The organism is Candidatus Binatia bacterium, assembly GCA_029248525.1.
Taxonomy (GTDB): domain Bacteria; phylum Desulfobacterota; class Binatia; order UBA12015; family UBA12015; genus UBA12015.
This window is the reverse complement of sequence record JAQWJE010000048.1, coordinates 1-56,933: the sequence shown is the minus strand read 5'-3', so window position 1 is coordinate 56,933 and position 56,933 is coordinate 1. Positions and strand designations below refer to the sequence as shown.

53 protein-coding genes and 1 tRNA gene (1 of these 54 running past the window's edge) are annotated in these 56,933 nt (G+C 59.3%); 24 read left to right on the top strand and 30 right to left on the bottom strand.

The window, feature by feature from the left end:
* Window positions 1-263, bottom strand: partial view of a glycosyltransferase gene (locus tag P8K07_12235; protein ID MDG1959284.1) — the 5' portion only. The gene continues 913 nt to the left of window position 1, outside the view; only the first 263 of its 1,176 coding nucleotides appear in the window; its start codon is at window positions 261-263; its stop codon lies beyond the left edge, outside the window.
* Window positions 264-326: 63 nt separating this feature from the next.
* Between P8K07_12235 and P8K07_12230 the strand changes: the two genes are divergently transcribed.
* Together P8K07_12230 and P8K07_12225 are read left to right on the top strand one after the other, a co-directional pair.
* Window positions 327-1,112 (top strand): exodeoxyribonuclease III, encoded by a 786-nt coding sequence (locus P8K07_12230; protein MDG1959283.1) that lies wholly within the window; start codon window positions 327-329, stop codon window positions 1,110-1,112.
* Between the two features lie 103 nt (window positions 1,113-1,215).
* Window positions 1,216-2,112, top strand: coding sequence for an SDR family oxidoreductase (locus P8K07_12225; protein ID MDG1959282.1), 897 nt, complete (start codon window positions 1,216-1,218; stop codon window positions 2,110-2,112).
* A 58-nt stretch (window positions 2,113-2,170) separates the two neighbouring features.
* Here P8K07_12225 and P8K07_12220 read toward each other — a convergent pair whose 3' ends face one another.
* Both P8K07_12220 and P8K07_12215 read right to left on the bottom strand, forming a co-directional pair.
* A complete protein-coding gene (locus tag P8K07_12220; GenBank protein ID MDG1959281.1) occupies window positions 2,171-2,962 on the bottom strand; it encodes a hypothetical protein in 792 nt (263 codons plus the stop codon).
* Window positions 2,959-4,137: an acyl-CoA dehydrogenase family protein gene (locus P8K07_12215; protein ID MDG1959280.1), complete on the bottom strand. Its 1,179-nt coding sequence runs from the start codon at window positions 4,135-4,137 to the stop codon at window positions 2,959-2,961. Before P8K07_12215 ends, P8K07_12220 begins: the two co-directional genes overlap by 4 nt.
* A gap of 26 nt (window positions 4,138-4,163) precedes the next feature.
* Between P8K07_12215 and P8K07_12210 the strand changes: the two genes are divergently transcribed.
* The gene (locus P8K07_12210; protein MDG1959279.1) at window positions 4,164-4,439 is read left to right on the top strand and encodes a hypothetical protein; all 276 of its coding nucleotides are present in this window, start codon (window positions 4,164-4,166) and stop codon (window positions 4,437-4,439) included.
* A 44-nt stretch (window positions 4,440-4,483) separates the two neighbouring features.
* Here the strand turns inward: P8K07_12210 and P8K07_12205 are convergent, their stop codons facing one another.
* Entirely contained in the window at window positions 4,484-5,566 is a 1,083-nt protein-coding gene (locus tag P8K07_12205) for a pectin acetylesterase-family hydrolase (GenBank protein MDG1959278.1), read from the bottom strand.
* 206 nt (window positions 5,567-5,772) lie between these two features.
* Here P8K07_12205 and P8K07_12200 point away from each other — a divergent pair, with 206 nt between their 5' ends.
* On the top strand, window positions 5,773-6,540 hold the full coding sequence (locus tag P8K07_12200; GenBank protein MDG1959277.1) for a hypothetical protein: 768 nt from the start codon (window positions 5,773-5,775) through the stop codon (window positions 6,538-6,540).
* A 184-nt stretch (window positions 6,541-6,724) separates the two neighbouring features.
* Window positions 6,725-6,796 (top strand) — tRNA-Gly (locus P8K07_12195).
* A 267-nt stretch (window positions 6,797-7,063) separates the two neighbouring features.
* On the opposite strand, the gene P8K07_12190 is transcribed toward P8K07_12195, so the two are convergent.
* Together P8K07_12190 and P8K07_12185 are read right to left on the bottom strand one after the other, a co-directional pair.
* Complete coding sequence (locus P8K07_12190) at window positions 7,064-7,813, bottom strand: hypothetical protein (GenBank protein MDG1959276.1); 750 nt, start codon at window positions 7,811-7,813, stop codon at window positions 7,064-7,066.
* Window positions 7,814-8,129: 316 nt separating this feature from the next.
* Window positions 8,130-9,152, bottom strand: coding sequence for a glycosyltransferase family 2 protein (locus P8K07_12185; protein MDG1959275.1), 1,023 nt, complete (start codon window positions 9,150-9,152; stop codon window positions 8,130-8,132).
* 150 nt (window positions 9,153-9,302) lie between these two features.
* On the opposite strand from P8K07_12185, the gene P8K07_12180 reads away from it, so the two are divergent.
* Window positions 9,303-10,448, top strand: coding sequence for an acyl-CoA dehydrogenase family protein (locus tag P8K07_12180; protein MDG1959274.1), 1,146 nt, complete (start codon window positions 9,303-9,305; stop codon window positions 10,446-10,448).
* On the opposite strand, the gene P8K07_12175 is transcribed toward P8K07_12180, so the two are convergent.
* A complete protein-coding gene (locus P8K07_12175; GenBank protein MDG1959273.1) occupies window positions 10,445-10,867 on the bottom strand; it encodes a hypothetical protein in 423 nt (140 codons plus the stop codon). The two genes, P8K07_12180 and P8K07_12175, sit on opposite strands and share 4 nt — an antisense overlap.
* A 158-nt stretch (window positions 10,868-11,025) precedes the next feature.
* On the opposite strand from P8K07_12175, the gene P8K07_12170 reads away from it, so the two are divergent.
* Window positions 11,026-11,976 (top strand): DUF368 domain-containing protein, encoded by a 951-nt coding sequence (locus P8K07_12170; GenBank protein MDG1959272.1) that lies wholly within the window; start codon window positions 11,026-11,028, stop codon window positions 11,974-11,976.
* A gap of 7 nt (window positions 11,977-11,983) precedes the next feature.
* Here the strand turns inward: P8K07_12170 and P8K07_12165 are convergent, their stop codons facing one another.
* Both P8K07_12165 and P8K07_12160 read right to left on the bottom strand, forming a co-directional pair.
* Window positions 11,984-12,982, bottom strand: coding sequence for an LLM class F420-dependent oxidoreductase (locus P8K07_12165; GenBank protein ID MDG1959271.1), 999 nt, complete (start codon window positions 12,980-12,982; stop codon window positions 11,984-11,986).
* Window positions 12,983-13,030: 48 nt separating this feature from the next.
* Window positions 13,031-13,252, bottom strand: coding sequence for an acetyl-CoA carboxylase biotin carboxyl carrier protein subunit (locus P8K07_12160; GenBank protein ID MDG1959270.1), 222 nt, complete (start codon window positions 13,250-13,252; stop codon window positions 13,031-13,033).
* 103 nt (window positions 13,253-13,355) lie between these two features.
* On the opposite strand from P8K07_12160, the gene P8K07_12155 reads away from it, so the two are divergent.
* Window positions 13,356-14,468 carry an S-(hydroxymethyl)glutathione dehydrogenase/class III alcohol dehydrogenase gene (locus P8K07_12155; GenBank protein ID MDG1959269.1) on the top strand — a complete coding sequence of 371 codons (1,113 nt, stop codon included), beginning with the start codon at window positions 13,356-13,358 and terminating at the stop codon, window positions 14,466-14,468.
* A 77-nt stretch (window positions 14,469-14,545) separates the two neighbouring features.
* Here P8K07_12155 and P8K07_12150 read toward each other — a convergent pair whose 3' ends face one another.
* Window positions 14,546-15,598 carry a hypothetical protein gene (locus tag P8K07_12150; GenBank protein MDG1959268.1) on the bottom strand — a complete coding sequence of 351 codons (1,053 nt, stop codon included), beginning with the start codon at window positions 15,596-15,598 and terminating at the stop codon, window positions 14,546-14,548.
* A 184-nt stretch (window positions 15,599-15,782) separates the two neighbouring features.
* On the opposite strand from P8K07_12150, the gene P8K07_12145 reads away from it, so the two are divergent.
* Together P8K07_12145 and P8K07_12140 are read left to right on the top strand one after the other, a co-directional pair.
* Entirely contained in the window at window positions 15,783-16,247 is a 465-nt protein-coding gene (locus tag P8K07_12145) for a molybdopterin-dependent oxidoreductase (protein MDG1959267.1), read from the top strand.
* Window positions 16,244-16,969, top strand: coding sequence for a hypothetical protein (locus tag P8K07_12140; GenBank protein ID MDG1959266.1), 726 nt, complete (start codon window positions 16,244-16,246; stop codon window positions 16,967-16,969). The genes P8K07_12145 and P8K07_12140 overlap by 4 nt, the downstream gene beginning before the upstream one ends.
* Before the next feature lie 47 nt (window positions 16,970-17,016).
* On the opposite strand, the gene P8K07_12135 is transcribed toward P8K07_12140, so the two are convergent.
* The 6 genes from P8K07_12135 to P8K07_12110 form a co-directional block, all read right to left on the bottom strand.
* Window positions 17,017-19,356, bottom strand: a complete 2,340-nt coding sequence (locus P8K07_12135) for a hypothetical protein (protein ID MDG1959265.1) — start codon at window positions 19,354-19,356, stop codon at window positions 17,017-17,019.
* A 195-nt stretch (window positions 19,357-19,551) separates the two neighbouring features.
* Window positions 19,552-20,241, bottom strand: coding sequence for a DUF502 domain-containing protein (locus P8K07_12130; GenBank protein MDG1959264.1), 690 nt, complete (start codon window positions 20,239-20,241; stop codon window positions 19,552-19,554).
* 77 nt (window positions 20,242-20,318) lie between these two features.
* Complete coding sequence (locus P8K07_12125; protein MDG1959263.1) at window positions 20,319-21,434, bottom strand: calcium:proton antiporter; 1,116 nt, start codon at window positions 21,432-21,434, stop codon at window positions 20,319-20,321.
* A 160-nt stretch (window positions 21,435-21,594) separates the two neighbouring features.
* Window positions 21,595-22,911 (bottom strand): DUF1501 domain-containing protein, encoded by a 1,317-nt coding sequence (locus tag P8K07_12120; protein ID MDG1959262.1) that lies wholly within the window; start codon window positions 22,909-22,911, stop codon window positions 21,595-21,597.
* 13 nt (window positions 22,912-22,924) lie between these two features.
* The gene (locus P8K07_12115; GenBank protein MDG1959261.1) at window positions 22,925-24,307 is read right to left on the bottom strand and encodes a DUF1800 domain-containing protein; all 1,383 of its coding nucleotides are present in this window, start codon (window positions 24,305-24,307) and stop codon (window positions 22,925-22,927) included.
* 173 nt (window positions 24,308-24,480) lie between these two features.
* The gene (locus P8K07_12110; protein ID MDG1959260.1) at window positions 24,481-25,770 is read right to left on the bottom strand and encodes a serine hydrolase; all 1,290 of its coding nucleotides are present in this window, start codon (window positions 25,768-25,770) and stop codon (window positions 24,481-24,483) included.
* Between the two features lie 229 nt (window positions 25,771-25,999).
* On the opposite strand from P8K07_12110, the gene P8K07_12105 reads away from it, so the two are divergent.
* Window positions 26,000-27,073: an MBL fold metallo-hydrolase gene (locus tag P8K07_12105; protein ID MDG1959259.1), complete on the top strand. Its 1,074-nt coding sequence runs from the start codon at window positions 26,000-26,002 to the stop codon at window positions 27,071-27,073.
* Window positions 27,074-27,084: 11 nt separating this feature from the next.
* On the opposite strand, the gene P8K07_12100 is transcribed toward P8K07_12105, so the two are convergent.
* The 8 genes from P8K07_12100 to P8K07_12065 all read right to left on the bottom strand — a co-directional run bounded on the left by P8K07_12100 (window position 27,085) and on the right by P8K07_12065 (window position 35,469).
* Window positions 27,085-29,019, bottom strand: a complete 1,935-nt coding sequence (locus P8K07_12100) for a primary-amine oxidase (protein MDG1959258.1) — start codon at window positions 29,017-29,019, stop codon at window positions 27,085-27,087.
* Between the two features lie 235 nt (window positions 29,020-29,254).
* Entirely contained in the window at window positions 29,255-30,010 is a 756-nt protein-coding gene (locus tag P8K07_12095) for an STAS/SEC14 domain-containing protein (protein MDG1959257.1), read from the bottom strand.
* 63 nt (window positions 30,011-30,073) lie between these two features.
* Complete coding sequence (locus P8K07_12090; protein MDG1959256.1) at window positions 30,074-30,844, bottom strand: hypothetical protein; 771 nt, start codon at window positions 30,842-30,844, stop codon at window positions 30,074-30,076.
* A 309-nt stretch (window positions 30,845-31,153) separates the two neighbouring features.
* Window positions 31,154-31,426, bottom strand: coding sequence for a hypothetical protein (locus P8K07_12085; protein MDG1959255.1), 273 nt, complete (start codon window positions 31,424-31,426; stop codon window positions 31,154-31,156).
* Window positions 31,427-31,809: 383 nt separating this feature from the next.
* Window positions 31,810-32,196 carry a MerC domain-containing protein gene (locus P8K07_12080; protein MDG1959254.1) on the bottom strand — a complete coding sequence of 129 codons (387 nt, stop codon included), beginning with the start codon at window positions 32,194-32,196 and terminating at the stop codon, window positions 31,810-31,812.
* A 48-nt stretch (window positions 32,197-32,244) separates the two neighbouring features.
* On the bottom strand, window positions 32,245-34,488 hold the full coding sequence (locus P8K07_12075) for a TonB-dependent receptor (protein MDG1959253.1): 2,244 nt from the start codon (window positions 34,486-34,488) through the stop codon (window positions 32,245-32,247).
* Between the two features lie 137 nt (window positions 34,489-34,625).
* Window positions 34,626-34,946, bottom strand: coding sequence for a hypothetical protein (locus P8K07_12070; GenBank protein ID MDG1959252.1), 321 nt, complete (start codon window positions 34,944-34,946; stop codon window positions 34,626-34,628).
* Between the two features lie 85 nt (window positions 34,947-35,031).
* On the bottom strand, window positions 35,032-35,469 hold the full coding sequence (locus tag P8K07_12065) for a Fur family transcriptional regulator (GenBank protein MDG1959251.1): 438 nt from the start codon (window positions 35,467-35,469) through the stop codon (window positions 35,032-35,034).
* 122 nt (window positions 35,470-35,591) lie between these two features.
* On the opposite strand from P8K07_12065, the gene P8K07_12060 reads away from it, so the two are divergent.
* The 5 genes from P8K07_12060 (at window position 35,592) to P8K07_12040 (ending at window position 40,957) form a co-directional block, all read left to right on the top strand.
* A complete protein-coding gene (locus P8K07_12060) occupies window positions 35,592-35,873 on the top strand; it encodes a hypothetical protein (protein MDG1959250.1) in 282 nt (93 codons plus the stop codon).
* 275 nt (window positions 35,874-36,148) lie between these two features.
* Window positions 36,149-36,766 (top strand): hypothetical protein, encoded by a 618-nt coding sequence (locus P8K07_12055; GenBank protein MDG1959249.1) that lies wholly within the window; start codon window positions 36,149-36,151, stop codon window positions 36,764-36,766.
* A gap of 226 nt (window positions 36,767-36,992) precedes the next feature.
* Complete coding sequence (locus P8K07_12050) at window positions 36,993-38,057, top strand: hypothetical protein (GenBank protein MDG1959248.1); 1,065 nt, start codon at window positions 36,993-36,995, stop codon at window positions 38,055-38,057.
* 266 nt (window positions 38,058-38,323) lie between these two features.
* Complete coding sequence (locus tag P8K07_12045) at window positions 38,324-39,967, top strand: hypothetical protein (GenBank protein MDG1959247.1); 1,644 nt, start codon at window positions 38,324-38,326, stop codon at window positions 39,965-39,967.
* 165 nt (window positions 39,968-40,132) lie between these two features.
* Window positions 40,133-40,957 carry a metal-dependent hydrolase gene (locus P8K07_12040; GenBank protein ID MDG1959246.1) on the top strand — a complete coding sequence of 275 codons (825 nt, stop codon included), beginning with the start codon at window positions 40,133-40,135 and terminating at the stop codon, window positions 40,955-40,957.
* 59 nt (window positions 40,958-41,016) lie between these two features.
* On the opposite strand, the gene P8K07_12035 is transcribed toward P8K07_12040, so the two are convergent.
* The gene (locus P8K07_12035; GenBank protein MDG1959245.1) at window positions 41,017-41,640 is read right to left on the bottom strand and encodes a glutathione S-transferase family protein; all 624 of its coding nucleotides are present in this window, start codon (window positions 41,638-41,640) and stop codon (window positions 41,017-41,019) included.
* Window positions 41,641-41,848: 208 nt separating this feature from the next.
* On the opposite strand from P8K07_12035, the gene P8K07_12030 reads away from it, so the two are divergent.
* The 3 genes from P8K07_12030 (at window position 41,849) to P8K07_12020 (ending at window position 46,006) form a co-directional block, all read left to right on the top strand.
* Window positions 41,849-42,988: a serine hydrolase gene (locus P8K07_12030; GenBank protein ID MDG1959244.1), complete on the top strand. Its 1,140-nt coding sequence runs from the start codon at window positions 41,849-41,851 to the stop codon at window positions 42,986-42,988.
* 173 nt (window positions 42,989-43,161) lie between these two features.
* Window positions 43,162-44,214, top strand: a complete 1,053-nt coding sequence (locus P8K07_12025) for a GDSL-type esterase/lipase family protein (GenBank protein ID MDG1959243.1) — start codon at window positions 43,162-43,164, stop codon at window positions 44,212-44,214.
* Between the two features lie 211 nt (window positions 44,215-44,425).
* Window positions 44,426-46,006, top strand: a complete 1,581-nt coding sequence (locus P8K07_12020) for a hypothetical protein (protein ID MDG1959242.1) — start codon at window positions 44,426-44,428, stop codon at window positions 46,004-46,006.
* Between the two features lie 147 nt (window positions 46,007-46,153).
* On the opposite strand, the gene P8K07_12015 is transcribed toward P8K07_12020, so the two are convergent.
* Entirely contained in the window at window positions 46,154-46,618 is a 465-nt protein-coding gene (locus P8K07_12015; GenBank protein MDG1959241.1) for a hypothetical protein, read from the bottom strand.
* A 165-nt stretch (window positions 46,619-46,783) separates the two neighbouring features.
* Window positions 46,784-47,635 (bottom strand): PaaI family thioesterase, encoded by an 852-nt coding sequence (locus P8K07_12010; GenBank protein MDG1959240.1) that lies wholly within the window; start codon window positions 47,633-47,635, stop codon window positions 46,784-46,786.
* 182 nt (window positions 47,636-47,817) lie between these two features.
* On the opposite strand from P8K07_12010, the gene P8K07_12005 reads away from it, so the two are divergent.
* Window positions 47,818-48,402 (top strand): TlpA disulfide reductase family protein, encoded by a 585-nt coding sequence (locus tag P8K07_12005; protein MDG1959239.1) that lies wholly within the window; start codon window positions 47,818-47,820, stop codon window positions 48,400-48,402.
* 540 nt (window positions 48,403-48,942) lie between these two features.
* Window positions 48,943-49,731, top strand: a complete 789-nt coding sequence (locus tag P8K07_12000) for a DUF1566 domain-containing protein (GenBank protein MDG1959238.1) — start codon at window positions 48,943-48,945, stop codon at window positions 49,729-49,731.
* A gap of 641 nt (window positions 49,732-50,372) precedes the next feature.
* Here P8K07_12000 and P8K07_11995 read toward each other — a convergent pair.
* Window positions 50,373-51,764 (bottom strand): hypothetical protein, encoded by a 1,392-nt coding sequence (locus P8K07_11995; GenBank protein ID MDG1959237.1) that lies wholly within the window; start codon window positions 51,762-51,764, stop codon window positions 50,373-50,375.
* Between the two features lie 34 nt (window positions 51,765-51,798).
* Here P8K07_11995 and P8K07_11990 point away from each other — a divergent pair, with 34 nt between their 5' ends.
* Entirely contained in the window at window positions 51,799-51,951 is a 153-nt protein-coding gene (locus P8K07_11990) for a hypothetical protein (GenBank protein ID MDG1959236.1), read from the top strand.
* Between the two features lie 363 nt (window positions 51,952-52,314).
* Here P8K07_11990 and P8K07_11985 read toward each other — a convergent pair whose 3' ends face one another.
* Window positions 52,315-54,732, bottom strand: a complete 2,418-nt coding sequence (locus tag P8K07_11985) for a hypothetical protein (protein MDG1959235.1) — start codon at window positions 54,730-54,732, stop codon at window positions 52,315-52,317.
* Window positions 54,733-54,745: 13 nt separating this feature from the next.
* Window positions 54,746-55,264, bottom strand: a complete 519-nt coding sequence (locus tag P8K07_11980; protein ID MDG1959234.1) for a hypothetical protein — start codon at window positions 55,262-55,264, stop codon at window positions 54,746-54,748.
* 127 nt (window positions 55,265-55,391) lie between these two features.
* Here P8K07_11980 and P8K07_11975 point away from each other — a divergent pair, with 127 nt between their 5' ends.
* Both P8K07_11975 and P8K07_11970 read left to right on the top strand, forming a co-directional pair.
* The gene (locus P8K07_11975) at window positions 55,392-55,928 is read left to right on the top strand and encodes a hypothetical protein (protein MDG1959233.1); all 537 of its coding nucleotides are present in this window, start codon (window positions 55,392-55,394) and stop codon (window positions 55,926-55,928) included.
* Between the two features lie 706 nt (window positions 55,929-56,634).
* On the top strand, window positions 56,635-56,838 hold the full coding sequence (locus tag P8K07_11970) for a helix-turn-helix transcriptional regulator (GenBank protein MDG1959232.1): 204 nt from the start codon (window positions 56,635-56,637) through the stop codon (window positions 56,836-56,838).
* Window positions 56,839-56,933: the final 95 nt, after the last annotated feature.

Sequence of the window (56,933 nt, the reverse complement as noted above, 5' to 3'; positions counted from 1 at the left end):
AGATAAATGGCCGTGCGTTTTCCTAGACGAAGGGCCTCCTTCTGAATCCGCGATTCCTGCTGGGAGGCGCCTCGAACGAGAATGATGCTGTCGGCCCATGCGAGATCTTCGGGACGGAACTCGAGCGATGAGGATGCACGGAATTCGCAAATACCTGTGGCAGCCAGAAATTCGAAAATCTGATCTACGCCAAGAATCGCCGAAGGAATTCGCAGCTCGGAAAATGCTGCGATTCGCGGGAGGCGATCGGCGGCAGAACTCATGCGTTCTTCCTACCGCCCCGGGCAGGGGACTGCGAACGTTCCCGAGATGGGTTAAGGGAGGGGATGCGAATTGTATCCTGGAATGTGAATGGATTGCGGGCCTGTGTGCAAAAGGGGTTTACGACCGAGATTCGCAAGCTGAAGGCTGACGTTCTGGGCCTGCAGGAAACCCGGGTTCAGCTGGAGGATGTACCAGCCGAGATCGATCGCCTGCGGCGCTTTCCGCATTTTTCTCTGCACGCGGCTCGCAGCCGGAAGGGCTACAGCGGTGTGGGTCTTCTGTCCCGCGAAAATCCGAGCGATCTCTCAATCGATTTGGGAGAGGAGTCCTACGATATCGAGGGCCGGTTTCAGTTGGCTAAATTTCCCGGACTCTTGCTGGCAAACGTATATTTCCCCAACGGCAGCGGGAAGGATCGCGACAATTCTCGAGTGCCCTACAAACTTGCCTTCACGCGCCGAGTTTTTGATGTTGTAGAGGCGGCGCGGCGAGAAACCGGTCTGCCGGCTTTGATCTGCGGCGATTATAATACGGCGCCACAGGCGATCGACTTGGCGCGTCCCAAGCCGAACCAGAAAACCAGTGGCTTCCTTCCGGAGGAGCGCGAGGCCTTCAGCGAACTTCTGGACCGAGGCTGGATCGATACCTTTCGGCATTTTCATCCGGAGGATGTCGCCTATAGCTGGTGGAGCCAACGCTTCGGGATCCGGGAGAAAAACATCGGTTGGCGCATCGATCATATGCTCGCTTCCGAAGACCTGATGCCCAAGGTCCGCGATGCCTGGATTCGACCAAAGATCCTCGGCTCGGATCACTGCCCGATCGGGATCGACCTCGATTTGAGCTAGAGAATGACTGGGAAGACAGCCGTTCAGCGATAGGTGCGCTTTGACGGACGAAAAGCTAGGATTTCCGGGTCTTCAGAAAAGAACGGAGGAACACCTAGTGGGTATGCTCGAAGGAAAATCCATCGCTGTTACCGGTGCGGGACGAGGAATTGGTCGCGCTGTCGCTCTGGCCTGCGCCAAGGCCGGCGCCAAAGTTGTCGTCAATGACTACGGAGTGTCGATGGACGGTAGTGAGCCGACCAGCGAACCCGCGAACGAGGTCGTCGCTGAAATCAAGGCTGCAGGTGGCGAAGCTGTTGCCAACCCGAGCTCTGTTGCGGAGATGGCGGGTGGGGAAAGCATCGTCCAGCAGGCCGTCGATACGTTCGGTACGATCGACGGCGTGGTCTGTGTCGCGGGGATCCTTCGCGAGAAAATGCTTTTCAATATGGCCGAGGAAGATTGGGATCCGGTCATCGAGACGCATTTGAAGGGGCATTTCACGCTCTTCCGGGCGGCTTCGGCAGTCATGCGCAAGCAGAAGAGTGGTTCGTTGGTGGGATTCACTTCGGGCGCTTTTGCCGGCTCCGTAGCGCAGGCGAACTATGCATCGGCCAAAGGTGGCATCGTCTCTCTGGTGCGCAGCGCCGCGGCGGGTCTGAACAAATACGGCGTGCGTGCGAACTGCATTGCGCCGACGGCCAAGACACGGATGAGCGAGAACGTCCCTTTTGCCATTCCGGATATGGGATCGGCCGAAGATATCGCGCCGATGGCGGTCTACCTCCTGTCGGACGCTGCGAGCAAGGTCACGGGCCAGGTGTACTCGGTTGCGGGAACAAAACTTGCCGTCTGGAATCAGCCCGAAGAGGTTCGCGCCGTCTATCAAGATGGCGGCTGGACGCCGGAGTCGATCGCGGAGCGTCTTGATTCGACGATCGGGCAGGAAAAGATGGGCCTTCTCGAAAAGTTGGAAATGTACGCAAAAGCGGCGGCTGCGAAGAAAAAGCCGAACGCCTGAAAAGCAAAATCTCGATGAACAAGGGGTGGTCACGCATGCGTGTGGCCACCCCTTTTTTTTATGACTGCATCCGACTCATGAAGATTCGCTGTCGGCGCCCACCGCGATTCAGGGATCGGAAGAGGAACCCCCGAAAGAGCATGATCCAGGTCAGAAGGGCGCTGGCCACCAGGGTCGACAGGATGGTCGTCCATGGGCTGGCGGGGAGTCCTTGCATCAGGATGGTGCTGATCATGCTCAATGCATTGGTCGGGCTCAGTTGCGACATGACGACCAGGCCCCATTGCGTTTCGATGGCGAAGATGGGGCCGAGGATCAGGAACATCGGGAACAACCACTCCAGCGTGTTGGCAAGCGTAAAGCGATAGGCATCCTCGAGGAGGCCCATGCCGTCGCGCCTTCCCTGATAGATCAGCTCGGGAACCGGGTTGAAGACGACAAAGATTGCAGTCTTCACAGAGAGAATCAGCCAGAGGGAGTTGGCACTATTTTGGCCGATCATCCCGAGCACGAGATCCAGAATCCAGAAAATAAAGAGGACCGAAATCAGGGAATTGAAATACCGGCCGAAGGTGGAACCCAAACCAGCGAAGTTGACGCGTTGGTGAGAGACGGCCTCTTCCAGAATGCTCAAAAACGAACTCAACAAGGCCGCCATCGCGAGATATTGGAGAATGCCGCCCAGAAAGCCGAGACTCATGCCCAGAGTTGCGACGAGGCCGAGAAGCATCGTGTAACCCGGAATCAGCCCCACAATCCAGAAGTGTGCGACCAGACTTTTGGATCCCTCGCGGATAGCCTCGGCATACATCTGCAGGGTCGCCTTTACGAGGATCTCAAAGCGGTTCATGGGTGGAGAGCCTTTCGCAGGTCTTGCGCCAGATTCTTTTGATGAGATTCCAAGGTGCCTCCGCCGATTTCCAGAAGCTTGGCATCGCGCAGCAGACGCTCGATCGGGAATTCCGCACAATAGCCTGCGCCGCCGAATACTTGCATCGCATCGTCCGCGACCGATTTTCCGACCGGAGCACAAAACAGTTTCGCAGCATCCGATGCGATGCGGCTGCGCTTGTCGGGGTGCATTTCGCTGGCGACGCGATAGACCAAGGCTCGCGCGGCTTCGGTCCGAGCAAAGGCGTCGGACACGTAGCGCTGGATCTGGCCGAAGTCGAGAATCGACTTGCCGAAGGCTTCTCGCTCGATCGAATAATGGACCATTTCGGCCAGGCAGCGGTCGGCGATCCCCAAGCTCATGGCGGCCAGACAGATCCGTTCGATTTCCAGATTCCGCATCATATGGACGATCCCGCCGCCTTCGGTCCCCAGAAGGTTTTCTGCGGGTACGCGACATTCCTCGAAGTGGAGTTCGGCCATGGGAGACGCCCGCATGCCCATTTTTCGAAGCGGATGCCCGACCTGAAAACCTTCGGTGTCTTTTTCTACGACAAACGAGCTGATCCGGCCGTCGACCTTGGCATAGATTAGAAAGAGACCCGCATCGGGGGCGTTGGTGATATACGTTTTGCTCCCGTTGAGAATATAATGATCGCCGGATCTTTGCGCTGTGGTCTGCATCCCGAGGACGTCGGTGCCGGCACCAGGCTCGGTCATCCCCATGGCGCCGATGATCTCGCCGGATAGAGTCGGTGGCAGAAAGCGCTCGCGTTGGGAGGCATTGCCGGCCTGATATAAATTGTTCACAAACAGAAGTGCGTGCGCGAGATAAGCGAGGCAAAACCCCGGATCGCTGCGGGAGATTTCATGGTGGGCGATCACAGCGGCAGTCGCATCGAGGCCCGCGCCGCCATCGGCTTCGGGCACGGTCAGGCCCAGCAGGCCTAATTCGCCAGCACGACGAATCAGAGGCCGGTTCAGTTCCGCGCGTTCATCGAATTGCGCGGCCTGGGGCTCGACTTCCTTGCAGACGAAGTCGACGACCATTTCGCGCAAGAGGCGATGCTCTTCGCTGCTTTCACGGGGGGCAAGCTGCCCGGGAAGATTTTCGCATGGTGACTCGATTGGCATCGCGAGAAGAGATAGCACAGGTTGATATGGATTGGCGAAAAATTCGGATGCCGGAGGCGATTGCTGAAGCAGGGCGAATTGTGACCGAAGCGGAACTCGTTCTGGACTTTGGAGACGAAGCCCGAGGTTGGATGCGATTCACGGTCTTTGAAGATCTTCTGTCCGGAGGTTTCTTTGCCCGGGCTCAGGATCTTGAGGACCCGCGGGTCAAAGCGACTGTGACAGCCGATACCCCCGAAGAGGCGTTTGAGGCCTGCCTGCGCGAGGCGGGGGTTTCCTTGCGTCGGGAGCGCGGACGCTAACCACGCTTGCTGGCATGGCTGGTCGCGCTCCCGCGGCAGTTGCCTTATTCGATGACGTCTTTCCAGACATCTTGGTCGTCGGCAAGAAAGGCATCCAGCCAATCGAGCAAGGGTGTGCCGTCAATCGTTTGCTCATAGAGGAAGTTGCTCATCAGAACCGTATGGTTACTGCCCTTCGGGAAGTAACGGGCAAATCGGTCGCCGGTAAGGACTTTCAACTCGTCGGTGCTGGTCAGGAGCAGGCTTTCGAAACCGGGTCCCGAGAGGTCGAGGAAAAAGCGCAGCACGCCGTCTCGCTGGTAGGTGTAGAGGGCTGCACGCAGATCCTTGTCACGCTCCATCGCCCAGTGGGTCAGGAAGGTATATTGGTCGTCGCATAGAACGCAGCTGGGCGGCACCAGGCGTTCAAAGTCCCAATTCGCCAGACGGTCCTGGACATCCTGTGAAGCCTCCTTGTTCTGCACGCCGGGGCCCGAGTCGTTGAAGATGATGATCTCGGTGGACGGCAGCGCGACGCGCAGGACTCCATATCCGGAATAGGTGCCATAACCTCCGGCACTCGACCCGCTGACGACGACGCGAGACGGGTTGGGAAATTGCTCCGTCAGCGCGGTGATGGCTGCGGAAAGGTTCTGCAGGCCGTGGTGGTAGGTGATGCGACCATTATAGTCGATCGCGGTATCCCCGATGAAGACCGACCCGTCGCAATACGGTACATAAACGATATCGTAATCTCGGAACGGGTTTGCGGGATTGTCGAGCGCGAGGATGCCGACATTGGGCGGGCTACCAGCTCTGGTGGTCGCCGTCTGGGCGACATTGCAGGTGTAGTCATCCCAACAGGCGCCACCCCCTTGTTGAAAGACCAGCACCTCATCGGAGGGGCCGTCGCGAAAGCTGAGCTGGAAAGGCTCGCCCGTCAGGCAGATCGGTCCTTCGGCTGCGGGATCAAATCGCAGATGCGTCCATTCGCCATCGACCTCGGTGGCCACCGGTGTGGCGGCCCCGAGATACTCCCCATAGCCGAGATCCGCCAGCTCGGCGGCGACCGGGTAAGGCGCCGGTTTGGAACTGCCGCCGCATGCCGTCAGGCCGACACTGATCGCTACAACACTTAAAATTTTCATCAACTTTCGCATGATCCCTCCAATTTGTAGTCTTATCGTAGATGGCCGAAGGAGGATACGCTTTGTTCGAGAATACAATTGGTGGAAAACGAAAACGGAACGATCCCGAAGTGGGCTCGCTGGATCACGAAGAAGCCGAAATCCGCTGCTTCAAGAAACGCGAACCCTTCTTCAGACGGAGCAGGGCAAGGGGCAGGGGTGCCCACATGGCGTCTGCGGTGGGACGTTCGCGCGCCGCAGCGAGCATGATTTCTCTGGTCTCCCTGATTCTCGTCGTGGCGCTGCCGGCTTTCGCGGCGGCCGACGGAGAACGATCTCGCTATCGCGTGGGTCTGTCCCTGACGGATGCGGCGCCGAGCGCCAAAGCCGGGACGCAATTTTCGTTTACGGCGACGAGCGATACCTACGAAGAACTGGACCTCGTGGCCATTGATCTGCCCGCCGGCGCCCGCCTCAATCCGCAGGCGATGGCTGTAAAATGCCAGTTGGCGGAAACCGGCACCGATGCCGGTTCGATCTGTGCCGACAAGTTTCCTCAGGCAAAGATTGGCTCCGGCGTCTTGATTACGAGTGTTCTGGGCCGGCATACCATTCGCGGGGACGTGTATGTGGTGGCTCCCCCGAATGCGCCGGAAGGCCAGAATCTCGTTTACTACTTTCCCGGAGGTCAGATCTTTGGGGCCTCGGCCCAGACGCTATTCGGGCGTCTGGCGATCGGCCCGCAGGGGGCCCCCGTGATGGCACTCGGCAAGATCCAGAGCCAACTCTCGTTGCCCTTCGGAATGTCGGCGGCCTTGGTCGAGGGGACCTTCACCTTCGGGGGGCAAAATGGCGAGAAGCCGTTTGTGAACCCCGCACAGGGAGGTCCGTCGACCTGGGACCTCGAGATTCGCCTCGGATGGGACGACACGGTGGAAAAGACGGTGCTGCAACCAACGGTTGGGCAACCATCGTCAGCTCCGAAGGACGGGTGATCGAAAACGGTTGGGAGGCCTCCCCTCGGGCCTGGACGGATCGGGGGCGTGGTGCGGCGTGGTGCGGCGTGGTGCGGCGTCTTGCGGGCAGAAATGATTTGGGTGGGGTGTTTTTCAGGATCGCCCCGGACCTTTCGCTCGGGGGGGCTTTCAGGCTAAGCTGAGGCGAGAGCAAGCCGCATACGCGGGTGTAATTCAGTGGTAGAATGCAAGCTTCCCAAGCTTGATGTCGCCGGTTCGATCCCGGTCGCCCGCTCTCGACAGAAACCCCCGGTTCCCCCGGGGGTTTCTTGCGTTGAGGCGGGTTATTCCAGCCGTCATTTCCAATGTCTTGTTCACCGGACGAGATTCCCGGGCTCTACCGATCGCTTCCACTGGGGAAATCCTCAGCCAGCGGAGGCAGGAAACAGGAAAGGGGGGCAGCTCTGTCGAGCTGCCCCCCTGACCGGCAAAGAGCTTCGGGCGGTCCTGCGAGATTGGCTGGGAAGACGTATCTCATACCGGCCGAAGCCTTCGCACCGGACTACATCCCGGCCGGGTCGGCCGCGACTTCACTGGGCGCCTCGATCACCTGTCCTCCCACGCTGCTGACACATTGCTCGTAGGCACGGTCGGCGGTGTTCCAAGTCGAATCCTCACACTTGCAGGACATTTCGTTGCACATTTCGGCGCCATTCCAGCTGGCTTCAACCGCGCACCCGCTCGTCGCGACGCAGCAGTCGTATTCATCCAGCATATCGCGGAAGCTTCGCGCCTCGTCCTGCGCGTCGTTGCAGAGATCGCCGAGGATGTAGCGTGATGCCAGGATATCGGCGCCGCTTCCATCCGAGGCACCGCCGGTGTTGGCCGAGCATCCAGGATCCTCCTGGTAGACATCGTCGCCGCCGGGTTCCGCCGAACCGCCGACACTCACGATGGCTTCATCCAGACTGTCGATGCAGGCTTCGTGTTCTTCCGGGTCCCCAATCGAATCGCTGCAGCACTTTTTCTCTGATTTTTTCGTCCAGCGGCCCATCTTTGCATCGCATGCGGCGAGATTCGGCTCGACGCCACGTTTGGCCGCCTTGGCCTCTGCTTTGAGGGTACAAGATGAATACTTCGCCGCGACGTCGAAGATGGATGCGGAGCAGTCTCCCGGTGCGGAAAAATCAAAACTGATAATATGAGGCGTTGCTTGCCCCGGTGTCGCATACGCCAGTGCGGCGAGGGCCAGAGCGGCCGCAGCCAGGGTTCGTTTGAAGTTCAGGATCTTTGTCAGTTGGATCGTTTTCATGGGTCTTTCCTCCTTGGTCGCTTGCGGCGACTCATTTCGTGGGAGCGACGGGATGTCGTCCCTGCCCCTTGGGCGTGACACTTGCCGTCACGGAGGGTGACACGGGAGAAATTTGTTCCGCCTTGGGCGAAAGATCCTAAGTGTCTAATTTAAAGGGATCTTATGGGGGGTGGCTTGGGCGATGGCTCAGCTGTGACACGCCTTTTGCCGGCCCAGCCCCGCGTGATTGGACGAAAAAGGCCGGCAGTGGCCTGCGTTCGGGCTGAGATGGTCCCCGTGGGGCATCGCGGGTGGCGCTTCGTCTCGGGGTTCGTCTCTATGCCGTGCAGAAAAAGTCGCGACCCTCGACTCGTCCGACTGCGGCCAGTTCGGCGCGGACCTTTTGGCGTGGGCCCGCGCCGGCCACCGAGACCAGAATCGGTTCGCCGGGGAGGCCGGGGAGGGCTGTTACCGGGACGACCGGGGCGCCGTGGATGATCTTTCCCAGACGTCGCGGGTGGACGTCGACGATATGCGAGGGCTGTCGGTCATACGCCAGCAAGGCACGCCGCAGCGCACGTCCGGTATGACCATAGCCGCACAGGATGTATCGAGACGAGTCCCGCAGGGGGCCGGAGGCGAGAAAGTGGGCCTTGGCGGCGACAAAGCTCTCGATGGTCAGAGTCTCGGCTCGGTGTGTCAGGCGGTCGGGGTGTTCGCGCCACAGGAGCAGTCGTTGTGGCAGGATATCGAGCTTTCGGTCGGCTTCGGCCAGTCGCAGGATCAGATCGTAGTCCTCGCTCCAGCGGGTCTCGCGATAGGGAAATTCGGTGAGGACGGATCGGCGAATCATCCAGCTCGGGTGGGGTAGCGGAGATTCGATGAATCGTTCGCGTCGAATTTCTGCGGGCGTGCGGATGGATTGCAGCCAGTCCTGATAGGCATGCAGACCATGACCCATCCGCGCGCGGGGAAAGATGCGCGTATGGGCTCCGAGCAGCGCGAGGTCCGGATCGCGGGCGAAGGCGGCATATTGTTTCTCCAATCGATCCCGTCGCATCAGGTCGTCGGCGTCCATGCGGGCAATCAGCGTCGCTCGGCAATCGGCGAGTCCGGTGTTCAGAGCGCTGACCAATCCCCGAGGCTCGGTGATGATGAGACGAAAGCGAGCGTCCCGGTTGGTCACGCGCGCGGCGACCGCGGATGTGGCATCGACCGAGCCATCATCGACAATGAGGCATTCGAAATCCCTCAGAGTCTGGCGACGCACACTCTCCAACGTGGCGTCGAGGGTGGCGGCGGCGTCCCGTGCGGGGATCAACACCGAGATCGAGGGTTGTGTTGCGGGTTTTTGGTCCAAAAAAGCTGCTCCCGGGGGCTTTCGGGCCGCCAGAACGGTCATTTCTCATGGGGATGCGGAAGGCAACCTTGGGCCGCAAAAGAATGCCTGACGGGCCATGCTTGCCAAGCGGTTGCCTCGATGGGACTCTTGCAAACGAAGGAGAACCTCATGAGCACGCAAGAAGACGCAGATCTTATCGAAGCCGTTCGGAATTTCGTCGAAAAGGAAGTGAAGCCGGTCGCCAACCGGCTGGAGCGCGCGAATGAGTACCCGCAGGACCTCGTGGACCAGATGAAGGAAATGGGTTTGTTCGGCGCCACCATTCCGCAGGAATACGGCGGCCTCGGTCTTGGTGTGGTGACCTATGCCAAGGTGGTCGAGGAGCTCTGTCGTGGTTGGATGTCGATCTCGGGCATCATCAACACCCATTTGATGGTGGCTTTCTCGATCAAGAATTTTGGCAGTGATGCACTCAAGCAACGCTTTCTGCCGGCGATGGCCACCGGCGAAAAACGCGCGGCCTTCGGCCTGACCGAAGCCCATGCCGGTAGCGACGCGCAGAATATCCGCACCCGCGCGGTCCGCGACGGCGATGATTATGTCGTCAACGGCGACAAGATGTGGTCGACCAATGCGCGCACCGGCACGCTTTTCGGTCTGGTGGTCAAGACCGACCCGGATGCCGAACCACGCCACCGGGGCATCAGCTATCTGATTGCGGAAAAAGTCGGCGAGGGCTGCACGGTCAGCAAGGATATTCCGAAGCTCGGCTACAAGGGGGTCGAATCCTCGGAAGTGGCCTTCGAGGATTTTCGTGTCCCGGTCGAGAACCTCGTCGGGGAAGAAGGCATGGGCTTTAAATACATCATGGCCGGGCTCGAGGTTGGCCGGGTGAATATCGCCGCCCGTGGGGTCGGGGTGGCGCAGGCCGCGTTCGAAGACGCGATTCGCTACGCGCAGGAACGCGAAACCTTCGGCGAGCCGATCTGCAACCATCAGGCAATCCAGCTCAAGCTGGCCGATATGGCCACCAAGATCGAGGCCGGTCGTCTGCTTGTGCAAAGTGCCGCCGAGAAAAAAGAACGCGGCGAGCGCACCGATGTCGAAGCCGGCATGGCCAAGCTCTTCTGCTCCGAGATGTGCCAGGAAGTCGCGCTCGAAGCGATGCGCATCCACGGCGGCTATGGCTACAGCCAGGAATTCAACGTCGAGCGCTACTATCGCGACGCCCCGCTCATGATCATCGGCGAGGGCACCAACGAGATCCAGCGACTGGTTGTCGCCAAGGGCCTGCTGGCGCGATACAAGCGCTAGTCCGGATCTACCGATTCCAGCTGCCGGAGAGTACTTCGGTGGTTGTGGAGAATAAGCAACATCGGAAGAATCGGGGCAGTCAAAAGCAACCACGTAGGCCTGTATTTTCCCATCGTGATGAATTCGTAGAGCGAGCCGGGGAAGGATTCCGGACGATCCAGATAGGCGTGCCCGATCCAGACAGCCAACGGCACATAGCTGAGCACGCCGATCAGAAACACGTTTCGCATCGAACGATGGACGCAGACTGCTGCAATCAAAGCGGGTGAGTAGAAGATTGCAAATTCCTTGAAGAAATAGACTGTAGGTTCGGGGTAGGCCCAGTAGAGCAGGGCCAAAGGCGGGAGCATCAGGATCGGCAAGGCGAGCTTTGCTGCGAGACCGGGGGGTTTGAGCGGTGTTGGTCCCATCTCCGACATCGCAGAATGGTTGCTTGGCCCATGGCCGGAGTCAAGAAATTAGTCTTGCGAAGCCAATCGGGATCGGCGCGGATTAGGCGGGGATGGCGCACTGTGGTTGCGGGCGGAATTCTTCCCGGGCGTTTGTGTCCTGCAGCGCCGGGCGGTAATTGCGGGGCATGGAACATGCCGAAGATTCGCTGGTCGAAGATGCCAAGCAGGTGGTGCGCGGGGTTTGCATGGGCGGGGCCGATATTGTGCCCGGCGTCTCGGGTGGCACGGTGGCGCTGATCCTCGGCATCTATGAGCGTCTGGTTACAGCGATCAGTCACGTTGACCTGACGCTTCTGGCTGCGGTGCGCGAGCGACGCATTGCGGATGCCGCACGCCACATCGATCTGCGGTTTCTGATCGCCCTGGTAGCCGGAATCGGCATTGGTGTCCTGAGTCTGGCCGGGTTGATGCACCATTTGCTCGAGCATGAGATGCCGAGCACCTTCGGCGCCTTCTTCGGCTTGATCCTCGCTTCGACGCTGGTGGTGGCGCGTATGATCGAGGACTGGAACCCGACGACTGTCATTGCCGCGATCGCCGGTGCGATCTTTGCGTTCTGGTTGACGGGTCAGGTGCCGGTCGTCGCCAGCCCGAGCGTGCTCTACATCTTTTTCAGCGGGATGATCGCGATCTGCGCGATGATCCTGCCGGGCATCAGCGGATCGTTTATCCTGCTGATCCTCGGGATGTATTATCATGTGACGGGAGTGCTCAAGGGCCTCGGTGGCGGTGAGTTGACCGGCGAGGGGATCACCACCCTGCTGGCCTTCGGGGCGGGGGCTCTGGTCGGAATCCTGACCTTCAGCAAGATCCTCAAGGTTTTGCTCGAGAAGGCACAATCGCTGACCATGGCGGTGCTTTGCGGCTTCATGTTCGGCAGCCTGCGCAAGATCTGGCCTTTCAAGGTCGAGGACTCGACAACCGTGATGAAGGAGTTCAAGGAAAAGATCTTCCTGAACGTCGCGCCCTGGGAGGCGCCGGGTTCGGTCTGGTTCCCGATCCTCTTTGCCGTACTCGGTTTTGCGCTGGTGATGTTGCTCGACCGCTTCGCCGCGGGTCGCGGCAAAGCGGCCTGAGAAACGTCTAGAGTGCCAGTTCGGCGATCGCGCGCAGATTGCGCGGGTCGCGGTCCCCGATCAACATGGTGGTGACACGGGAATCTTCCCACGCCTGCATGCGATCCTTGATGCGATCGATCGGCCCGCAAAGAGAGATCTCGTCGGCAAACGAGTCGGGGACGACGTGGGCTGCTTCCTCGCGCTTGCCTTCGGCAAAGAGGTCCTGGATCTGATCGACTTCTTTTTCGAAGCCGAAGCGTCGCACCAGGTTGGCGTGGAAGTTTTTGTGCTTGGCGCCCATGCCGCCAATGTAGAACGAGAGCATGGACTTGACCGGCAGCAGCGCTGCCTCGAGGTCGTCGTTGATGTTGACCGTGACGTTGCAAGCCACATCGAAGTCGGGCCCAGCGTTCTTGAGCGAATCTTCGTAGACCTCGGGGCGGTAGGGCGAGTAATACAGCGGCAACCAGCCGTCGCAGAGCTCAGCCGACATGGCCACGTTCTTGGGTCCCTCGGCGCCGAGATAGATCGGCAACTCGCTGCGCAGCGGTTTGTTGATCAGCTTGAGCGGCTTGCCGAGCCCCGAGCCTGTCTCCAGAGGCAACTGGTAGTGGTCGCCCTGGAACTCCAGAGGTCCCTCGCGTTTCATCATCTCCCGGAACAGAGTCAGGAACTCACGGGTGCGGCCCAGCGGTTTGCGAAATTCCTGGCCGTACCAGCCTTCGACAACCTGCGGTCCGGATACACCGAAGCCGAACATCACGCGGCCCTTGCTGAGGTGGTCCAGCGTCATGGCCGTCATGGCGGCGCACGCGGGCGTGCGCGCCGAGATCTGCATGATGCTGGTCCCCAGCTTGATCTTGCTGGTCTGTGCGGCGATCCACGCCAGCGGGGTCACGCAATCCGAGCCATAGGCCTCGGCGGTCCAAACGGAATCGTAGCCGAGCTTTTCGGCTTCGATCGCGATCGGAGCGGGGTCTTCGGGGCCAAACATCCAATAGCCAATCATCAATCCGAGTTTCATGATGAAATGCCTAGAGGATCAGGCGAAAAGTGCAAACTTGACGATAGGTCAGCGAATCGTCAGGAGAATTTCGTCCGTCTGGACCTGAGCTTCGACGGAGGTATCGATCGAGATGATCTCGCCGCTGCGCGTCGCGCTGACCGGGATCTCGAGTTTCATGGATTCGAGAATCAGCAGTTCGTCTTCGGCTTCCACGGTCTCCCCGACTTCCACCAGGATCTCGAGGACCCGGCCGACACTGGGACTACGTACAGATAGGATGGCGCTCATGCCTTGGTCCTACTGGAAGTGAGGAAAAATCCCAAAGGCTCGGGCTTTCAGCATTGAAAGCCGGGCCGCGACAGGCCACAAAGGAGGGCAGGAGGATCGGACCTTGAAAGTGAAAGCCGCCGTGGCGCATGCCGCAGGAAAACCGTTGGTCATTGAAGAAGTGGATCTTGAGGGCCCCGCCGAAGGCGAGGTTCTGGTCGAGATGCAGGCAACCGGGATCTGTCATACCGATGCCTTCACGCTCTCGGGTGAGGATCCCGAAGGTATCTTTCCCTCAATTCTCGGCCATGAAGGCGCGGGCATTGTCCGCGAGGTAGGAGCCGGGGTAAAAGGTCTGGCACCCGGGGATCATGTGATTCCGCTCTACACGCCGGAATGTCGCCAATGTAATTATTGCACGTCCGGCAAGACCAACCTCTGCCAGGCGATCCGGGCAACCCAGGGACAGGGCCTGATGCCGGATGGCACAAGCCGGTTCTCGATCGGCGGCGACAGCCTCTACCACTATATGGGGACTTCGACGTTCGCGAATTTCTCGGTGGTGCCCGAGATCGCACTGGCCAAGATCCGCGAGGACGCGCCGTTCGACAAGGTCTGTTACATCGGCTGCGGTGTCACCACCGGCATTGGCGCCGTGATCAATACCGCAAACGTGCAGGCGGGCGACAATGTCGTGGTCTTCGGCCTCGGTGGCATCGGTCTCAACGTGATTCAGGGTGCACGCATGGTGGGGGCCAACCGGATCGTTGGCGTCGATCTGAACCCGGAACGCAAGGCCCTTGGCGAGCGTTTCGGGATGACTGATTTTGTGAACCCGGCGGAAGTCGAGGGCGATCTGGTGCCCTATCTGGTCGACCTGACCGGTGGCGGGGCGGACTACAGCTTCGAGTGCATCGGCAACGTCAATACGATGCGCCAGGCGCTCGAGTGTTGCCACAAAGGTTGGGGCGAAAGCGTGATCATCGGTGTGGCCGGCGCCGGCCAGGAGATCGCGACACGTCCATTCCAATTGGTGACGGGACGCGTGTGGCGGGGAACTGCCTTTGGCGGGGCCAAGGGGCGTACCGACGTACCGAAGATCGTGGACTGGTATATGGACGGCAAGATCGAGATCGACCCGCTGATCACCCATACGATGCCATTGGCCGAGATCAACGAGGCCTTCGACTTGATGCACGAAGGCAAGTCGATTCGCAGCGTCGTTCTCTTCGATTGAAACCAGAAGCGCCCCGAATGCATGCTGCATTCGGGGCGCTCGATGGAAGGCCCTCGCTTGGGGCAATGAACTTGAGACTAATCCGTGATGTCGCAGACGGCAATGGCTCGTTCGTCGGAGCCTGCTGTGAGGATCTTGGTCTCACCGCTGGGTATGGCAATGCCGACGAAGTCTCCGCTGTCACCGACTGCGGTGGATGACCAATACCAGAGGCGGGTATTATCCCGGCAGAGTTCCGGGGGGAGACCGATGGAGCTGCACTGCCATTGATTGAAGCCTGTTCCCGCCATGGAAGCCAGTTCCTCGGCTCGGGGAAGCCTCCAGGTGTCGCAGCCAGCGAAGGGAGTGCTGAAAGGTCCGATCTGGCCATTCAGGCTCGGCAGGAAAAAGGAATCAATCGCAGGCTTGGTGAATTTCAGGTCGCGCCTCGAAACGTTTATACGTGAAGGATCCCATTTTCCTTCCCAATGTACATTGAGGTGCCTGTCCAGAACGGTTCCATTGTCCAAGACCTCGAACCTCTGGTTGCCGGTGGGATTGTCGTCATTGTAGCAGCCGGAAGTGTCGACCACGCAGCCCTCTGAGCATTCGAGATTGCCGCGGTCGTATTCGTAATCGCTGCAGGTAAGCGCGCCCAGGTTCTGGAAGTCGCATTCTTCACCGGAGTCGATCTCGCCATTGCCACAGAGATTTGGTGGCTGCACCGGGCTGCCCGTGCACGTTCGAGAAACACTGTCGAAGAAGGTATTGGTGCCGCATTCGATCTCGGGCAAAATCGGCCCCGGTCCATCCCCGCTGCGTAACCACTGGGTGACTTTGTCAGTGATGGCCGCGAGGTCCTGCTGGATCAACTGGGAGTCGGCGGATGTCGCACAGTTTGCGCCGAATCGATTGTCGGCACGGAGATAGAATTTTTCGAGCCTTTCGGCGCATTTCCGCTTGGCGCGGACGCGATTGCCGACGGCTAGATTGATATCGAATTTGGCCTCGGCTTTAGTCATGCATTTGAAGTAGATGCCTGCTGCGATGTTTTTCTTGGCAGCACAGGCCCTCGCATCCGGGGCAGCGCCGGAGTCGGTGGCACCAAAGAGAATGGCAACTGCGATGAGGATTGAGGCAAAGATGCGCACGATAAATTTTCTCCTGACTGAGATGTGGGACCTGATGGTGAGCGACAGACTTCGCCCTAATCATAGCTCGATCGAAGTCTCGGGTTCAAGCTGAAAAAATCGCACTGCCCCAGCGGACTCTATGGCAGGTGCTTTATGTCCTAGAGGCGTTGATTCTCCTTGATTTCGGGCTACTTTGGGGCTTATGACCGTGCTCGACATCACAGGCGAGGTTCGCCAGCCGCAACGCATGGATTTCCTTCAGCTTTGCGAGCTTTCGGGTCAGATCAAGGATTTGGGAGATGTGATGCCCGGCCGTAAGGGTAGCGGAGTGCCGTTGCGGGAAATTCTGGCAGCGGCAGATCCGGGAGAGAAGGCAACCCACATCACCCTGGAATCCACTGATGGCGGTTTTTCCGCCAGTGCTCCCCTGAAGGATCTCGAAAACGGCATCGTCGCTTATCGTCTGGGTGAGGATCCTCTGCCCCGCGATTTGGGTGGCCCCTTCCGTTTCTTCGTGCCCGAGGCCGGAGCCTGCGACAGCGGCGCCGTCGACGCCTGCGCGAACGTGAAATTTCTGGGAATCCTCCGTTTGACCGTTGGGCCAGGCCGCGACACCCGTCCGACCAATGCGGCAGAGCATGAAGACCTGCACCGACTCGGATCGTGAAAGCGACTTTTCTGGCCGCGCTTGCGGCGACGTTTCTGGGGGCAGTTTGGTCCTCTATCGGCTCGACATCCACCGCTGTCTGGTTCGCCATCCTGTTCGATCTGTCCCTATTGGCATGCCTGATGGTATTCGCACGAGATCAGGTGCCGTTGTTGCGTCGAGCAGTCGCCGCAGCGCTGCTCCTCACGATTCTCGGCCGTTTCCTTCCCGGCTCATCCTCGTGGGTAACTGTTTGTCACGCCGCCGCTGGCGGATGTTGGCTGCTTGCTCTGCGCGTGCCGACTCCCTTGATTCTATTGCGTGGGGATCCGCCCTTTCCCGGGTCGATCAAATCCATGGCAGGCCTTCCGTTTCTGCTATGGCCGATGTTGGTCCTGTTTCTGCTCGCCCCGGAAATGCCGGATGGCTGGGGGCGCAACGGCTGGGGCGCAGTCGTTTTCGCTCTTCTGGGTGCGGCGAGTGCGAGTCGTATTGGCCGAGTGGGGCCCGCCAGCTTGGCCTACGCCATGGTTGCGATGGTATTCTGGGGCGTTGGTTGGACGTTCACGTTATTGGGGTCTGCGGCCTATGGGCATGCCGCGTGGCCTGCTGTGGGGTTTGCGGCCAGTCTCCTCGCCGAGGCTATCCTTGTCGCAGCTTTTTTGGTCGAAGACGGCCCCCGCATCTCGCCTGAAGCCCTCGCTTTCGCCGAGGCGTTGGGATCGGATAGCGATCCGGTTTAGCTTCAAGGTCAGACAGGCGCGCTGACGCGCACGCTACTTCGGTGGCCCTAATTCCCGGGGACGTAATAATTCCCCAGCATGATCATCATGTCATCATGGGTGGTGACCCCGCCACGAAGCGGACATGCATCGCAAACCCCGTCAGATGCTTGTGGGGTCGTATCGCAATTGCTGTTCTGACCGGCACAAAGGAGTCCGTGACGTGGTCCGCCGATACAACGTCTCTCGTTCGCTTCGCACGGGTTGAGTACGACGAGGCCCACGCTCTCGGAGTGTTTTCGAACCTCCTCAATATTATCCGCTCCATTGTCGTAGACCGCGCAGTATTTCACTCGCCGATTATAGTTGTTGAGCGTCGCCGGATAGTGAATCGGTTCCGGGTATAGCTGGATCACGGGATCGTTGTAGATCCGACTGATATAGTCCGGCGTCGAGGTCGGTACGTCGCTGTAGCTGGAGGTGTTCGGCGGCAACCAAATCCGAAACTTCTCGAGATGCCGGTGGGCATGGCTGCTGAGCTCAAAGAGGTAGCTGTTTCGCGGGAGGACGAATGTTCCACAGACCTCCTGCTTCTCGAATGCGGGGACGTCCATGGCGAAAATCGTATCTGCGTCGAAAATCGCCACCATCGGATCCTGATCCGATGGTTCCGCAAAGTTGAAGTTATAATACGCCTCCATCGTCGTGTCTGTTTCGGTCAGATTGAAGGCGTGGGAGTTCCATACGATGCACGCTTGCTCTGGCAGAGTGCTAAAGACGCCGTCTGGCATGACGACTTCCTGGCGAGATTCCTGCGTGCCCCCGAACCTTGTGGTGGTCGTGCTTCCTCCGCCGAAAACGGAGAACGTATAGTCGTCCGGGCCGTAGCCCGTGCAAGCAACCGAATCGACGACGGTGCTCGAACAGGCCGAACGAGAACCGCAATCGCCCCCACCAAGTGCCGCCGAAACTTCAGCCTGAGCAGGATCAGGGTTACAAGGCGCGCCAGCAAGATCGCCGCCGTGGCAGGTCCAGTCCCCCCATTTTGGATCCGTCCAATCTGAGGCACCTTTATACATGGTGGTGATCATATGGTGGGATTGGGCATCCTGCAGGATGACGCTCGAATTCCATTTGAAACAGGTGTTTGACGCACCGCCGTAGTTGGCCGGGCAGGCGGTTTTGGCCGCAGCGGGGACCTGATCACTGACGTCGTAGCAAGTTGTGTAACAAACCTCGCGCTCACTTCCCGACGGAAGTTCCCACGGCGGCGCATAGAATTGAATGCCCGCTCCTGGCGCGGGTGGCTCGAGAGGCTCCACCTTGAGTGGCGTTGGATCGGGCAAGCATGCGTCAAGAAGTTCTGCGGTACCTTCAATGACGCCGTCCTCAGGCGCACCGCCGCGGATCCATTTGCTGAGCGCCAGCAGAGGGTCTGCGGGAACAGTACTGCCGGTGCTGGGCATCGGGCTGCCGGGCAGCCCACTCGCATATTCGCCGCCGAGAGTCTTGGCAGCGATTTTCCTGTAGAGGAAGCTCAGGTCCTGGTCCCCGGGCTCGATCAGCTTCAGTGAAGACTGGTTCGCGGGTTGGTTGAAGATCGCCGCGTACGAGTTCCCGTCGGTGAGATTGACGCGCCCGGAGGTGCTGCCGTGACAGAAGGCCTCCGAGCAGCTGTAGCCATCGAAAATTTTCGCCTGAATGCCCTCGTATGTGGAATCAAAGGATTCGCCGGAACAGCCGCTGGTATTCGTGCAGGTATTGCTGCAACCGTCTTCTTCGTCCAGATTACCGTCGTCGCAGTCTTCACCTAGTTCCTGAATTCCATTGCCACAGAGGGTCTCCGGGCAGGCCGGCGGTGCCTCCGCTTTTCTGGCCAGATAGAAATCAGGGGCGGCGATTCTCACGTCGCCACCAAAGCTGGCGCAATACCACTCGTTCTCCACGTTGAAATGAACTTCCATCGTGGTCGGGTTCGCGGGGATGCTGCGGGTATATTCCAGATTTTCGCCACCGCCGAGAATTTTCAGCATCCCGCCGCTTTTGCCCGGCTTCCAGATAATTGTCTTGATGCCGCGGGCCGATGCCCGATCGGTATATTTGTACCCCTTGAGGCCTGCCGGTTTCCCCAGTCCCTTCCATTTGCTCGGGTCGAGTTCGACCAATTCGCTTCGCCCGGCATCGGCGCCCGTCCAGCGAATCAGGAATTTGGATCCAGTGACGGCCGGGTTGTGCAGGGGCTCGATATTGATCTGCTTTACCGCCTTGAACAGGAACTTGTGTTTTGCCGGTTCCTTGCGGTTGTCGATTTTCAGCAGATCGCCGCCAATGGGAATCTGATCGCTATGCGCAAATGCTGTTTCTGGGGCCAGCCCGAGTAAAAGGCTCAGGATGGATATCGTAATCATGACGCAACGGAGCATAGAATTCCCTCAGGCTGGTTAGTGGCACCATACCGTATAGAGCGGGTACCTCGACAAGCACAAACCGCCCTTCGGGTTCAAATTTCTTCGAGCCAGGATCTCTGGCCAAGGCTTTGCCCCGCGGATGCCCCGGGGAACGCGCGGAGGGTCCGATCAGGTCTTCCTCCGAGGGGTTCCCGATCAGACCTCGGTGACAGGAGGATCTGGCGTGTCGCGCTGCGTCATCCGATCGTGCAGATGCTCGGGCGTCACGATGCCGCCGGAGACCACCATCTTGATCCCTTCCTCGACGGTCATGTCGAGCAGGATCAAATCGGCGCGAGGAACGAAAAGCAGAAACCCGGAGGTCGGATTCGGGGTCGTCGGGACGAAGACGTTGACGGTTTCGGTGCTGGTGCGCTGTTGGACTTCGCCAGCGGTGGTGCCGGTCAGAAACCCGATCGACCAGACTCCTTTTCGCGGGTATTCGAAAATTGCCACCTGCCGGAACGCGTGGGAGCGTTTGGCCAAAACCGCCTCAAAGATCTGTTTTGTGCCCCCATAGATGCTGCGAATGATCGGGATTCGAGCGACCAGATCCTCGCTTCGTCGCTGGATCACGCGACCAACCAGTCCCGAGGTCGCCCAACCCGCGAAGGTGATGACCGCAAGCGTGACGACGATCCCGACGCCGGGGATGGAGTCGGAAATCAGTCGACTGGGAAGAATCTGTTGATCGACCATCTGGATGAACCAGGCAGTCACCCAGAAGGTAATCGCCAGGGGTGCCAGAATCAGGAAGCCGGAGAAGAAATATCCTCGCAGGCGAGCGGGTAGGGAACGGACGGCTTTGGTCCGCGGATCCGTATCTTGGTGCTGATTCTCGGACATGATGCGTGAGGTCGCCAGCCTTTCTCTCGGGGCCCTGCTGACAGCTTACCTGTCGGCGGATGCTGCGGCGAGTCGATTCAGTCAAAAACGAGCATCAAATACCCGAGGAAAAGAACCAGGTGGAGGCAACCCTGCAGGTAGGTGGTGCGCCCGGCGGCAAACGTCGTCATCGAAACAATCATGGTGATTGCCAGCATCACGATATCGGGTGTCTCAAGCCCCAGTTCCATGGTCCGGCCGGTGAAGAGGCTGACGCCCAGAATGGCAGGAATCGTCAAGCCGATGGTGGCGAGTCCCGATCCCAGGCAAATGTTGATCGAGCGCTGAATATTGTTTTCGGCCGCGGCGTGAACTGCGGCAAGCCCCTCGGGCGTCAGTACGATAATTGCGACCAGGATTCCTCCGAGCGCCGGTGGCAGACCGGCGTGCGAGACCCCTGACTCGACAAAGACCGCGAAATGTTTCGAGAGAAATACGATCAGCAACATGATGCCGACAAGCAGGGCGGCATGGAATTTCACCGAGTGTACGGTGTGCCCATGATCGTGAGCGCCAGCTTCTCCGTCGACCTGAAACAGCGATTGGTGGCTGACTGTTTGCTGGGTCAGAAAAATACCGTAGACGACCGCTGACACCAGAAGAAGAAAGCTGGCAAGAAGTGTTGAGGGAGAGCCGTCTGGTGTGGATGGCGTGAAGCGCGGGAGGATCAGTCCCAATCCCGCCAAGGTAAAGAGCGCACCGAGATAGGCTTTGGCGCCGCGCAAGCTGAAGAGCTGGGAGTGATGTTTCAGCCCGCCGACAATCAGGGAAACACCGACCAGAGCATTCAGAACGATCATCAAAACGGAAAACATCGTGTCACGCGCAAGAGTCGGGTTATGCTCGCCGGTCAGGGTCACGGCGGTGATCATGGCAACTTCGATCGAGATCACGCTGAGGGTAAGAAGGATGGTGCCGATCGGTTCGCCCAGAATCGTGGCCAGACCTTCGGCGTGACGAACGACTCCGAAAGAAGCCCAGACAAGAATAGCAAAGATCCAGCCGAAGAGGATAGCTGATTGCGTGGGGGTATCGATCGGCGAGGCTTCCCATGTGGCACCGAAAATCGTGAAAAGAAGCAGGGTCAGTGCCGCAGCCGGTATGACGGCCTCGGCACGCAGCATCGAGAAGGTTGTCGTTTCGGGCGTCGGCATCGAATCAATCCTGTTGTTCGTCCTAGCGGATATCCAGCCGCAAGTCGCACCCGATCTCTCGGGCCGAGGCTCGATCCTGCCGAGGCCCACCTTGGAGTCGAGATTCGATCAACGGTTGTCGGATCCCCGGATTGCTTCCGGGAGTCGCCCGTCCGGGGCTTCAGCTCGGCAGGAAATCGAGCATCGCGTGCGGCGCATCGGGGAGCAGGGCGGTGTGCGCACCCGGTGATTGGAGCCAGCGGTCGATTACCGTGGCATAGACCCGCCGAAAGTCCGTGTGGAACTTCAGATTGCCGCGTTCGAGGTCGTCAAGTGCGGGTACGGTGCCGTGAACGCCTCCCTGCACGGTGTCGCCGATCGCAAACATGCAGCTGGCGGCGCCGTGGTCTGTTCCTTGTCCCCCATTCTCGGCGACGCGCCGCCCGAACTCGCTAACGGTCAGCATGAGCACGCGGTCCTGAACCCCAATGTCGATCATATCCTGCCAGAAGGCCGCAAGACTCTTGCTGACCTTGGCCAACAGGTCGGGTTGTCGGCCCGTCAGGCTTCCCTGAGCCGTATGGGTGTCGAAGCCACCTTCTTCGCAATGGAAATAGCGGACCCCAAGCGGCGGGCCGACCAGCACATCATGACGAATCACCGAGGCGATTTCGAGAAGGCGGTCGGCCAGTCTTCCGTTGGCGTTGCCGACATTGGCGCCCCAGCGTGTCTCCACGGCGGCGAATTCGTCGATTTTACCGAGCAGGACGTCGCCTGAGGTGCCGACGCTCAACTGCAATCCGTCGGTCAGGGCCGGATCGGCTTCGGCCGCGTAGGCTGCGTTGAGAGCGGCCCGTTTCGCGGCTGTATCCGGATAGAGATCGTCCGTCGGGAGCACGAACTGAGAGATCTTCTTGACCGCGAGCACATTGGCCGTTTCGGAGAAGAAAGCGGGGGACATGGTCTTTGCGGCGTCCAGCGCCACCATATCGCTCGGAGTATAGTTTGCATCGAGATAATGCCCGAGCCAACCGCCCGAGAAGGGGCCCGAAATTTTGCCACCGAGCCAGAAATCCTCGGAGCGAAAATGAGAGAGGTTCTGTCCCGGGTAGCCAATGCCATTGAGGACAGCGACCTTGCCCTGATCATAGAGCCCTTTCATCTCCGGCATCGAGGGGTGCAGCGCGAGCGCGGTGCCCTTTTCGGGGTCATTGTCGATCTGTGTCGCCGCGAGTGCACTGGTGGGAACCTGAATGTTGGGGCGCGCGGCCTCGTAGAGTGAGCGTTGCGGGACCGGGCCCGTATCGTCCATGGGAATGACGGTGTTCAGGCCGTCGTTTCCGCCCTTGAGCTGCACGAAGACAAAGATCGGATCCACCGGTCCGGCGGCGTGCGCCGAGCGGGGGCCGAAGGCTCGCGGGAAGGCTATCGGTGTCGTCAGCGCAGCCGCGGTGGCCATGCCGGTCTGCAAAAAGCGTCGTCGATCAATGCGTGGCATTCGACAAATCTCCTTAATGAACGTGAACTTCGGGTAGCTGCAGGGCGAGCGCAACGGCGCCGCGGACTTTTGTTTCGAGAACGACAGGATCCTTGAAGTCGGTCTCGCCGTCGAAATAGTCGATCAATACCTGACGGGCATCGGACGGGATGGAATCCTGAATTTGCAGTCGGTGGAGAATGCCGTCGACCACTTCGCTGGCGGTAGTGGCATTTTTCGGCACCAGTTTTTTGGGGATCAGTTTCAGGGTGCTGGCGCGCCCCGAGGCGCAAGTCTGCGCAAAATCGAGTCTCGCGAGGAATTGACCGCTGGAAAGCCAGGGTAGTCCCTGCGGCCACCCGTTGACGCTGGGTGGCTCAAAGAGTGTCATTCCCATGCCGTCAAAATGAAAGGGTAGTTCCTTGAGGTTCCCTCGGGCTTCGAGTGCTCGAATCGAACTGATCGCGTATTCGACAGGGTTGCGGACGGAACTGCTTTTGGCTTCGTCCGAATAGAAGTCGTCGTGCATGAAGATGGACTGCAGAAGGTCCTCGATGATAAAGCCGCCGGCAATGAAATTCGCCGTGATTTCGTCGATCAGAGCGGTATCCGGGTCGGGGTAGGCGAAATATTCCCAGAGTTTTCGGCCGAGGAATCTGGGCATGGTCAACGCGCCGTCGGAGTCGCGATGGGTAAACAGGATATCGATGACATTTACGTCCGGGGCGAAGGGCAGGCCGAGTGTGGTCTCGACACCCAAATTGCCCGTGGTCTCGAAGCTGGTGCCCGCAAATAGTGTCTTGTCGCCGTCGTCGAATCGGTTGTTGCGAATCACACCGCGATCGCCATCGACCCGGTAGCCGGTCAGGGCGCGACTGATTTCTTCGACGTCGGTTTGAGTGTAGTTGGCCACACCATTGCGATCGGCCTCGCCGAGCACAAAGAGCTCCATGATCTCACGGCCGTAATTCTCGTTTACTTTATTGGCCTTGTTGTCCTTGCCGTCGAGGAAAACCAGCATGGCTGGATCGCGGGTGATCTCCCAGCAAAGTCGATGAAAGGAGCCCATGCCGAATTCGCGGAAGGTTCGATTCTGGAGTGACATCTCGCGGACGTTTTTGACTACCGAGTATTGCGTGGCGAAGTGATCGTGCCAGAAAAGAGCCATTTTCTCGTCGACACGTCGCGAAGATTGGGTGGCCATTCGCTTGGCCCACCACTGCGCCAGTTTGATCAGGCTATCCGTGTCCTTGTCGTCGACGCCCGGGCCCTTGGCGCGTGAAGGTTTCGGGCGAAGCAACACCGCAACGCAGGAGATCTGTGAGCGCTTGGCATAGCGGGCCACTTCTTGAGGCTTTCCGCCGAAGCCTGCTCGCGACAGCAGATGAGCTGCATTTTCTTCGTTCCAGTCTACCATGATGGTCCCCCCGGACGGCTATGGAATCACACGTCCCTGACTATTCGACCTTGCCGGGGGGAAAGTTGAGAAGCAACTAATATTCACCGGACAGGACCCATGGAATCTCGAATTTGGCCGCAGGCATGACGCGTGCCGCATCTCATTCGCCTGGACGATTTGCAGGCAGCGAATCAATTCGGCGAGAGGTTGGAGTCTGAGGCGCTTGCGGAATCGCGCGGGCAGGCGCCCGCGATCCTGAATACGGCCTCGGCAAAGCTTACGAACTCCGGATACAGGACGGGTTTGCCGCTGGTCAGCAACGCGACACTGAGATCGCGATCCGGGTCGGCCCAGCAAAGCGTATTGGTCAGGCCGATATGGCCGAAGGCATGGCGAGCGCGCAGCCCGAAGAGGCTTGCGTACTCGCCGCCGAGCATGAAGCCCATTCCATAGCGAAAGGGCAGCAAGAGGGTCGCATCAGGCTCCATGCCGCTCTGGTTGGCGACGGCCTCGCGAATCGTCTCTCGTTTGAAAATCTGCGTGCGCCCGGCATAGCCACCGTTGCGCAAGACCTCGAAAAACCGCACGGTTTCTTCGGCCGTCGCCACAATATTGGCCGAGGGAACTGCGGTGCTCAGAAATCGGGGGTCGTTCATGAGGCGCACGGCGCCGGGAACATCCAGTCCCAACGCACGCTCGACCAGTAGTGAAAATGGTGGAGGTACGGGAGCGCCGGTGAAGGCATTTCGAGCGACCAGTCCGTGGTCTTCGCGGGCGGCGCCGTAGCGAAGCCAGCGGGTGGCCATCGGTTGGCGGATTTCTTCGTCGAGCACCTGATCAATGGTCTTGCCGGTGACGCTTTGAATCAATGCGGCAAAGAGAAAACCGGAAGTCAGAGCGTGGTAGCCCATGTGGCGGCCGGGAGTCCAGGCGGGCGTTTCCGCGTAGAGCAACTCCAGGATCTTGTCGGGTTGCGCGAGCAGTTCAAGGTCCATTGTGGATTTGGGCGTGATCGCGAGGCCGGCACGGTGAGTGAGGAGGTGACGGATGGTGATGGTCTCCTTGCCGTGCTGCCCGAAGTCCGGCAAATGATCCGCTACGCGATCGTCCAATCCGAGAAGCTCTCGCTCAACGAGTTTATGGATGAGCATGGCCGTGATTGGCTTCGATGCGGAGGCCAGGCAAAAAGGCGTATCGAAAGATACCGGGACGAGCGGAGCATCGGCCGGGTCGTCGGGCAGTGTACCGGAGACGTGGCCGATCGCTCGATCAAAAAGCGTCTTTCCTCGGCGTCGGACACAGAGGCTGATCGCGGGATGCATCCCGCTTGCGTAAAGACGGGTGATCGCGTGCCAGGCGGCGTTCAACTCATCAGCATCGGCACCAACTTCTCCGGGGTCGATCTCGGTGTCCGGACGAATGGACGTCACCGCCTCGACCGGAGCCTTGATCGGACAGCGTGTGTAGAGGCGAAAATCCATCTGCTCATGAGTTTGGCGAAACAACGGCCCTGAGTCGAATCCGACCGTTTTGGATGCCCATGCGTGTCCGGCGTTGGTGTGAAGTCCCGGGCGCCGTTTCTGGCGCACCTGGCCTCGCTTACGGCCTCCTCAGTTTCGCACGGGCCACCCGTGAGCTGCCCGTATCCCTTCGATCCGGCAGTTTGGTCCCGGTTTGGAAGGATTCCCGGCTGACAGTTATGGTTGGCGGGTGCGTGGATTTGTGGTTCTGCTTGGGCTTGCTCTATTGGCGGTGATGGCTGTCGAGGCACAGGCCGTCAATCGAGCGGAGCCGAGCCTCAGCGGGCCCGAGAAGCCCATACCCGAGGAGGCTCGCGACCTTTACCTTCCGCATTGGCGGGATGGTGAGTTCTTCAACCCCTGGCAGGAGATGGGCAGCAAGTCCTGGTCATTCCTGCGTTGGAAGCTCTTTGACTGGAACCATTTTGATAAATGGCGCACGCCGGATCTGCCGCTGGTCGAAAATGACGGAGCATATCTACGCCAATCCGGGGAGTTGCCTAGTATCACCTGGATCGGACATGCGAGTTTCGCCGTCCAGGATGGCGACGACGTCTTCCTGACAGATCCCCATTTCTCGAAACGGGCTCTCTTGCCGGCACGTTGGAATCCACCCGGCATTCCTCTGGAATCGATTCCGACCGACGCTTTCGCCGTGATCTCGCACAACCACTACGACCACCTGGATACAGAGACGATCGAATCCTTGCCGGCATCGATGAAATGGTATGTTCCGCTGGGCCTCGGAGAATGGTTTGCCGACCTTGGACGAGATGCGGTGGAACTCGATTGGTGGGAATCGACCCGCCACGGAGCATGGACGATCACCTGCCTGCCCTCGCAGCATTGGTCGAGCCGGATCGACCAGTTCCCCAATCGATCTCTCTGGTGTGCCTTTCTGCTGGATAACGGGGAGCGCCGATATTTCTTTGCGGGCGACACGGGATACTTCCATGGTTTTCGAGAATTCGGTCGGCGATTTGCTCCGATCGATGTCGCGATACTGCCGATTGGTGCCTGGGCTCCGCGCTTCATGATGCGCTACCAGCACATGGATCCGGCGGAAGCCGTGGCAGCCTTTGAGGACCTTGGGGCCGACCGATTCTACCCCATGCATTACGGCACCTTTGATCTCACCGACGAGCCGATGGATCAACCACCGGCCGCCTTGAGGCAGCTGATCGAGGAGCAGGGTCTGGACCCGAAAAAGTTTCGCATCCTGCCCGCAGGCGGGCGCGACTTTGTCGACGACGCGACGCCCTGAATCACTTAGCCTCAGGCCGATCCTTTCCCGGATTTCGTGTGGCAGGTGCTCGAGGGCGCGACATCGAGCGCGGGGCTTTGGTCAAAGAACCCTGAGGGCATCAGCATGAAGCCTGCATACTCTACCGGCATCACAGGCCAGTCTTCCGGGCGTGGCACATGGGTGACGCCGAAGCTGTGCCAGACCACGAGTTCGGTGTTCTCGATCGATCGGTTGTCGGCCACATGGGCGGGCAGGCCGGCGCCTCCGGGATGAAGGTTGGTGAAGGGGCCGGCTCCGGCATAGGCCTCATCTTCCCGGTAGGGAGTCACCCAGAGATTATGTCGGGCAAAGCCGCCGCGGCGCCCGGCAGGTGAACCCTCGGGGACCAGCAAGGTCGGCGTGGCCTTCGGCAGAAGTTTGTAGGCCACTGGTTTGCCGAGACCATTTTCCTTGTTGGGGTTCAGTATCTGCCAGCTTCGACTGCGGGCAGGATCAATCACGCGCATCGCTTCGTGTTCGGTGCGCAGCGGCCGGGTGCGGGCGCGAAAGCCCGAGCCGTAAGGATGGTTGTCGTCCTCGGTCGGCTCGATATTGGTTTCCGCTACCGAGTTGGTCGGACCATCCAGATGGAAGTCGAGCCGGAAGCAGAACAGATGTTGATGGATGGGGGAGGAGAGGGATGGGGCGATTTGCGGGGAGCTTTCCGGATCGGTTTCGGTGCCCAGGACCGAAACGCCGACAATCCCGGTCAGTTTGACCTCCAATTCGATGTTCCCGTCGAGATAGAAGTACCAGTAGAAACCGTATTCGTAGTTGCCGATCGTATGGATCATGCTGATGACAAGTCGGCGTGAGCGGCGCACCTCCGGTTTCATGTCGGGCCGGAAGACATTGGCATGCTTCCAGAGAATCCCGAAGTCCTCCTCATGCAGGCAAATGGCATTTTCGCAGGTGTAGGGTGTTCCATCCGCGCCCAGAAACGTCGCATCGAAATATTGGATTTCGCCCAGGCAATCACAACCGAGTTTGAGGGAGTTTGCATTTTGGCCCAGTGCGGTTTCTCCCGCATCAAAGGCGTGCTTCCAGAAATGCATCGGCGAGGGGTCGCCGTAGGGAACCACCATGTCGGAGAGCGCGGCCCGGTGCAGGATCGTTCGGTCGACATCCCCATCGCGGTAGCGGAGATCGTGGAGCACCAGGCCGTCGACCGGATGGGTCGAGATGCGAACCCGCCACTTCTGCCAGCAGATCGTGTGGCCATCGACTGTGAAGCTCGGTCCTTCGGGTTGGGTGATCTCGAGTGGCTTGAGATCCTGGCGAACCTCTTCCACTTGATCGGCTGCATAGTTGGCAGATTCGGTTGGTACCGGGTGCACGCCATGGTCAAGAATGACGGCGTTGCCGCTGTCGACATCCACCAACCCGACCAGCCCCTCGACCGGGCGCGCATAGTGATTGTCATCGGGGTGCTGATGCAGGAAAGCCAGCGCACGCAGGACACGCCCCGCAGGCATTTCGGGTGGATGAATGCCGGCGATCCAGGGTTCGATATGAACCAGGGAGAGATCTTCGATGCCACGTTTTGCCAAGGCGGCCAGCCATTGTTCATTCTGGAAAAGGATGCCGTAGAGCACGGCGACGTCGTCCGCGCCCAGGGGTGCCTGGCCTTCGTTAATCCACTCGAAGCTCGCGATACTATCAAGCGTCAGTGATATGCGTGCATCGAAGCTCTGTCCTCGATCGCGGTCGTGCCCGACGAGCTGAATGATTCTTTCCAAAGCAGTCCCGGATCGATGCTGGTCCAGCTCTCTGCGTGATGGCTCGTATCGATGGCCGAACGAAAAAAAGGCTCGTTCGCCCAATTTCTGACTCGCGCGCAGGATCGCCACGGCATGGGCGAGTTCCTCGGTGGTGGCGGGGTCGAGGGGATGGGCTGCGGGCGCAGCGTCTTTGGTGATTGTCATTGATGATTAGGGAGCAAATGCTCTCCTCAATGACAAGCGTATGGGCGATTCCTGATACCGCGCTGCGGAGCTTCGAGTGGTGCCGCGTGCGGAACGATTCCGAGAAATGGTGCAGTATATTTTCGACACGGTACCGGGGCTTCTCGGGCTTCTCGGGCTTCTCGGACTCTTCGGGCTTCTCGAGGCGGAGTTATGGTCTCGATCGGTTGTGTTCTGGACGGGAGCCGGCCCTGACTCAGGAGTCGTTCGAGGCCGCACCGCCGACCCAGCTCAAAGCCTGATCTCGTTGGGAGGCGTTGAACGAGCGGACCTCGGCATCGACAAAGTGCGAGGCGAGGAGCGGCAGACCGGCGAGGAGACGGTCGTCGGAAACAAGGGCAATGCGCCGCAGTTCCTTGCGATGGGTGCGAGCCAATTCGATATGTGAGGTCAGTGCGGTGAGACCACTCCAGCCAGGGAATTTGCTGGCATCGATGAGAACACCGCGCAAGACACCGCCTTGCTTTTCGAAATCGCCGAGGGCCTCGGCGAGACGTTCGAAATCGCCGGCCTCCAAGGCGCCATGGGGTTCGAGCACCACAGTCGCACTATCGGTCAATAGCTCGAATTTCAGATCACTTTCGGCAGGAGCTTCGCACGACCACTCGCGAGCCGAGGCGATGTCCTCCGGTGCGAAAACCCGCACCTCGCCAGGCATCGCAAAGCCGAAGGCGCTTACCATTTTCAGAATCCATTCTTCGTTGGTGACCACCGCGACTCTTTCGAAAGCCGTCAGATGAAACATCCCGATCTTGGCATCCTCCCACGCCGCGCCTCCGGTGTAGCCGGTGAAGGACTCATCGATGACGTACAAGAGGCGGACGCGCCGGTGATCGCGAAGTTTTGCCTCGAGCGCGGGCACAAGTACGCGCTGGTAGTCTTCGGCTTCCACTTCTCCCAAGGCTTTCAATCCCAAGACGTTGTCGGGAAGGTCGGTGATCTCTTGAATCATGCAGGTCTCCTTTGACGCAATAATCTGACTCGCATCCAAACCATAATGATCCCCGGCTGTTGGTCAAGGCAGGACCGAATCGTCGAGGTCTGCGACGTTCAATTTGCCACCGGTCACCGTAGCGTACCTGCCGTTGGAGGTGTTGGCGATTCCACCGCTGACCACCGAATAGTTGGCGGTGGTTTCGTTGGTGTAACCGCCACTGATCGAGGAGGCAGCGCCGCTGGCTTCGTTGAGGAACCCGCCATTGACCGAGGAGGATCCGCCGCTGGCTTCGTTGCTCCCACCGCCGCTGATGGATGCCTTGATCCCGGAGGCGTCATTGGCGCTCCCCCCGCTGACCGCGGAGTAAAGCCCGCTTGCCTTGTTGCGGTATCCGCCACCAGTCCACGCAAGGGTATTCAAGGCCTGGTTCTCGCGGCCGCCACTCGCCGAGGAGCGATCGGCGGTGGCCTTGTTGAGGAAGCCTCCGGATACGGAAGCATCAGTCCCGCTGGCCTCATTGGACCTTCCCCCCGTGATGGAGCTGCGACTCTCGCTCGCGATGTTCTCCGAGCCGCCGGTAACCGAGGCGTAGCTGCCGGAGGTGGTATTGTTGAATCCGGCCACGAGCCCCCCGGCCTGGCTGTAGGTGTGATAGGGCCCCACAACCAGATTGTGCGACGGCGAGAGCTCGCCTCGCCAAAAGCCATCATAAAATTTCGGGGCCAGCAGTTCTATCAGGTAATTGACTGCCTCACCGTTCACCGTGCAGGTGAATTGGGCTGTCAGTGGTTGCGCGGCGAAGATGTCTTCCTGCTCCCATAGCGATACGAATGATTCGGTGGAAACCATGCCGGCGCCGGGCTCACGGTCGCTAGCGCGCCATGCGGTTTGCGGACTGGCCTTCTCGAGCCACAGCCGGGTTTCGGAAAAACTTGCTATTCCCGCAGTTTGGACGAAGAGCGTGGCTGTCTGATCGTCGTCAATTTTTGGACCGGCTTCCTGACTGGACCCGCCACAACCAGCAATCAGAACCAGCGCGGCAAAAGCGAAAAGAAAAGGATGTTTAATTCTATTGAGTTTTCGGGTTCCTCCGGTCTAAGCAAGCTAAAATTTCCGTTCCTTGCGCGATCGAGTCAGACAGCGGGAAAACGTGATGTGTCAAGGCGCTTCGCGATTCCACGAGGCGCGATCGGCGCCCGCCCGACGGCCAAGGTCGGACAACCGGCGCATCTGCTTTTGGTCAAAAAGTGTGGGGAAGCCCGACCCTTCAAGGGGTTCTTCGATCGCCACCCAGCGCACTTCCGCGTCTCCCATGCCGCGATGCTTGGTCAACTCGGCAAGAGCATGGAGTTCCCGCAGCGCGCCGCGCCTCGGAAGAACCCACGGAAACAGCCAAGCTTCGCGAGGCGATACTCGCCCAGTTGGTGTCATTGGTTTGTGGTGCTTCCCGTAAATTGCCGTTCAGGATCACCCAGTAACGCCTCTTGGGTATGGGCAGGTCGGGATATTTCCGTTTCCAGATCCCGCCGAAGGTGTCTTCGGGCTCCGACGGGCGCCCTTCTGAATAGAAATTCCTGACGACGCCAGGAGCACTTCACCCATGCGGGCAGAATCCTGTTCGTCCAGCGCCTTTTTTGCGATCTGGGAAAAGTCGTAGAACTCGGGAATGGCTTCGTCCAGATTTGCTCAGCGAACGACTCGCTCATCTCGCCCCGGATGGCTCTCTGGAGTCCCGGGACTTGCGCGAGGCTCATCTGGCCGGGCAGAGACCCCGAGAAGTGATCGACTCGTTGCTCGACGGATCAGGCCTTGCGCTAGCAAGCATCGGCGCGACAGCGCCGGTAGTTCTGGATATGGCTGGCACAGATAAGGGACGCCCCAACGAGTGTGCCTGCGATCTCGCCGGATTCACCAAGGAAATCGTGGCCCAGCAAAACGCTTCCGACAGAGACCAGAATTCCCAGTATTCCCAGCAGAAAGATCGGCCACTGCCTGTGTTGTCGGCATCCCAGGCTTAACCCGATCAAGCTGACGGGCAAGACCAGAAGGATGAGGGCCTGGTGCAGGCTCTCGTCGACCGACGCGAGAAGCGCCGTCGACGGAGCCGCAACCAGAGCCACGGGTAAAAGGAGACAGTGAATACCGCAAGCGATCGAGATGCCGATCGCCGTCTTGTCCAGAAGGTTCCCGAGACGATTCACGGTTTGGTCTCCGACTTTAGTTTATATAATAGCGATTTTTTCCTCGTCTCAGAAAGTGATTCTCACGCCACCCGTGAAGTTCCGGCCAGGCAAGGGCGCCCGATCCCGGAGGAAAGATTCCGAAGCCCTTGCTTCCTCATTCAGGAGGTTTGTCATGCGGAAGAATAGCAGAGGGGTGATCGGCAGGTCGAGCATATCAAGCTCGTAATCAAATCCAAGATCCAGCATGGTGTAGCCGGCGGTCGAAAACTCACCGTCCGGCACTCGGTTTTGTTTGGCGGCACGCAGGACGTCCAATTCTGCCCGGAAAGCCTCGTATTCATAGACGACACTTCCCCCAAAGCGGACTGGAGGCATTCTGGGGAGCGGTTCGTTGGTCTTGAGATTCTGCGCGTAGACCCCATCTGCACGGCCGATCAAATGGAGACGATGGGGGCCGTCTTCGAGCAGATGAACGGCTACCTCGAGCTCTCCACCGGTCAGCTCTGCGTCGGTAGCAATGAAGCGGCCGATCTCGATCTCGTCGCGTTCCACTCCGGTGCCATTGAGGTAGGTGAAGTTCCAGTAGCGGTTGTAGAATCCGTTGATCGACCAGTCCACAATCGAGATTTGGCCGGCATAGCCGATATTGAGGCCAAACGCATTCTCGGTGTCGAGGTCAGGGTTCCCGATCTCGAAGAACCCGGTGGCGACGTGGACCCCACGGGCGTAGAGCTCCTCGAAGCTGGGGGCCCGCATGCTCCACGACGCATCAAGGCTCAGGAATTGTGAGTCCATGAAGTCGTAGACAATACCTGCAGAGGCACTACCGAGAGGGAAGTCACGGTTCGCTGCGGGTCCAAAGGCCCCGCCTCCGCCCGATGCAACCGAGGAGTAGTCAAGGCGTGCGCCCATTTCGATCGTTACGGGTGCAAGATCGACTTGCTCGATGACGAAAATGGAGTTCGTCGATGAGTATGTATTGGGAAGGAACCCCTCCTCGCCGCTGACTTTGAAGTCACTGAAGGTGCTCTGGAAGCCCACGGATCCTTCGAAGAGGCCGAGTGGCTCGTGGACGACCTCCACCCGGAGGTCATAGGCTTTATTTTTGAAGGTTGTCGCTATGAAGCTGCCTTCGCTTTCGAAGTGCTCATAGTCGACGAGGCGAAGTCGTGCTTCGGCCGATTGGAGGCCTTCAAACGGGTCCGTGATTCCTGCTGCGAAGTCCAGAGACCAGGAGTCCATATCGATCAGGATGGGGGGCTCTTCGCCGCCTTCGCCCTCGCCGCCGTGACCATGCCCATGGCTGTGGTCATGACCGGCTTCGTGAAAGATGACTCCATAATTGGTCTGGAAGTTCGATACTGCGGCTCCGACAAAAAACTTCTCGTCGACCCACGAGACACCCGCGTTGAAGCCGGTGTACTCCACTTGGCTGTTGGGAATGGAACCGAAGGCCTCTTCTTCCTCTTCCTCGCCGTCTTCGTCGGCTTCGGCTGCCTCTTGATCGCGGAACTGCTTGGACTCGGCATAGCCCGGGATCGAGACCTCGCCGGCCGTGAAGCCAAAGCCCTTCAGGCGATAGACAATGTTCTCGACCTCGCCCTCGATGACGGCTGCACCTCCAAATCCGCCGTCAACGGAGGATCCACGAAGTTCGACCGAACCTTGAACGGCCTTGCCGATAGATTTCTTGGGCACGCGATGCTCGATCGTATTCACGACGCCGCCCACGGAGTTCGGGCCGAAGCGAAGCGTGGCCGGACCACGCAGGATTTCAATTTTTTCGACGCCAAGTGTATCGACGGTCACGGCGTGGTCCTGGCTCGATGCTGACGCATCCGGGACCGCCAACTTGTCGATCAGCATTTGAATCCGGGGGCCTCCGAGGCCGCGAAGGATCGGACGGCTCGCGCCTGGTCCGAAGTAGGTCGCGCTGACGCCGGGTTCGTAGCGGAGGGTCTCGCCGATTGTTGCCTGCTGTTTCTGCAGGAGCTCTTCGCCCGAGAGAGTCGACACCGCGCCAGCAAGTCGGCTTGCCGTACGCGGCACCGCGCTGCCGGTCACCACAATTTCGTCAAGACCGAAGGAAAGGACGCGCTCTCGGGGGTCCTTTGCTTCGGAAGTGTCGCCTTGCTGTCCGTCTGCCTGACCCTGCTCGCTGGCTTCTGCCGTTGCGGCAACCGTGGCTGCCGGGTCTGCGTCCGTGGTTTCGGCCGCGACAACGCGCGCGCTCAACACCAGGAGAAGTGTCGCGAGAAGTCCGACCCGGACCGCCCAGCTGCTTAAATTTCGATACGATTGATTTTTCATTTGACCTTTTCCACTCTTCTATCTTTTCGGGGACTTCTAATAACGCATGCGCACGGGGCGACGAGTTTCAGTTCCAGTCCCCACATTTAACGGGTCGGACCGCGCGCTGTTCAGCGCGACGGGTTGGACCATATTGATTAAATGAGGGACTGGGGTGGCGCGCGAGCGGTGAGGCGAAACTCTCGGGCTCCGGCGGAGTTCTTGTCGGCGACCCGAATCGGTGCGATCTGAATGGAGACGTCCACCCGGGGAAGGGGGTGGCTCGTTTGGTGCAGACCCTCGTCTGTTACTGCGAGGCAGGTGCTGCAGGGTGGGGAATCATGCCGGGCATCGTGTTCCGCGGCGTGCAGAGCACCAACTGTCCAGAGGAACAGGCTTGCCACGATGGCGATGCGGCCTGCCAGTCGGATCCAGCGGTTTTTGCTCGCGGTACCGACGTTTCTGTTGGGCCTCTCCATTTACAGGGTGGAAACTAGCGTTAATGCAACTTGATTGCAACGGCGATTTCCGGGTCTCGAACCGGCTCCCAGGGGTCTGCCGAGATCAGCAGGAAGTGCAGCGTCCGCGCAGGACGACGTCCTGAATATCGCGGATCGGGCGGGCGGCTTTGCTCGTGAGAGGGATCTCCATAGCAGGCAGGCAGACGATGTCCCCGCAGTCGTTGCAGAGAAAATGAGGATGCTCGGGTCCGTCTCTGTCCTCGGGCCGCAGGCCCTCGAACCGCCAAATATGGTCTCCCAGATCGACCCGAGTCGCCAGCCCACTTTCCACCAAATCATTCAGGTTTCGGTACACAGTTGCACGATCGAAGCCGAGTGGCACGAGTTCGGATGCCAGATCCGCATGGCTCATGGGCGATTCGGTCGACTGCAGCCGACGCAGAACCTCCAGCCGGGGCATCGTGGCCCGAAGGCCGGCTTCTCTCAGGACCGCCTTTAAATCCGCGGCCGGTAATTCTGTTGCTTTTTTTGAGGGTGGCACTGGGAAGTAGGTATCAGCTTGCCGCGCCACAGGCAACGCAGCAAACGCAAATTAGTTGCAAATGCGATTGCAGGTTGACGGGAAGCCTGACGCGATGCTAGTTCGACGGAGGAATGGTCGGAATGCAACGCAGACAGGGGCGACTAGTCGCCTTGGCGGCGAGTTTCTCGTTGTTGGTCGTGGTGTCTTTCGGGATCCTGCATCAGTTCGAGCATGAGGGCGCCCACCTCGCCGAGAATTGCGCGGTTTGTACGACTGTCCGAGCCCCGCTGATTACGGCAGCGGCCTCTGTACCTCTGGCTCCTGTTCTTTTCGGCTCCCTCGTTACGGCGAAACCTTCCGGCTCGGAAGCTCCGTTCGTTTCTCACTCGGTGCGAACAATTCGCGGCCCCCCGCGGGTCTGAAGCTACAAAGCCTCGGCAATCAGCGCCTGATCGCGGGTTCTGCATTCAAGCAGCCCCACGATTTGCGATCTCGAAACTTCAAATCGCAGATCCGGCCGCTGGGTGGCAGCCGAGGACCTCGCGGAACCGTGGGGCGAATTCTTTCATGAAGTCGCTCCCTCGGCTTCCGCGGTCAGACCAACCATCCGGATTTCGATCCTGGATCAGCAAGCGAGTGACGGGAAATGATCAACAAAAGCATTCAGAAGTGTTCTAATACGGGCTTTGGGGGCGCGATGTCTCCGCGCCAGCGGCATCAGGCACGGCGTCCTGCGGTGGGATGGCTGCTGGGACTCGTATTTCTGGTGGGGGCGTGCGGGAGTCCGCACGCTGTTCCGGATGACCCTCACGTCGATTTGATGATCGGAGCGAGCAGCCCTGATGGCGGCGTGCTGGTCGTCGATTACGATTTCAGTCAGGCGTTTGAAGTCTTCGAAAACACCATCGTCGGTTCGCTTGTCCTATGGTCTGGCAGTGATCCCGGCTTCGGGCTCGTGGAATTCGATGAGCCCGAAGAAGGCGTTTACCCGTTGATGTCCGGGGTCGAGGTAACGCTCGTGATCACCGCTCTCGATCCTGGGGTTCAGTTCCGTTTCGACGGGGTTGCGCTGGATGAGGTGGGAGACTCGGTAGTGCTGGGAAGCTCTCCCGGACTCCATGGTCACGGTGAGTGGCAGGTGATCTTGCCCGAGGGCACAGAATCGGGCGAATATCTGCTCGAGTTCCGCCTTGAGGCCGATCGAATCTACGATCCGTCAGAGCCAGCCCAGGCCCGTCTCGTTCCGGTAGAGGGTGACGGTCACGACGATCATGAGGGTCACGACGAGCACGACGAGGACCACGACGAGGACTGAACGGTTGATCCGCAGGGCCCGAGTTCATCTCGGTCCACAGTCCATCTGAACTCGTCGAGTTTCGCGCTCGGCAGGGTCTCTATGCGCCCGCGCTTGATGCGGTGACAGGGAAGCCTCGCTCGCTCCCCGGTTAGTTCCTTCCTTCCTTCCTTCCTTCACGCATTCATTTTTTTCATTCACAAAATCAGTTCTATTCGAAGTCAAACCAAAGAAAGAGGAATCTTAAATGAAGATTATCAACAAAACATTTGTGACGGCCGTCGCAGCCGTCAGCCTTGCGGCTTTCGGCATGAGCCCCGCCGCATTCGCCGAAGAGGACGATCATCATGGACATGGTGATATCGAAGTCGGATCGACCGATGCAGGTGCCGGGCAGCTGATGGGCGAATATAATTTTGAGTCCGTCTTGCGTACCGATTTCGCCAACGCAGTTGGGCCCGTTCTTGTCTACGGTTCGACAACTCCCGGAATCGGAGCTGCTGAGGACGAGGCCCCCGAGCTTTACGAGTTGAATGTTGGCACCACGGTCGAGTTCGCCCTGATCAACATCGATGAAGGTCTCTCGATTCAGATTGGCGCTACGACCCTTGACGAGATTGGTGAGTCGGCTTCCTTGGGTACCTATGACGGGACTCCCGGGGAAGACGGGACTCTGCACGCCCACCCGGATTACCAAATCGCACTGGATTCGACCGACACGAGCATCGGTGGCTTTGGTGAAGGCGATATCGATTTTGTCTTCGAGGATCCTGACAGTAACTATCAGGCGTCCGACATCTACACCTTCCATGTCACCAATGGCTATTTGGCTCCGGTCGAGACTGCCACGAAAACAACCGCCAAATGTCAGAAGACTGTGAGCCGGAGCACTGGCAAGCTGATTTCTTCGAACTACAAGGCGCTGACCAACTGCCTGGATGCCATCCAGTCCTGGCGCGCCGGTGGTGGCGATCCGGAAACGGATACAGCACCGAATCGTGTGCTCAAAACCTGCTCGGATGTCGATAAGGGCATTGTCGCGCGAACCTCGGCGAACCTCCAGCATGCGATCACCAAGGCTTCCGAGAAGTGCGTAGGTACCTTTGGCGTCGATCTGGCTGCGGCTACCGCCGCGATCTCCCCGAATATGGGCATGGCCGCCTGTCGTGTGCAGGAGTTGGTCGGAGCGGGTTACTCGAGCGGGCTCGAGGATATCGCTGTGGTCGTTTTCGCTGATGACGAGGAGGCAGCCGAGGCAGCCTTTCCGTGCATTCGTGAAAGTCAGGGTTCCACCATTCCTGAAGAGGACTAGGTTGGGCATGGCTGAGGTTCTGATGAACCGATGGCCTCGTTGGTAACCCGCTTCTCGGGTTCGGGCTTCTTGCCCGGCCCGAGGAGCGGAGCTGCCATCTCCCTCCGAGTCGCGACTTTGAGGGATATGGCAACTGTTGGTCGAACAAATATTCTCCCTGGGTGGAATGGTCTTGCTTGGCCTCCTCTCCCCGGGGTGTTTTCATATATGCACAAGGGCTGAGTGATTCTCTGCCGAGTGGAGTGCGAAAAATGCAGAGACGGAATATGACGAGGGTTGGAATTGTCTTGCTGGCTCTGGCCGCGTTGGTGGCGCCGGTCCAGGCTCAGGTGGTGCACGAAGACATTGCTGTCTACGTGACCTCTTCCGGATCTTTGGTCGGGCTCCCCGAGCCGGGCCTTAATGCTGTTTTCAAGAACGAGAGCATCTGCTTCCCCTCGGACTGTCTGTACAGCACCGTCAATCCCGGGATCATCACCCCCGACTCAGGCACTGGCTCCTATTCCCGCGTTTCGCCGGGCACCGAGATTCGCATGGAGATCGTCGAGATTGACCCCGCCGTGACCGTCAAGGTCGGGTCGACGAATTTGGATGCGGCCGGGGAGTCCGCAGACCTCGGGACGGCCTCATCGTTGCACATCCACCCTTCGTATCAGGTGATTGTGCCCGAGGACCAGCTTGGTGTGTATCCGGTACGATTCCGTTTCGTGGCCGATTCTGGTTACGGGCCGTCTCCCGTTTATGAATTGCTCCTGAGCAACGAGCCTGAGCCAACCCCGACACCGGCACCCACGCCGGCACCCACGGCAGCACCAACGCCGGCACCTACGGCTGTGCCGACGCCGGCACCCACGGTAGCACCAACCCCGGCACCAACGGCTGTGCCGACGCCGGCACCCACGGGAGCACCAACCCCGGCACCAACGGCACCCTCGACGCCAGGGCCCACGGTCTCACCGACGACGACCCCTGTCGTCTCCCCATCTCCTGTCGTTCCGTCCGATAGCGATATCGGAAATCTGGGAATCCCGGCGGAGGGATCGATTCAGAGTGGAATCGGCATTGTTTCCGGTTGGAAATGCACGGCCAGCAGTCTGATCGCCCGATTTGATGGTGGTGATGAGTTGCCGATAGCCTACGGCACCCCACGTGGCGATACTCTGGGACGCTGTGCGGACCCCGAGCAGCAAAATACGGCGTTTGCCCTGCAGTGGAACTATTCGAATCTGGAAGATGGGGATCACCTTCTGGAGATTCTCGATGACGGCAATGTTTGGCGCTCGGTCTCCTTTTCTGTCCAGCGCCTTGCCGGTTCGAGATTTCTTCGAGGTGTCGAGAACTGCACGGCCTTGGACGGGTTCCCCGCTTCTGGCGATGTTCAGCACGTGGAATGGCAGCAGGCTAACCAATCATTCGTTCTGGTGAGCCAATGCGGCGGCCCGGCTTCGACAAGCTCCGGGCGTGCCAGCGTGGCTCAGGTAGTGCCGGGCGCACTCGAGAATCCGGGTCCCGGAGCCAAGATGAGTGGCATCGGAATCGTCTCGGGCTGGCGATGTGCTGGCGGCAATATCACCGCTCAGTTCAATGACCGAGAACCGATTCAGGTGGCTTATGGAACCCCTCGCGGAGATACCCGCGGCCAATGTGCGGACGCAGATCGCGTCAATAATGCCTACGTCCTGCAATGGAATTACGCCCTTTTGGGGGACGGCGAACATACGTTGCGTCTCTATGATGACGGGGTTGAATTTGCGGCAACGACTTTCAGCGTTCAGACACTGGGCGCACCGTTTGTGCGCGGACTCAGCGGTGAATACCTGATTCAGGGATTTCCTCTGCCGGATGAGGATACCTTGATCGCATGGCAGCAGGGGCCGCAAGGGTTCGGTGTTGTGGCATCGGGGAACTAGGGAGCGGATTTCGGGAGCGAGGAATCTCCCGATATTTGCGACCTGTTGGTTGAGCGGGGATCGTTGCGCCTCGAGTTCTTGCTACCGAACGTCTTCGGGGTGTGATAGCGCTGTCCAACCCCTCTGCTTCGCCAAGGGGAGTTCGATCAGCCGAAGGCTCCCGATATGCTGGACACGATTAAAATCCGCCAGATGCCCTTTGATTTCCCCGATGAAATCGATCCGGTTTTTATGGAGCGTGACCATCGGCGATCCTTCTCCTTCATCGCGGGTTCGCTGCTTTTGCCCTACCTCGAGCCCTACCTGATTCGATCCATGAAAGCGGCCGAGAAGCACGTCACCGACCCCAAGATCCTCGAGGGACTCAAGGGTTTCTCGGCGCAGGAAGGCCAGCACTACCGAATCCATATGAAGTTCAACGCGGCGGTGAAGCGCGCGGGTTTCCCGGGGCTGGAGGCTCTGGAAAAAGAACTTTCCGACGATTACCAACGATTCACGAAAACCAAATCGCTCCGCTTTAACCTCGCTTACGCCGAAGGTTTCGAAGCCATCACCATGAATTTGATCAACAGCATGATGGGTGAGAACGGCTTGGGCGATGATCTGCCCGACTATCTGGAGATGATCCAGTGGCATTTTGTCGAAGAACTCGAGCACCGCACGGTAGCCTTTGATGTCTACGATCACGTCTGTGGTGGTTATTTCTACCGGCTCTTTGTCGGCGCCTGGGCGCAGTGGCATTTTATCAGCTGGATCCACCGCACCACGCAGTACATGCTGAAGGTCCGCCCCCAGCCGAAGCTCAGTGCCGAGGAGATTGCCCAGCAAAATGCCGCGGACCGGATGGGGAACGCTTCTTCGCTGCGCAGCTTGATCCCGGCACTGCTGGGTACGTATCTTCCGACCTACACGCCTCACCAGGTTGAGATCGCGCCGGGAATTCAGCCACTGGCAGATAAATACACAGCGATGGCTCTCAAGGTCTCCTAGGAAACAGGCGGTCGGAAACGCGGCCGCATGGGAGGAGGAAGGCGGGGGCTGCGCGGTTCCTAGCTTTGGTCTTCGATGCTCGGTCGAGCGGCGAGCGCATCGACCCAACGCGAGAGATGCTTCTGTTCTGGCGCGTGCGGAAGGTCGTTGAGTTTCGCGGCAAATTCAAGGGTGCAGAATGCGGTAATATCGGCGATCGAAAAACTCTGATTCGCCAGGAATTCGTTCTGCTCGAAGTGGCGGTCGAGAAACTCGAAATAGCTTCGGACCAGCCCCCGGTTGAGTTCTGCCATTTCGGGAATTTGCTGCTTCACCACGTGTCGGGTCAGGGGTGATCCGTGGACCCAGACCATTCCGACAGAGAGCATGAAATTGAGTTCGATCCGTCGGGTCCACATCTCGACGAATGCCTGCGATTTGGCGTCGCTGCCGAAAAGCGCCGGATCAGGGTTTGCGGATTCCAGGTAGCGACATATGGCGATGGACTCGGCGATATGAGAGCCGTCATCGAGCTCGAGGACGGGAAGCCCGCCCATCAGATTCACGCGCTCGCGAAACTCGGATCTGCGGCTCTCTCCTTTCGTGATATCCACTTTCTCGCGGGGGATTTCGATGCCTTTTTCCCGCAGGAAAATATGAACTCGTCGGGGATTCGGCGCGCCGTCAAATGTATAGAGTTTCATTGTCAGAAAAATGTTAGCACGCGGCCTCGAGATCATGGAGACGCCTCTCGTTGGCTCCGCAGTGCGCCCATGAGAAGCGGGGCAGGCCGGCATGTCTTCGATTCGGACCCCAGAGCTGATCGGCGGCAACAAGTGTCTCGGAATCGTGATCTTTCCAGGCGCATTTGCATGGGATAGGGATCGCAGTCTGGAATCGTGGGGTAATGATATGAGCGAAATTTCTGGATATTGTGATCCGGCCTGGGATGCCGTGCGAGCGAAGTTCGCCGAGAATTTTGCCGAAGGCGACCTCGGGGCTTCCGCCTGTGTGATCCATCGCGACGAAACCGTTGTGGACCTCTGGGGCGGTCATCGCGACGTGGCGGCCACAAGCCTCTGGGAGCGCGACACTCTCGTCAACGTCTGGTCGACCACCAAGATGATGGCCGCGTTGTGCGTGCTGCGCTTGCATGATCAGGGTCGATTGTCGGTCGACGATCCGGTCGCTCTGCATTGGCCGGAATTTGCAGCCAAAGGAAAGGAGGACGTGCTCGTCAGGCATGTCCTGAGCCATACCGCGGGTGTGCCCGGGTATGATGTGCCGATTAACGAAGAGGAAATGTACGATACGCCTTTGTGTGTGGCGCGATTGGCAGGGCAGGCACCGTGGTGGAAGCCGGGTGCGGCTTCAGGTTATCACTCGTCGACGCAAGGCCCGTTACTGGGCGAAATTGTCCGCCGCGTGGATGGCCGGTCGTTGGGGCATTACTTTCGCGACGAGATTGCGGGACCTCTGGGAGCGGACTTTCATATCGGTACCCCGGACGAGGCTTTTTCGCGGGTCGCTGAGATGCGCACCGACGAGATCGCGGTTTCGGTTGTGGCAGGCGACTCTGTCGGAGCCCGCGTTTCTCGCGGCGAACCGGCGCACGCGGCGATGGTAAATACCGATCGATGGCGCCGCTTCGAGCAGCCTGCGAGTAACGGTCACGGCAACGCCCGCTCGGTCGCGACCATTGTCTCCTGCCTTGGGCGAGAGGGCGCGGTGAATGGTCATCAGATTGTCTCGAAGGCAACCATCGAGCGTTGCTTTGAGGTCCAGGCCGACGGTGTCGACCAGGTCCTCGGACTCAAGGCGAAATTTGGTATCGGGTTCGGCCTTCCGTCCGAGGGTATGCCGATGGGCGTGAATGACCGCACGCTGTTTTGGGCCGGGTGGGGTGGGTCGTTCGCGGTAGTCGACGTGGAGAACCAGATGACAGTAGTCTATGTCATGAACCGGATGCAGGATGGGACGGTCGGCGGAGCCCGTTCGGCTAACGTGATCTTCGCCGCTCACGCGGCCGCCGCCGCACTGCGCGGCGATTAGAATTCTCCGAAGCAAACGCGATTGCGAACATCGATTTATTCAGTCACAAGACGGTTGGCTTGTTGCGTAATGTCCATCCCCGAAGGCGAGATCGTTTTGCGACGGCAGTTCTTGTGACGGCCGTGGTCCGGGCCTGGGCTACGCTTTTTTCTGCCGTCCTCTGGGTAGGTTTAGTGGAGGTTCGTCCAGCCGCCGCAGAGATCTGTGCGGAGACGCAATATTTTAATGATGGGGGTTTGCGGAGTGTCACCTACACCGATTGCGATTCGCGCAAGAGGATTGAAAGACGAATCTTCTGGCCGACCGGTGGACTACGCAAAGTCTTTTCACAGAACAGCACGGTCCGCATTCGCGAGAAGCGTCATCCGGACGGAAGCCTCGCTTCTGCCCATTATCTCGAAAGCGATGGCCTGCAAGCCTATTTCTCGCAGGAGAAAGGTCGAGTTCTCGGGGCCGCACTGCCGCGGAGCTTTGCCTCGATCGAGGGACTGCGTCTTTTTGCTACCGGAGAGTCTCTGACTCACTATGGGCCCTCCGGGGCACCCGAGCACCGAACCGATGCCCAGGGACGGAAACAACCTGTGCCTGCCGCGGCCCTTCCGTCCCCGCGCACTGATAATTTCGGACTCTCCTTCGAGGCGAACTATCATCGGCAGGTTCTTGACGGCCGGGCTGCCGACGGAGTCTTTCTTGGCGATTCGATCGTTTCCCAGCTTCGGGGGCTCAATGACCCCGCAAAGGCATTTATCTGGGAGGCCCTGGTGGGGGACCATGCTGTTCTCAACGGCGCGGTCAGTGGCGATCGTGTAGAACACCTTCTCGATCGGACCTGGACCATTGAACCAAGCGCTCGACTAGTTGCCATCCAGATCGGCACCAACAACCACAAGTCGAACGGACTCGATGCCGACCCATCTGCGACCGCGGAAGGCATCGCCAGACTCGTCGCTGAAACTCAGCGGATCGCCAGACAGGCAAAGATCGTGCTGATTGCGATTCCGCCCACAACGGATCCGATTCGCCACGAAAAAAATCTGGTCACCAACCAGCTCATCGCGGTTCTGGCCGACGAAGGCCGCGTCCTCTTCGTCGATGGCGGTGCGGAATTCGACCCGGCGGATCTGGGCGATTCTCCCGACGGATTGCACCAGACTTCCGAAGGGGCGCTGAAATGGTTCGGGCCGCTCGTTCCCATTTTTCGTTGGCTACTTGCTGAGGACCCATAGGCAATCATCGCTGCGAACAGGTATGGGTCGGCGGTTGGCTGCCTCTGGCTGTAATCCATCTGCCGCGCCTTGGCCTGAGTCAGTAGCGCCAGCGCTCTGGATCGCGCTCGATCGACCCCCCCACCTTTTAAATGCACGATCAGGAGCCGAAGGCTGTGAGGTCTTTTGCGCGTTTGACTCATGAAAGGCATGTGAGCCAAGAAGAGTCGTCATGTCATCCCCCGTTGCATCCGTACCGCTGTGGCGCGAGCCTCTTCTCTATCGCTCCACGGTTCTCGCGATCCTTGTCGCCGGCGCCTGTTTTCGTCTGATCGGCGTCGGATCCATGAATCTGTGGGTGGACGAAGCGGTGATCGCAAATCTCGCGGCACGGGGAGAGATGGAAGAGTTCCTTCGCTCCCCCGGTACCAACAGGCCGCTTGGGTTTCTCTACCTGCAGCATGGATTGCTCTCGATTCACAACTCCGAGTGGACCGTCCGGCTTCTTGCCTGGCTCCCGTCACTTGCCTCACTGCCCCTGTTCGTTCTTGCCTCTCGATTGCTCCTGCGTTCGCGAGCCATGCAGATTGCTGCTCTTGTTCTGTTTGCCGCAAATCCTTGGCTCATTGTGTATGCCAAGGAATTCAAGGCCTACTCGATTGAGAGCTTTCTCTGTCTCGCGATGGTGGTCGGGGTGGTCGGATGGGAGCGGACCCAGGCGCGGCCGTATGTGAGGCTCTTCGTCGTATCTGCCATTGGTGCAGTGGTCTTCAGTTTCGGTGGCGCAATGATAGCTCCGGTACTGGCCGGGGCGTTGGCATGGGGACAGGCCAACGCCGGCTTGCCTCGCCGAGCGCGCTCGCTCGGCGTTCTGACGCTCGGGCTGACCGGCTATCTGGCGGTTGCGGCGTGGCTCGCCCTGCGCGGGAGCGCGGAAGATCCCGCGATGGTAAATTATCACGACGGGTTTGCTCCCTGGGCGAATGCGGTGCAGATTCCTAGATGGGCGTTTATGAAGATGAGCGAGGCGCTGTCGCAGTTCAGCAGTCTGCAGTCGCCGCTCGCCTTTGGTTTCGGGGACTGGCTTTATCGTCTGGTGAGCGGCATGACCGCCGGGGTCGGCTTGGTCGTGCTGATCCGCGAGAAACGCCTGATTTCGGCGCTGGCACTTTCGGCCCCGCTTCTGGTGCCGCTCGGCGCTGCGCTGCTTGGGAAGTGGTCGTTCGGAGTCGAGCGCATTAACCTGTTCATGGTGCCGACAATTCTGCTGCTCGTTTGCAGCGGCCTGGATGCGGCTGTCCGATCGCGACCTGTATGGCTCCAGTGGGTTGTCCCCGGCCTGCTGATCGCCCTGCAGTTTCCTTTGGCTACGACTGCCTGGACCGGTAAGCCCGTGGAGTACCGCACTCAGCGCCAGGAGATTGTCGATGCGATGGAGGTTCTGCGGTCCCGTTCGCCAAAGGGTGCGCCCGATGAGACTCATATTTCTGTCAATATTCTCGCGATCCCGGCACTGAACTATTACACGCGGTTCCACGAGACCGAGCGGCAACGCTTTGGCGGTCTGTTCTTCGGGCGCCGGAGCTTTCTTCCGGAGTCCGGCAATCAAGATCGAATGTATCAAGCCATGAGGGCCACACTGCGCCGTCATGGTCGTGTGTACTTCCTGCTGTCACATTATTCTGTCGAGGATGTGGCGGCTCTGGAACAGCTTGTCACGGATGGACAGGCTGAAGAGCGCGAGCGGCTTGCGTTTCCGGGCGTAATTTTGGCGCTGGTCGAAAAGGCGCCGCCAGAGCAGGAAGGCCGTTGATGTGTCGCTATCCAGGCCCCCTTGATGTGGCAGCCACCGCGCCTGAGCGCGTTCAGGGACGAATAGAGCTGGGTCTGCGGTCCAGGGCGCGTGGTGCCAGCGACAGCGAAGGATTTTCTCGAGCCGCTTTTCCGGAGGGCCTCTGGCTCAGGCGTTTTCCTGCCAGTCGGCCACCAGGCCCGGGATGGTGACGGCAAAGACGACCTTCATGTCTTCATCGAGGATTTCGTAGAGAACCCCATCATCTGCGTGGCATCCGAAGAAGACAACGCCACCCTGATCGCCGCCTCGTTCCAGGTGAGGTAGGCGATCGCCGACGGTCAGTGCGTAGTCTCCGGCGGTCCGGACGGTATGGTCACCGCGGCGGCCGTCGAGGCCAATATCCCAAAGATGCTGCTCGCCTTCGAGGACGAGTACGGTCGTTGTCGCGGTGTGGCGATGGATCGGGCAGTGCCCGCCGTCGGCTTTCCACCGCACGACCATATCGAGTGTTCCCGCATCCTCGTCGTGGCCGAGAATCGTGTAGTCGTGACGGACTTTGTAGGACAGACTTGGGTCGCCTGCGACCTCCCGCCATTTGTAGCGGTCGGCGTCAAAGAAGCTTTGCCTCACGATAGGTCCTCCTGGTGCGGTTTTTTGAAATGACTCGCCGGGAGCATAGGTCTGCACCCAGATCGACATCCACTGACCCTCTCGAGTATCAGCGGAGTCTCGCGGGTTTGCAAATCCAAAATGCTGCGTGTCGCCTGCTGGCCGCAATGAGTTTCGGGACTGTCTTCAGGCGGTGACGATCCGGTAGAGCACTGTCCCCCGGCCGATCAGATTTGAGGTACTCGCGACCGTAATATCCACGTCGGCCCAGAACATGTCGCCGTCCCGGTGGGTGCAGCGTCCGTAGGCCACCAAGTCCTCGTCCGGTGCGGGGGCGAGTGACTCGCTCTGCAGGGAGACGGTTGAGGCGCGGTAGGGGCCGATTCCGGATTCGGCCCACGCGGCCATGGCACCGCAGGTATCCAGCAGGGCTGCGACGGCACCTTCATGCACTCCTCCCTCGGCGTCACCGTTATGCTCGTCGGAAAAGGGCATCGAGAGGCGTGAGGTTCCTCCGGTCATATGCTCAATCCGTAGTTTTCGATTGGCGATAAAAGGCTGCTGTTCGATAAAGCCGCCGATTTCGCTGGGGTCGGACTCTCGATGGTCGCCGCCGTGAGCAGGTGTCCGCGCAGGCGTTTCGCCGCAGCGACCGCGGACTGTGGTGAGGATCGAGGCGATGGGTTTGCCTCCCAATGTGGCGACATCGATACGAACAAAGCAAAGGGTCTTGCCGCGCCTCAGCAGGCGCGCCTCTGCCGTCACCTCTTCGTTCTGTGCGGCCGCGAGATAGGCGACCTGCAGTTGGGCTGTATGGAACCCGCCTGCTTCGGGCCCGAGCGCGGCGCGGGCGACCGCCTGTCCCCCGAGGATCCCCAGCGAAGCCGCACATCCACCGTGAAGGACCTCGCCGGGATTGGAATTGCCGGGATTCCAAGGGAGGCGCAGCCGGGCATTCTCGCTATCGATTTCGGCTAGTTCGGCCCCGAGAAAGCTGCTGTAGCCGGAGTCTTCGATCCATCGGGCGATTTCTTTCATGAGATTGACGACTCTCCTGGTTTCCGGGGCGACACTAGGCCGCGGGCGGGATATTGGCAACCGGTAGATTTCGTCGCACTGCCTGTGGCGTTGGGTGTGAACCCCCGAAGGCTCTGGGCGGCTCCGGTGCTTGAAGGAGAATTTGCTCGGCTCCGGATGGGAACTTTGGTAAACTCTCGACGATGTCTGCTTCGAAAATTCGGTATCGGATTGGTTCGCGATGGATCGCCTTGGGTGGCCTTTTGCTGGGGCTACTGGCTGCTGCTGCCTCGGCTCAGGCAGAGGAATGTCGACCGATCCCGGAAGGCACGGTGGGCAACTACCTTGGCCGCGATATGGACCGTAATGACGTTCTGCTCGAATCGATGCGCGACAAGTTCGTAGTCGTCTCCTTCTGGGCGAGCTACTGCCCGCCATGTCGCGAAGAGCTTCCGCTGCTCAGCTCGATTCAGCGTCAGGTGGGGAGCGATGAGCTGCAGGTTGTTGCCATCAATTTCGACGAAGATATGCGAACGCTCCGCAAAGCTTATCGGTCATGGAAGGGCTGGGGTGATATTCTGCTGACGCGAGACTCTCGTGGCCGTGCCGCTGATGAACTGGGGGTTTCGTATATCCCGACCACACTTGTTTTTGATCCACGTGGCAATTTTATCGATGCATCCTGTGGTTTCACGATGGATGGATTCAAAAAATTCGTAGGTCGACTCAACGAGCATATCATGGCGGAACGCCGGGTCCGCGAGAAGCCTGTGGCCGACGAGGATTGAGCGCGAGTAGCGCTCAACCCGAAGGCTGAAGCCAAGCATGGGGGGTAGCCTGCCATGCTGATTTCGAATCGTTTGCATCAGATCTTCATTGCGGGCTGATACGGGACATCACTCGACATAACGCACGACCACAAGCAGGAGGCTTCCGGGCCAGAAATCCCGGGAGCTTTCTGTTCCTGAGTGATGTGGAGCTATCCCCAGTCTGGCACACCGCGGGCACAAGCGGTGGGGGGCCTGGTGGCAAAACCGGTCACACCACGGTCACAGCATGGTCACAGGAGAGCAGGGCGCCCGGCGAGGCCAGAGGTGCCGCTTTCCCCTCACCCCCTGCGGCAGGAGATTGGTTCCCCGGCTCGAGATTTTCATCGAAATTGCGATCCCGGGTATGGATTTCTGACAGCCCGCTAAAGGGCCTTCATGTTTCCTGCCGTCGGACTGCTCGTGATTTCCGGTTGACGAAAATGGCGTTCTCCTGTTTTTTGATAGTCTCTGGATGGAGGGCAGCGACATGCTGCCACTCTTCTTTTCCGGTAGCTACTTATGAACACCTTCCTTCTCGTACTTGGCCGATATTCGACGGGATTCCTTCGGATCATTCTAGGGGCGGCGGTCCTGAGCTTCGGGCTCTCGGGCGTCACGCATGCTGCAACCGCAGAGCAGCGGTGCCAGAAGAAGAAACTGACTGCGCTGGGCAAGCGCAATCTCTGTCTGAATTCGGAGCTTTCAAGAGCGGCAGTGGGAGGTGTGCCTGAGCCGGCAAAGTGCGCTGATCGGTTCAATAAGGCGATGGCGAACGCGGACAAGGCGGCGGCGAAGAAGGGGACTTCTTGCCGATGGCTCGAACTCGGGGATGGGACTGTCCGCGATCTGAACACAGGCCTCCAGTGGGAAATGAAGACCGACGACGGATCGATTCACGACAAGAACAATCTCTACACCTGGAGCAGCGGCTCAACAGGGAAACCGGATGGATCCGCGTTCGTGGATTTCCTGGGAGCGTTGAACGCGGGTGAAGCGCCGTCGGGTGGAGTGATTACAGGGTGCTTCGCGGGCGAGTGTGACTGGAGGCTTCCGACAATCGATGAGCTGGCGGCAATCGTGGACACGAGCGCGCCGGGCTGCAGCAGTGGGGCTTCTTGTACGACGATTCCGGGCGACAACCCCACTGTTTCGTCCGGCGATATTGCTCCCCTGCAGTACTGGTCGTCGACGACGAATTTCGGCGTGCCCAGCGTTGCAAGGGTGGTCGGTTTCGACACAGGTTTCCCCGGCGGCTCTGCTCATAAAATTGACACCCGAGCCGTTCGCGCGGTTCGTGGCGGGTTCTGAGCCGTCTCACCTGATTGTCTGACACTGCATCCGCAGGGACGATCGGTCGGGCAGCATGACGTCTTCCAAGGGCACGGCACCGCTGCCCCGCAAGTCTAACGGCAACCCGCAGCCCACCTGAGTAGGCAGGCGAGCCATTACCCGCGAGGTAGGATGCGAATGGTCGTTTATGCGTTGCCCGGTGTTGGCTGAGTGGGGCACGATGCTCAGGTTGGCCGTGCGTGGTCTGGAGCTATCCCCAGTTTGGCACACAGCGGGCACAAGCGGTGGTGGGCCTGGTGACAAAACCGGTCACACCACGGTCACAGGAGAGCAGGCGGCCAGGGAAGCCAGCGTGTCGCTTTCCCCTCACCGCCGTAGGCAGGAGATTGATCCCCGGCTCGGGATTTTAATCAAAAGCAAGCCGGGGGCTTTGCCGAGATCGCCTCCAGGTCCCAGCTTTGGTTGGCAACATCGATTTGTGTTGGTCGCCGTTTTTTTAACGATCCGCAGGTGCGGGTCAGGGCGCGGCGCTACTAGAAGTGCAATTGCACGTGGAGGATCAGGGCATCTGCCCCGTCTTCCAGCGCAATCTCTGACCAGGGCGCTATGTCGACCCCTTGGGGATCCCGTCGCGAGTCTTCATTCTCAGGGTGCGATGGCTAGGGGATCGTGCGGATATTCAGCTTGAAGCCGTTCTGGATCTTGTTCCAGTCCGTGGTCAACTCGTAGGTATTGCCACAGGTTTCCATCCGCAGGGTCATCTCGGTTTCGGTTGCTGCATCGAGGTCATCGAATGCGCGGAATTGGAAACGCCAATAGCCCTCGGGCCGTCGCGACATCTGAGTGAGGCTAATCCCATCCCGTGCGCTCGGGCTCGTTCGTGCCAAACGATCCCTGAAGAGGTTTTTTCTTCCCTTCCGCACCAGATCACCTGGCAGAAGTGAGCCATCGTAGATCGGCCCGTTCGCGTTGCTCAATGAGATGCGGAAGTCACAAAGGACGGGGTCGTAGGGCTCCTCGGGGTAGAACCCGGCAAGCAGATAGAGCATATCCAGCCGCGCTGGATTCCGGACCAATCTCACTCGCGATGCACATGGGTGATTGCAAACCGACTCGAAGTCCCCCGGTGTCTGGGAAGGCGTGACCGTCGGTATTGGGGGTGTCGGGCTCGGGCTGGGACTCGGACTCGGGCTTGGGCTCGCGCTTGGACTGGGGCTTGGACTCGGGCTTGGGGTGGGGAATGGCGGGTCGGCGTCAACACCGCCGGTCAGGAGGAAATTGCGGCCTCCGTCGTTAAAATCGCCGGTTCCAGACGGCCCGATACTTAGCCTTAACGTGAAGGACGAAGTGTTTGAGAAGCTGAACGACGCTGTCCGGTTTGCCTGCAGTGGGGTCAAATCCAACGGATCCGTCGGATTGTCCGCGCCCGTTCCGGGCGTGGTGGCACCAAAAAAGGGTTGCGTCGCGGTGATGACTGGAGTGGACCAGTCAGCCGCGGGGGTGGTTGCTTGATAGGTCGAGCTCAACTCGGTGTCGGGGGTGGTTGTCCAGGTGGCCGTGCCATTCCGGCTGAGAAGTTGAACGGATTCGATCCCACTGGCTGGAGTCACCCGCTCATCACTGTCGGTGTCCAAGTACAGAACTGAAAAGTCAAAGTCGGCAAACACCGCATTGTCATTGTTGTTCGGGTCCACCAGCGTAAAGGTGAAGTTTGCGCTGAAGTTGTTTCTCAGGTTGATCCGTCCGAAACGAAAATTGGCAGCCGTCAAGCCACTCAGGCCGTTCAAGTATACTCTGCCATCGAAGCCAGGCTGTGGGTTGAAATTATTCGCCTGGTAGGAACCCCCGGTGACCGTCGCAACCAGATCGACATTCGTGCCACCTACGTTTGCGATCGAACCCCAACGGATTACGAGATTGTTGTTGTTTTGAAGATTGCTGAAATCCGTATCACCATTGAAAGTAGGTGTACTGTTCGTGAAATCCAGGAGAGTGTTCGCAGCGCTGGCCAAGCGCGCATTGCAGAGCGCGAATAACGAAACCCACACCAACGTTAGTGCTTTTGACGCATTTTAGAGGCTTTCAATGGTCGAATCCGTTCACCGGGACGGGCGCACCGTTTCGGAGTTTGCCGAGGGCATCGTGGACCGCGAAACCGCATTTCTGGTCTTTGGCCATCCGTGTATCGGTGGGTGTGATGGCGGGTCGGGAAAACGCCCTTGGGATGGTGAGGGGTGATGGGTTTACAGGATTTCGCATGGGTGAGGGGGCGTTTTCTCGATGCAGGAAGAGTAGTTTGAGTCGGCTCTGGCTGTCAAGGCAAGGGTTTGAGTCGACGTGAGAACGGCAGGGATTTAGGGGCTTTCTCCGCCTATATGGACCGAAAACCGCCGCCCGGGCCACTCTTCAAGTCCTCGACCAGTGGATCGAGATTGCCGGGGTTCAATCCCTCGGAGCATCCGGTATTCACCCCTTGCCGCATTTCACGATTTTCGCAGAAAAATTTCACCCCGGAAAAATCGCTCCAAGCCACCAGATGGGGAGTCCCGCGTCATACCCCGCGGACGAGAAACCGAACTCGTTCAACGCTAGAGACTGGCGCTATTTCGGGTCCACCGGTTTTCCAGTGCTCCGGGGGCGGACGTTGTGCCATGGGTTGCTGGCGTAGTCCTGCGGGGCGGTGCGAAGGAAAATGCTGGATGGTTCAGGGGAGACAAACGCACGCCAGGGGGTCCGGTTTTCTTCGATCTCGACGTGGCCGGGGTCGAGGCGGGCTACCGGGGTGGCCATTGTGGTGCCGTCGTAGAAGACCTTGTCGCGAACGCCGTTGGGCCAGTGCATCCAATCGCCACTCTCGACCCAATCGCGATCCGGAAGTACTTCCTGAGTTTCGGATACGTCGATCGACGAGCGAAAGGCGAGGTCTGTGGACTCGAGACGGGAGCGCAGAGTATTCTCTGCCATTTCGTGGTGTACGACTGCGGGGAGTCGCAAGAGGTGGAGGGGGTCGACGGTCACTTCGCTGGTCTGCAGGTCGAGAATCAGCATCGCGGGTCGGTGGTCTGCGGTCTCGACGTAGGTGATCCACTCGGCACGAGGACCTTCGAAGGCATTTTCTGTCTGAGAGATTCTGAGGGTCAGATAATGGGCGTCTGTGGTCTCATCTTCCAGAATTCGGATGGCCCGCAGACTCATATCGTTCGGCGGCTGCACCAGGCTTGCGAAACCTTCCAGATCGGTGATGCGAAAATTGAAGTAGGCCGAGGGGGTGGTGTTGGGGATTGTAAAGGAGGCCAGAGCATCGCCATCTCCGGCAATGGCCTTTTCTGCGATATCCAGAACCATGCCGGGATAGAAGTCGTTCTTGAATTTGATCAGGGTCTGGCGATGTTTGTCCGTGATGTCGAGATAGTCAGCGTCGAGGTTCCACCAGGCCGAGATCACCAATTCGAGGGGGTTCAGGTAGACGTAGCTGTGCTTGGGGGTGGGGTGGATGTATTGTTCCCAGCGGGACTCGTCTTCGATCTCGATCTCTTCGTCGGCGATCTTGATGCCATCGCGATTATGTTCCGAGGCATTGTAGAGAGTATGGTCGCACACGCCGTGGCCCCAGTGGATGTAGTCGTTGGCGGCGACGAATTCGCGCGCGAACGCCACCGGGGTGGCCGGCTCCTGGGGCCAGACGATTCGCGAGGTGAAATAGGAGCGCTCTTCGGTGCCGTCGTCACCAGCCACGCCGACATGGCTTACGATTTTGCCATCGCAGAGTTCGTGGCTGACGGGTTCGGGATGGGTGAGAAGGTTCACCGGATCGGCCGACATATCGGCGGCGGCGGCCTGAACGACGAGAAAGCGGGGCTGGCCGGTCAAAGGGTCTTTGACGAAAACCGACCACTCGGCTCTGGCTCCGCTGACGAGTCCTCCCGAGGATTGGTAGACGTTCAACACGAGAAAGTAGCTGTCCGTATCCTCTTCGAGGATGCGCAAGGGGGCGAGTCGGAACCCTTCGGGAAGCTCTTTTTTTTCGAATCGCTCGACCTGCGCGCGGTCGCGAAATTCGAAATTGATGAAGATCGAGTAGGGATCGCCCTCGACGTGGAAGTTCATCCATGGGTTGTTGGCGCCCTGCGCTACGGCCTCCGCATAGTCAATGGCATCGAGGCCGAAGAAAAGGCTCTTGAGAAGAGCCAGGGACTGCCGCTGTTCGGCCGGCGGCGACACAAAGGGGGTCGGCGGAATTGTGACCGTCATGGCGCGGCCGTCGTCCGAAAGAGTGAGAGGCGTCATCGCCTCTGCTCTCAAGTCGTTGAACCGGCCGGCCAACGTTTCCGCGCCGTCGGTGTGAATCTCCACTTCTCCTTCGACCTCGCTGCGGTCCAGGGAAAGCCAGCCCTGGATTGACCTGGCGCCGCGCAGACTGGCCTTTCCCGAGCCGGGGGCCTTGATGTCGCGATAGAGGGCGGGCAGCCCGTAGACGAAAGCAATGGGTTCCTCGCGCTTGAGGTGTGGGAGGTAGGGGGCAATCGCCGGAGCATCGATGGCGGCAGATTCGCGGGTGTCGATGCAGTTTCTGATCAGTTCTTCTCGTCCGACGAGGATCAGGTCTTCTTCGATGGCGCAGAGCCGAAGAGAAGATTCGGCCAGTGCGTGGATCGATCGGCCGCGGTAGCTCTGGGGCTCGGATCGTTGGCACGCATCGAACAGGGAATGGCTTGATGGCGTCTCGGGTTGGAGGACGAGCAAGAGGCCGTCTTCGGCATGGGTGGTCTGGATCAGTGCGATATGACGAGCCTGCAGCAAAGCATCCGGCGCGGGGCTCAGGCTCGCGATGAGTCGGAACGGCTGCAGAAGCGCCGGGTCGGCCCCTTGGCCTTCGAGCATCGCCTTGACCGTGCCCGCCGCGGACCCGGCGAGAAGCCTCTCCATGGCCAGAGTCAGGACCCCTCGTGCATGGCTGGGGAGCGGAAGCCGGTCGGCAAAGTCTTTGGTGCCTGTTTGGTCGGTCGGGGTTCGTTCCATGATCAAGCTATCCTCACTCAAGTCTATCCCCATTACCCAACCGGTGGTTATAAATTTCCACATCGATGAACAAATGACCGGGGCCATCGCACTCAAAGTCGCCGGATGTTTCGGCGGCATCCGGCCCGATGAACGCGATGTCATAGACCAAGAGATAGTAGGGAACACAGACCTCCCAATTGCAGCCGGTAATCTGCTCTCGCGGGTTCTGCAATTCGACCGCGTAGTTGACGACTTCTCCATCGACGGTGCAGGTGAAGTCAGCATTTGGCGGGTCGTCTGCAAAAGAGTTCTCGCCTTCATCCCAGAGAGCCATAAACTCTTCGGTCGGGATCTGTCCCGCTTCTCGGTAAGGGCGGTCGGTAAACCATCCGGTGTTTGGACTTATCCCGCCCAGCGTCAGCGTGGAGTCGTATAGGCTTGCCCCGTTTGAGGTTTGGACAAAGAGATACTCCGGTCCGTTCTTGTCCGAGTCGTCACAGGAGGCCGCAAAGAGCATGGCCGCGGCGAGTAGAAGCGTCGGTGCTTTCATTCGGGGAGATCCCTCAAATTTTCGAACGTTTTGCAAACTCGGGAAACCCATTTTTTTGGTTGAGACCCGAATGAGGTCGGATACGTTCCAGGGGAAGGATGAAGTCGAATCGCGTAGAGCCTGCCGCGTGGGGAAGGCCCAAAGCAACGTGAACGGGGGAGCAATGTATTTCTGGAATATCGAAGGCCTGCTGGACGATATAGCCAGCCAGAAAATTACGGAGCAGCAAAAATTTTACTACTATCTGCTTCTGGGTTGTGGGGCTCTTGTAGTCATGACTCTTGTTCGGACCTTTCCGGCGTCGCCGGACGAATTGCGAGTCGGACCGGCCGCTGCGGATTTGATTCTTTCCCTGATCATCACCATTTGGGGGACGAAGCGATGCTTTGCCATCAATCAATCGGGAAGCGGAGGGGATTTTATCGCTCGTATGACCTGCTTGACTCTTCCGGTTTCCATTCGTTGGACAGTCGTGGTGATCCCCTACCTCTTTATTACAGCTTTTTTCCTGGAGTTTATCGAGCGTGTATTCGAGGAAGGTTCTCTCCAACAAATATTATCTCTGTATGCGGAAATGGCGCTCTTCCAAATACTGTATTTGGGGTATTTTTTGTATTTGATCGGAAAGTTCCGGGCGCTCGCTGCCAAAACGGCAGCGAGCTGATCACGTTCGTCCAGCCATAGGCGAGCAGCGCGGCCCGGCGTGCCGCTTTGCCCTCATCCCCCCTGCGGCAGGGTATGGATCCTCGGCCAGGGATTTTATTCAAAAACAAGCAGCAGTCCTCGCTCGGATCGGGGTCTGAGTTTTTTTTGAAAAAACCAAGAAAGCCTTGCGGGCGATTTCAATTTACTCCGCCGGTGGAACTCATAGGACCTCGGATAGGGCCCCAACACGACGAGACCTGCTCGCCGTCCTGAACTTTGCCATTGTACTCTCTCTGGCTCGTCTCGCGCTGATGATGTTCCGTCCGCCTAGCGATCCGGATTACCGCCTCGCACTGACCGTGTTTCGCGGCTCTGTTTTCACCATTCGGACAGGTGTCGCAGCCATGGACCTGCGAGGGGGGCGACTCGAAGAGCGGGAAGGGCGCCCCATGAGCCTATTCGGCGCAGACGGGCGAATGCCGCGAAGAGCCCGCTTGATGAGCCGTCAGGTGCCACGAGCCGTTAGCCCCGCCGATGGGTGATCAGTCATATCCACACCGCAGGTCGCACGGCAACGCGCAGCCCAACTGAGGTGGGAAACGAGCCCTTACCCGCAGGGTAGGCTGCGAATAGTCTTTTCGGCGTTGCCCGCGATTGCGGGGCTCAGGCACGATAGGCAGGTCGCCGGATTCGGAGGGTGACGGGCAGCAGGGGGGTGGCATACGATGCCGGTTTCGAATCGTTTGAATCAGATCCTTTTTGAGCGCGCGCTCGCCGAGAGCGAACTGGCAGCGGCCGCCGGTCTGGATGCGGGGCACCTGAACCGAATCAAGAATGGTCGGGTGGTGCCGAACGTGGCCACGGCGCTCCGGCTGGCTCGGGTGCTGGGGGTCTCGGTGGAGGCCGTCTTTGAGTGGAAGCCTGACTGATTGCGCCTGACGCGCGCATTTCAGGTGCGGAGCCAGATCCGCATGGCGCCGTCGTCGCCGGTGCGATCGAGATCCCTCTCGAAGCGCTCCACCCA

What these genes read in the sequence shown, in the direction of transcription:
- P8K07_12230 (MDG1959283.1), top strand. Translation starts at nt 327, where the DNA reads ATGCGAATTGTATCCTGGAATGTGAATGGATTGCGGGCCTGTGTGCAA.
- P8K07_12225 (MDG1959282.1), top strand. Translation starts at nt 1,216, where the DNA reads ATGCTCGAAGGAAAATCCATCGCTGTTACCGGTGCGGGACGAGGAATT.
- P8K07_12220 (MDG1959281.1), bottom strand. Translation starts at nt 2,962, where the DNA reads ATGAACCGCTTTGAGATCCTCGTAAAGGCGACCCTGCAGATGTATGCC.
- P8K07_12215 (MDG1959280.1), bottom strand. Translation starts at nt 4,137, where the DNA reads ATGCCAATCGAGTCACCATGCGAAAATCTTCCCGGGCAGCTTGCCCCC.
- P8K07_12210 (MDG1959279.1), top strand. Translation starts at nt 4,164, where the DNA reads ATGGATTGGCGAAAAATTCGGATGCCGGAGGCGATTGCTGAAGCAGGG.
- P8K07_12205 (MDG1959278.1), bottom strand. Translation starts at nt 5,566, where the DNA reads ATGAAAATTTTAAGTGTTGTAGCGATCAGTGTCGGCCTGACGGCATGC.
- P8K07_12200 (MDG1959277.1), top strand. Translation starts at nt 5,773, where the DNA reads ATGGCGTCTGCGGTGGGACGTTCGCGCGCCGCAGCGAGCATGATTTCT.
- P8K07_12190 (MDG1959276.1), bottom strand. Translation starts at nt 7,813, where the DNA reads ATGAAAACGATCCAACTGACAAAGATCCTGAACTTCAAACGAACCCTG.
- P8K07_12180 (MDG1959274.1), top strand. Translation starts at nt 9,303, where the DNA reads ATGAGCACGCAAGAAGACGCAGATCTTATCGAAGCCGTTCGGAATTTC.
- P8K07_12175 (MDG1959273.1), bottom strand. Translation starts at nt 10,867, where the DNA reads ATGTCGGAGATGGGACCAACACCGCTCAAACCCCCCGGTCTCGCAGCA.
- P8K07_12170 (MDG1959272.1), top strand. Translation starts at nt 11,026, where the DNA reads ATGGAACATGCCGAAGATTCGCTGGTCGAAGATGCCAAGCAGGTGGTG.
- P8K07_12165 (MDG1959271.1), bottom strand. Translation starts at nt 12,982, where the DNA reads ATGAAACTCGGATTGATGATTGGCTATTGGATGTTTGGCCCCGAAGAC.
- P8K07_12160 (MDG1959270.1), bottom strand. Translation starts at nt 13,252, where the DNA reads ATGAGCGCCATCCTATCTGTACGTAGTCCCAGTGTCGGCCGGGTCCTC.
- P8K07_12145 (MDG1959267.1), top strand. Translation starts at nt 15,783, where the DNA reads ATGACCGTGCTCGACATCACAGGCGAGGTTCGCCAGCCGCAACGCATG.
- P8K07_12135 (MDG1959265.1), bottom strand. Translation starts at nt 19,356, where the DNA reads ATGATTACGATATCCATCCTGAGCCTTTTACTCGGGCTGGCCCCAGAA.
- P8K07_12130 (MDG1959264.1), bottom strand. Translation starts at nt 20,241, where the DNA reads ATGTCCGAGAATCAGCACCAAGATACGGATCCGCGGACCAAAGCCGTC.
- P8K07_12125 (MDG1959263.1), bottom strand. Translation starts at nt 21,434, where the DNA reads ATGCCGACGCCCGAAACGACAACCTTCTCGATGCTGCGTGCCGAGGCC.
- P8K07_12120 (MDG1959262.1), bottom strand. Translation starts at nt 22,911, where the DNA reads ATGCCACGCATTGATCGACGACGCTTTTTGCAGACCGGCATGGCCACC.
- P8K07_12115 (MDG1959261.1), bottom strand. Translation starts at nt 24,307, where the DNA reads ATGGTAGACTGGAACGAAGAAAATGCAGCTCATCTGCTGTCGCGAGCA.
- P8K07_12110 (MDG1959260.1), bottom strand. Translation starts at nt 25,770, where the DNA reads ATGGATTTTCGCCTCTACACACGCTGTCCGATCAAGGCTCCGGTCGAG.
- P8K07_12100 (MDG1959258.1), bottom strand. Translation starts at nt 29,019, where the DNA reads ATGACAATCACCAAAGACGCTGCGCCCGCAGCCCATCCCCTCGACCCC.
- P8K07_12095 (MDG1959257.1), bottom strand. Translation starts at nt 30,010, where the DNA reads ATGATTCAAGAGATCACCGACCTTCCCGACAACGTCTTGGGATTGAAA.
- P8K07_12090 (MDG1959256.1), bottom strand. Translation starts at nt 30,844, where the DNA reads ATGGTTTCCACCGAATCATTCGTATCGCTATGGGAGCAGGAAGACATC.
- P8K07_12085 (MDG1959255.1), bottom strand. Translation starts at nt 31,426, where the DNA reads ATGACACCAACTGGGCGAGTATCGCCTCGCGAAGCTTGGCTGTTTCCG.
- P8K07_12075 (MDG1959253.1), bottom strand. Translation starts at nt 34,488, where the DNA reads ATGAAAAATCAATCGTATCGAAATTTAAGCAGCTGGGCGGTCCGGGTC.
- P8K07_12070 (MDG1959252.1), bottom strand. Translation starts at nt 34,946, where the DNA reads ATGGAGAGGCCCAACAGAAACGTCGGTACCGCGAGCAAAAACCGCTGG.
- P8K07_12060 (MDG1959250.1), top strand. Translation starts at nt 35,592, where the DNA reads ATGCAACGCAGACAGGGGCGACTAGTCGCCTTGGCGGCGAGTTTCTCG.
- P8K07_12055 (MDG1959249.1), top strand. Translation starts at nt 36,149, where the DNA reads ATGTCTCCGCGCCAGCGGCATCAGGCACGGCGTCCTGCGGTGGGATGG.
- P8K07_12050 (MDG1959248.1), top strand. Translation starts at nt 36,993, where the DNA reads ATGAAGATTATCAACAAAACATTTGTGACGGCCGTCGCAGCCGTCAGC.
- P8K07_12045 (MDG1959247.1), top strand. Translation starts at nt 38,324, where the DNA reads ATGACGAGGGTTGGAATTGTCTTGCTGGCTCTGGCCGCGTTGGTGGCG.
- P8K07_12040 (MDG1959246.1), top strand. Translation starts at nt 40,133, where the DNA reads ATGCTGGACACGATTAAAATCCGCCAGATGCCCTTTGATTTCCCCGAT.
- P8K07_12035 (MDG1959245.1), bottom strand. Translation starts at nt 41,640, where the DNA reads ATGAAACTCTATACATTTGACGGCGCGCCGAATCCCCGACGAGTTCAT.
- P8K07_12030 (MDG1959244.1), top strand. Translation starts at nt 41,849, where the DNA reads ATGAGCGAAATTTCTGGATATTGTGATCCGGCCTGGGATGCCGTGCGA.
- P8K07_12020 (MDG1959242.1), top strand. Translation starts at nt 44,426, where the DNA reads ATGTCATCCCCCGTTGCATCCGTACCGCTGTGGCGCGAGCCTCTTCTC.
- P8K07_12010 (MDG1959240.1), bottom strand. Translation starts at nt 47,635, where the DNA reads ATGAAAGAAATCGCCCGATGGATCGAAGACTCCGGCTACAGCAGCTTT.
- P8K07_12005 (MDG1959239.1), top strand. Translation starts at nt 47,818, where the DNA reads ATGTCTGCTTCGAAAATTCGGTATCGGATTGGTTCGCGATGGATCGCC.
- P8K07_12000 (MDG1959238.1), top strand. Translation starts at nt 48,943, where the DNA reads ATGAACACCTTCCTTCTCGTACTTGGCCGATATTCGACGGGATTCCTT.
- P8K07_11990 (MDG1959236.1), top strand. Translation starts at nt 51,799, where the DNA reads ATGGTCGAATCCGTTCACCGGGACGGGCGCACCGTTTCGGAGTTTGCC.
- P8K07_11985 (MDG1959235.1), bottom strand. Translation starts at nt 54,732, where the DNA reads ATGGAACGAACCCCGACCGACCAAACAGGCACCAAAGACTTTGCCGAC.
- P8K07_11980 (MDG1959234.1), bottom strand. Translation starts at nt 55,264, where the DNA reads ATGAAAGCACCGACGCTTCTACTCGCCGCGGCCATGCTCTTTGCGGCC.
- P8K07_11970 (MDG1959232.1), top strand. Translation starts at nt 56,635, where the DNA reads ATGCCGGTTTCGAATCGTTTGAATCAGATCCTTTTTGAGCGCGCGCTC.